The sequence below is a fragment of the Arthrobacter phoenicis genome, assembly GCF_047238215.1.
Taxonomy (GTDB): Bacteria; Actinomycetota; Actinomycetes; order Actinomycetales; family Micrococcaceae; genus Arthrobacter.
This window is the reverse complement of the sequence record NZ_JBDFMK010000001.1, coordinates 3,060,940-3,117,145: the sequence shown is the minus strand read 5'-3', so window position 1 is coordinate 3,117,145 and position 56,206 is coordinate 3,060,940. Positions and strand designations below refer to the sequence as shown.

The 56,206-nt window shown below is 70.6% G+C and carries 52 protein-coding genes (1 of these 52 cut by a window edge); 19 read left to right on the top strand and 33 right to left on the bottom strand.

What is annotated here, in order from left to right; all coding sequences use genetic code 11:
- The 4 genes from ABC337_RS14625 to ABC337_RS14610 form a co-directional block, all read left to right on the top strand.
- Positions 1-767, top strand: the final stretch of a protein-coding gene (locus ABC337_RS14625) for an ABC transporter substrate-binding protein (RefSeq protein ID WP_412883360.1). It extends 880 nt beyond the left edge of the window; the window shows 767 of its 1,647 coding nt (coding positions 881-1,647); its start codon lies off the left edge, out of view; it ends in the stop codon at positions 765-767.
- A 78-nt stretch (positions 768-845) separates the two neighbouring features.
- Positions 846-2,348, top strand: a complete 1,503-nt coding sequence (locus ABC337_RS14620) for a malate:quinone oxidoreductase (RefSeq protein WP_412883361.1) — start codon at positions 846-848, stop codon at positions 2,346-2,348.
- A gap of 82 nt (positions 2,349-2,430) precedes the next feature.
- Complete coding sequence (locus tag ABC337_RS14615; RefSeq protein WP_412883362.1) at positions 2,431-5,646, top strand: efflux RND transporter permease subunit; 3,216 nt, start codon at positions 2,431-2,433, stop codon at positions 5,644-5,646.
- Positions 5,647-6,091: 445 nt separating this feature from the next.
- Positions 6,092-6,727: a hypothetical protein gene (locus ABC337_RS14610; RefSeq protein WP_412883363.1), complete on the top strand. Its 636-nt coding sequence runs from the start codon at positions 6,092-6,094 to the stop codon at positions 6,725-6,727.
- A gap of 82 nt (positions 6,728-6,809) precedes the next feature.
- Here ABC337_RS14610 and ABC337_RS14605 read toward each other — a convergent pair whose 3' ends face one another.
- Positions 6,810-8,267: an MFS transporter gene (locus ABC337_RS14605; RefSeq protein ID WP_412883364.1), complete on the bottom strand. Its 1,458-nt coding sequence runs from the start codon at positions 8,265-8,267 to the stop codon at positions 6,810-6,812.
- A gap of 197 nt (positions 8,268-8,464) precedes the next feature.
- Between ABC337_RS14605 and ABC337_RS14600 the strand changes: the two genes are divergently transcribed.
- Positions 8,465-9,568, top strand: a complete 1,104-nt coding sequence (locus tag ABC337_RS14600; RefSeq protein WP_364134855.1) for an LLM class flavin-dependent oxidoreductase — start codon at positions 8,465-8,467, stop codon at positions 9,566-9,568.
- Positions 9,568-10,062 (top strand): MarR family winged helix-turn-helix transcriptional regulator, encoded by a 495-nt coding sequence (locus ABC337_RS14595; RefSeq protein WP_412883365.1) that lies wholly within the window; start codon positions 9,568-9,570, stop codon positions 10,060-10,062. Before ABC337_RS14600 ends, ABC337_RS14595 begins: the two co-directional genes overlap by 1 nt.
- On the opposite strand, the gene ABC337_RS14590 is transcribed toward ABC337_RS14595, so the two are convergent.
- The 3 genes from ABC337_RS14590 to ABC337_RS14580 form a co-directional block, all read right to left on the bottom strand.
- The gene (locus ABC337_RS14590) at positions 10,059-10,865 is read right to left on the bottom strand and encodes a transglutaminase-like domain-containing protein (RefSeq protein ID WP_412883366.1); all 807 of its coding nucleotides are present in this window, start codon (positions 10,863-10,865) and stop codon (positions 10,059-10,061) included. The genes ABC337_RS14595 and ABC337_RS14590 overlap by 4 nt on opposite strands.
- 79 nt (positions 10,866-10,944) lie before the next feature.
- Positions 10,945-11,763 carry a hypothetical protein gene (locus tag ABC337_RS14585; protein WP_412883367.1) on the bottom strand — a complete coding sequence of 273 codons (819 nt, stop codon included), beginning with the start codon at positions 11,761-11,763 and terminating at the stop codon, positions 10,945-10,947.
- Positions 11,764-11,802: 39 nt separating this feature from the next.
- Positions 11,803-13,194 carry a M20/M25/M40 family metallo-hydrolase gene (locus ABC337_RS14580; RefSeq protein ID WP_412883368.1) on the bottom strand — a complete coding sequence of 464 codons (1,392 nt, stop codon included), beginning with the start codon at positions 13,192-13,194 and terminating at the stop codon, positions 11,803-11,805.
- Positions 13,195-13,376: 182 nt separating this feature from the next.
- Here ABC337_RS14580 and ABC337_RS14575 point away from each other — a divergent pair, with 182 nt between their 5' ends.
- Together ABC337_RS14575 and ABC337_RS14570 are read left to right on the top strand one after the other, a co-directional pair.
- The gene (locus ABC337_RS14575) at positions 13,377-13,994 is read left to right on the top strand and encodes a DUF1684 domain-containing protein (protein ID WP_412884910.1); all 618 of its coding nucleotides are present in this window, start codon (positions 13,377-13,379) and stop codon (positions 13,992-13,994) included.
- Between the two features lie 4 nt (positions 13,995-13,998).
- Positions 13,999-14,484: a GtrA family protein gene (locus tag ABC337_RS14570; protein ID WP_412883369.1), complete on the top strand. Its 486-nt coding sequence runs from the start codon at positions 13,999-14,001 to the stop codon at positions 14,482-14,484.
- Positions 14,485-14,508: 24 nt separating this feature from the next.
- Here the strand turns inward: ABC337_RS14570 and ABC337_RS14565 are convergent, their stop codons facing one another.
- From ABC337_RS14565 to ABC337_RS14540, 6 genes are all read right to left on the bottom strand, one after another.
- A complete protein-coding gene (locus ABC337_RS14565) occupies positions 14,509-15,663 on the bottom strand; it encodes a cysteine desulfurase family protein (RefSeq protein ID WP_412883370.1) in 1,155 nt (384 codons plus the stop codon).
- Positions 15,660-16,673, bottom strand: coding sequence for a carboxylating nicotinate-nucleotide diphosphorylase (gene nadC, locus ABC337_RS14560; RefSeq protein ID WP_412883371.1), 1,014 nt, complete (start codon positions 16,671-16,673; stop codon positions 15,660-15,662). The genes ABC337_RS14565 and nadC overlap by 4 nt, the downstream gene beginning before the upstream one ends.
- A complete protein-coding gene (gene nadB, locus ABC337_RS14555) occupies positions 16,670-18,379 on the bottom strand; it encodes an L-aspartate oxidase (protein WP_412883372.1) in 1,710 nt (569 codons plus the stop codon). The genes nadC and nadB overlap by 4 nt, the downstream gene beginning before the upstream one ends.
- Positions 18,376-19,689 (bottom strand): quinolinate synthase NadA, encoded by a 1,314-nt coding sequence (gene nadA, locus ABC337_RS14550; RefSeq protein WP_412893246.1) that lies wholly within the window; start codon positions 19,687-19,689, stop codon positions 18,376-18,378. Before nadA ends, nadB begins: the two co-directional genes overlap by 4 nt.
- Positions 19,686-20,396, bottom strand: coding sequence for an NUDIX hydrolase (locus ABC337_RS14545; RefSeq protein WP_412883373.1), 711 nt, complete (start codon positions 20,394-20,396; stop codon positions 19,686-19,688). The genes nadA and ABC337_RS14545 overlap by 4 nt, the downstream gene beginning before the upstream one ends.
- A 147-nt stretch (positions 20,397-20,543) precedes the next feature.
- Complete coding sequence (locus ABC337_RS14540) at positions 20,544-21,017, bottom strand: Lrp/AsnC family transcriptional regulator (RefSeq protein WP_412883374.1); 474 nt, start codon at positions 21,015-21,017, stop codon at positions 20,544-20,546.
- Positions 21,018-21,189: 172 nt separating this feature from the next.
- Here ABC337_RS14540 and ABC337_RS14535 point away from each other — a divergent pair, with 172 nt between their 5' ends.
- From ABC337_RS14535 to ABC337_RS14515, 5 genes are all read left to right on the top strand, one after another.
- Positions 21,190-22,569 (top strand): amino acid permease, encoded by a 1,380-nt coding sequence (locus ABC337_RS14535; protein ID WP_412883375.1) that lies wholly within the window; start codon positions 21,190-21,192, stop codon positions 22,567-22,569.
- Positions 22,570-22,695: 126 nt separating this feature from the next.
- Complete coding sequence (locus tag ABC337_RS14530; RefSeq protein ID WP_412883376.1) at positions 22,696-23,733, top strand: thiamine pyrophosphate-dependent enzyme; 1,038 nt, start codon at positions 22,696-22,698, stop codon at positions 23,731-23,733.
- Entirely contained in the window at positions 23,726-24,754 is a 1,029-nt protein-coding gene (locus ABC337_RS14525) for an alpha-ketoacid dehydrogenase subunit beta (protein ID WP_412883377.1), read from the top strand. Before ABC337_RS14530 ends, ABC337_RS14525 begins: the two co-directional genes overlap by 8 nt.
- Positions 24,747-25,076 carry a biotin/lipoyl-containing protein gene (locus ABC337_RS14520; RefSeq protein WP_290257447.1) on the top strand — a complete coding sequence of 110 codons (330 nt, stop codon included), beginning with the start codon at positions 24,747-24,749 and terminating at the stop codon, positions 25,074-25,076. The genes ABC337_RS14525 and ABC337_RS14520 overlap by 8 nt, the downstream gene beginning before the upstream one ends.
- A 4-nt stretch (positions 25,077-25,080) precedes the next feature.
- Positions 25,081-25,908 (top strand): alpha/beta fold hydrolase, encoded by an 828-nt coding sequence (locus ABC337_RS14515; RefSeq protein WP_364134822.1) that lies wholly within the window; start codon positions 25,081-25,083, stop codon positions 25,906-25,908.
- A 13-nt stretch (positions 25,909-25,921) separates the two neighbouring features.
- On the opposite strand, the gene ABC337_RS14510 is transcribed toward ABC337_RS14515, so the two are convergent.
- The 4 genes from ABC337_RS14510 to ABC337_RS14495 all read right to left on the bottom strand — a co-directional run bounded on the left by ABC337_RS14510 (position 25,922) and on the right by ABC337_RS14495 (position 29,345).
- Entirely contained in the window at positions 25,922-26,437 is a 516-nt protein-coding gene (locus ABC337_RS14510) for a hypothetical protein (RefSeq protein ID WP_412883378.1), read from the bottom strand.
- Positions 26,434-27,120, bottom strand: coding sequence for a hypothetical protein (locus tag ABC337_RS14505; protein ID WP_412883379.1), 687 nt, complete (start codon positions 27,118-27,120; stop codon positions 26,434-26,436). Before ABC337_RS14505 ends, ABC337_RS14510 begins: the two co-directional genes overlap by 4 nt.
- The gene (locus ABC337_RS14500; RefSeq protein WP_412883380.1) at positions 27,117-27,764 is read right to left on the bottom strand and encodes a WXG100 family type VII secretion target; all 648 of its coding nucleotides are present in this window, start codon (positions 27,762-27,764) and stop codon (positions 27,117-27,119) included. The genes ABC337_RS14505 and ABC337_RS14500 overlap by 4 nt, the downstream gene beginning before the upstream one ends.
- Before the next feature lie 246 nt (positions 27,765-28,010).
- The gene (locus tag ABC337_RS14495; RefSeq protein WP_412883381.1) at positions 28,011-29,345 is read right to left on the bottom strand and encodes an MFS transporter; all 1,335 of its coding nucleotides are present in this window, start codon (positions 29,343-29,345) and stop codon (positions 28,011-28,013) included.
- A gap of 336 nt (positions 29,346-29,681) precedes the next feature.
- On the opposite strand from ABC337_RS14495, the gene ABC337_RS14490 reads away from it, so the two are divergent.
- Positions 29,682-30,395, top strand: a complete 714-nt coding sequence (locus ABC337_RS14490) for an IclR family transcriptional regulator (RefSeq protein WP_412883382.1) — start codon at positions 29,682-29,684, stop codon at positions 30,393-30,395.
- Between the two features lie 3 nt (positions 30,396-30,398).
- On the opposite strand, the gene ABC337_RS14485 is transcribed toward ABC337_RS14490, so the two are convergent.
- From ABC337_RS14485 to ABC337_RS14465, 5 genes are all read right to left on the bottom strand, one after another.
- Positions 30,399-31,376, bottom strand: a complete 978-nt coding sequence (locus ABC337_RS14485) for an IS481 family transposase (protein WP_412883383.1) — start codon at positions 31,374-31,376, stop codon at positions 30,399-30,401.
- Between the two features lie 105 nt (positions 31,377-31,481).
- Positions 31,482-32,855 carry an MFS transporter gene (locus tag ABC337_RS14480; RefSeq protein ID WP_412883384.1) on the bottom strand — a complete coding sequence of 458 codons (1,374 nt, stop codon included), beginning with the start codon at positions 32,853-32,855 and terminating at the stop codon, positions 31,482-31,484.
- A gap of 136 nt (positions 32,856-32,991) precedes the next feature.
- Positions 32,992-36,051 (bottom strand): AAA family ATPase, encoded by a 3,060-nt coding sequence (locus ABC337_RS14475; RefSeq protein WP_412883385.1) that lies wholly within the window; start codon positions 36,049-36,051, stop codon positions 32,992-32,994.
- Positions 36,048-37,220 (bottom strand): exonuclease SbcCD subunit D, encoded by a 1,173-nt coding sequence (locus ABC337_RS14470; protein ID WP_412883386.1) that lies wholly within the window; start codon positions 37,218-37,220, stop codon positions 36,048-36,050. Before ABC337_RS14470 ends, ABC337_RS14475 begins: the two co-directional genes overlap by 4 nt.
- A 77-nt stretch (positions 37,221-37,297) precedes the next feature.
- Positions 37,298-38,287, bottom strand: a complete 990-nt coding sequence (locus ABC337_RS14465) for an MIP/aquaporin family protein (protein WP_412883387.1) — start codon at positions 38,285-38,287, stop codon at positions 37,298-37,300.
- Positions 38,288-38,460: 173 nt separating this feature from the next.
- Between ABC337_RS14465 and ABC337_RS14460 the strand changes: the two genes are divergently transcribed.
- Complete coding sequence (locus tag ABC337_RS14460) at positions 38,461-39,501, top strand: ADP-ribosylglycohydrolase family protein (protein WP_412883388.1); 1,041 nt, start codon at positions 38,461-38,463, stop codon at positions 39,499-39,501.
- On the opposite strand, the gene ABC337_RS14455 is transcribed toward ABC337_RS14460, so the two are convergent.
- Both ABC337_RS14455 and ABC337_RS14450 read right to left on the bottom strand, forming a co-directional pair.
- Positions 39,488-40,081 (bottom strand): DUF4395 domain-containing protein, encoded by a 594-nt coding sequence (locus tag ABC337_RS14455; RefSeq protein ID WP_412893245.1) that lies wholly within the window; start codon positions 40,079-40,081, stop codon positions 39,488-39,490. The genes ABC337_RS14460 and ABC337_RS14455 overlap by 14 nt on opposite strands.
- A gap of 73 nt (positions 40,082-40,154) precedes the next feature.
- Entirely contained in the window at positions 40,155-41,174 is a 1,020-nt protein-coding gene (locus ABC337_RS14450; protein WP_412883390.1) for a 3'-5' exonuclease, read from the bottom strand.
- A gap of 68 nt (positions 41,175-41,242) precedes the next feature.
- Between ABC337_RS14450 and ABC337_RS14445 the strand changes: the two genes are divergently transcribed.
- Positions 41,243-42,010 (top strand): VTT domain-containing protein, encoded by a 768-nt coding sequence (locus ABC337_RS14445; protein ID WP_412884911.1) that lies wholly within the window; start codon positions 41,243-41,245, stop codon positions 42,008-42,010.
- Positions 42,011-42,099: 89 nt separating this feature from the next.
- Here the strand turns inward: ABC337_RS14445 and rdgB are convergent, their stop codons facing one another.
- The 7 genes from rdgB to clpS all read right to left on the bottom strand — a co-directional run bounded on the left by rdgB (position 42,100) and on the right by clpS (position 46,913).
- Positions 42,100-42,750, bottom strand: coding sequence for an RdgB/HAM1 family non-canonical purine NTP pyrophosphatase (gene rdgB / locus ABC337_RS14440; RefSeq protein ID WP_412883391.1), 651 nt, complete (start codon positions 42,748-42,750; stop codon positions 42,100-42,102).
- The gene (rph, locus tag ABC337_RS14435) at positions 42,747-43,505 is read right to left on the bottom strand and encodes a ribonuclease PH (RefSeq protein ID WP_290257430.1); all 759 of its coding nucleotides are present in this window, start codon (positions 43,503-43,505) and stop codon (positions 42,747-42,749) included. The genes rdgB and rph overlap by 4 nt, the downstream gene beginning before the upstream one ends.
- A gap of 33 nt (positions 43,506-43,538) precedes the next feature.
- The gene (locus tag ABC337_RS14430) at positions 43,539-44,336 is read right to left on the bottom strand and encodes an MBL fold metallo-hydrolase (protein WP_412883392.1); all 798 of its coding nucleotides are present in this window, start codon (positions 44,334-44,336) and stop codon (positions 43,539-43,541) included.
- Positions 44,333-45,319: a glutamate racemase gene (murI, locus tag ABC337_RS14425; RefSeq protein WP_412883393.1), complete on the bottom strand. Its 987-nt coding sequence runs from the start codon at positions 45,317-45,319 to the stop codon at positions 44,333-44,335. Before murI ends, ABC337_RS14430 begins: the two co-directional genes overlap by 4 nt.
- A gap of 71 nt (positions 45,320-45,390) precedes the next feature.
- Entirely contained in the window at positions 45,391-45,945 is a 555-nt protein-coding gene (locus ABC337_RS14420; RefSeq protein ID WP_412883394.1) for a DUF2231 domain-containing protein, read from the bottom strand.
- Positions 45,946-45,994: 49 nt separating this feature from the next.
- Entirely contained in the window at positions 45,995-46,555 is a 561-nt protein-coding gene (locus ABC337_RS14415) for a DUF2017 domain-containing protein (protein ID WP_290257426.1), read from the bottom strand.
- A complete protein-coding gene (clpS, locus tag ABC337_RS14410) occupies positions 46,548-46,913 on the bottom strand; it encodes an ATP-dependent Clp protease adapter ClpS (protein ID WP_290257425.1) in 366 nt (121 codons plus the stop codon). Before clpS ends, ABC337_RS14415 begins: the two co-directional genes overlap by 8 nt.
- Positions 46,914-47,181: 268 nt before the next feature.
- Between clpS and ABC337_RS14405 the strand changes: the two genes are divergently transcribed.
- From ABC337_RS14405 to ABC337_RS14395, 3 genes are all read left to right on the top strand, one after another.
- Entirely contained in the window at positions 47,182-48,510 is a 1,329-nt protein-coding gene (locus ABC337_RS14405) for a nicotinate phosphoribosyltransferase (RefSeq protein WP_290257424.1), read from the top strand.
- Positions 48,511-49,149 (top strand): isochorismatase family protein, encoded by a 639-nt coding sequence (locus ABC337_RS14400; RefSeq protein WP_412883395.1) that lies wholly within the window; start codon positions 48,511-48,513, stop codon positions 49,147-49,149.
- 82 nt (positions 49,150-49,231) lie between these two features.
- Complete coding sequence (locus ABC337_RS14395; RefSeq protein WP_412883396.1) at positions 49,232-49,597, top strand: hypothetical protein; 366 nt, start codon at positions 49,232-49,234, stop codon at positions 49,595-49,597.
- A gap of 113 nt (positions 49,598-49,710) precedes the next feature.
- Here the strand turns inward: ABC337_RS14395 and ABC337_RS14390 are convergent, their stop codons facing one another.
- From ABC337_RS14390 to ABC337_RS14370, 5 genes are all read right to left on the bottom strand, one after another.
- Positions 49,711-51,495, bottom strand: a complete 1,785-nt coding sequence (locus tag ABC337_RS14390; RefSeq protein ID WP_412883397.1) for a DEAD/DEAH box helicase — start codon at positions 51,493-51,495, stop codon at positions 49,711-49,713.
- A gap of 98 nt (positions 51,496-51,593) precedes the next feature.
- The gene (locus ABC337_RS14385; protein WP_290257420.1) at positions 51,594-51,941 is read right to left on the bottom strand and encodes a DUF3039 domain-containing protein; all 348 of its coding nucleotides are present in this window, start codon (positions 51,939-51,941) and stop codon (positions 51,594-51,596) included.
- A 21-nt stretch (positions 51,942-51,962) separates the two neighbouring features.
- Positions 51,963-53,063, bottom strand: a complete 1,101-nt coding sequence (locus ABC337_RS14380; protein ID WP_412883398.1) for an NADH:flavin oxidoreductase/NADH oxidase — start codon at positions 53,061-53,063, stop codon at positions 51,963-51,965.
- Positions 53,063-54,061, bottom strand: coding sequence for a tetratricopeptide repeat protein (locus ABC337_RS14375; protein ID WP_412883399.1), 999 nt, complete (start codon positions 54,059-54,061; stop codon positions 53,063-53,065). The genes ABC337_RS14380 and ABC337_RS14375 overlap by 1 nt, the downstream gene beginning before the upstream one ends.
- A 34-nt stretch (positions 54,062-54,095) precedes the next feature.
- Positions 54,096-55,961, bottom strand: coding sequence for a DUF8094 domain-containing protein (locus ABC337_RS14370; RefSeq protein WP_412883400.1), 1,866 nt, complete (start codon positions 55,959-55,961; stop codon positions 54,096-54,098).
- Positions 55,962-56,206 lie beyond the last annotated feature (245 nt).

Below are 56,206 nucleotides of genomic sequence, written 5' to 3'. Positions count from 1 at the left end.
AGCGCGGCAAGCAGATCATCCAGCGCGATCCGTTCTCCGTGATGTACCTGGGCATGAACCAGGACATCCCCGCCCTGCAGGACCTGAAGGTGCGCCAGGCGATCGAGATGGCCCTGGACAAGGACACCCTGATCCGGAAGTTCTTCATCGACAACACGTCCTCGGCCTCCCAGTTCGTGCCGCCGAAGCTGAGCGGCTTCAACAACAACGCCCCGTCGCTGGGCCACGACCCGGCCAAGGCCAAGGAACTGCTGGCCCAGTCCACGTACAAGGGCGAGGAGCTGAAGTTCTACTACCCGCTGAACGTCACCCGGCCGTACCTGCCGACGCCGGAGAAGGTGTACGCCGAGATCAGCCGCGAGCTGATCGCCGTCGGCCTGAACATCAAGCCCGTCCCGGTGGACTGGTCCGACGGCTACCTGCAGAAGGTCACCTCCCCCGGGGACCACGCCCTGCACCTGCTCGGCTGGAACGGTTCCTACGCGGACCCGGACAACTTCGTCGGTCCGCTGTTCGGCGAGAAGAACGGCGAGTTCGGCTACCAGGACCCGCAGGTGTTCTCCAAGATCGCCCGGGCGCGCGGCCTGCCGGACGGCAAGGACCGCACCGAGCAGTACCAGACCATCAACGCGCAGATCGCCGCGTCGGTGCCGGCCGTGCCGATCGCCTTCCCGATCTCCGCGCTGGCGCTCTCCGACCGGGTGGTAAAGTACCCGGCGTCGCCGGTGCTCAACGAAGTTTTCACGAAGGTGGTCCTCAAGTCTTGACGTGCCGGGCCAATTTCAGTTAGTGGGCCGTGCGGGGATATTCTGTGACAGCCAGAGCCGCTGCTACCGGAGACTGATGTGACTTTCATTTCCAAGACCCAACACGCCGACGTCGTCCTGATTGGCGGCGGCATCATGAGCGCCACGCTCGGTGCCTTCCTCAAGCAGCTCGAGCCGAACTGGACCATCTCGCTGTTCGAGCGGCTGGACCGCCCGGGCCTGGAAAGCTCCGACCCCTGGAACAACGCCGGCACCGGCCACGCGGCCCTCTGCGAGCTGAACTACTCCCCCGCGGCCAAAGACGGCTCGGTGGATCCGTCCAAGGCACTGCACATCAACGAGCAGTTCCAGCTCTCCCGCCAGTTCTGGTCCCACCTGGTCACCAGCTCCCTGATCGGCTCCCCCAAGGGCTTCATCAACACCGTCCCGCACATGAGCTTCGTGGTGGGCGAAGAGAACACCAAGTTCCTGCGGACCCGGTTCGAGGCACTCAAGCCGAACCCGCTGTTCCGTTCCATGGAGTACTCCGAGGACCAGGCGCAGATCGCCAAGTGGGCGCCGCTGATCATCAAGGGCCGCGACCCGAAGCAGAGCGTGGCCGCGACCCGCGCCGCGGAAGGCACCGACGTCGACTTCGGCGCCCTGACCCGCGAGCTCACGGGCTACCTGGGCAACAACGGCGTGGAGATCAACTACGGCCACGACGTCACCGGCATCAGCCGCGCGGCCGACGGCGGCTGGGACCTGTCCCTGAAGCACCCGCGCTCCGGTGAGCGCGGCTCCATCCACGCCAAGTTCGTCTTCGTCGGCGCCGGCGGCGGGGCACTGCACCTGCTGCAGGCCTCCGGCATCCCCGAGAGCAAGGGCTACGGCGGCTTCCCCGTCTCCGGCCAGTTCTTCCGCTGCACCGACGAGTCCCTGGCCGCCCAGCACAGCGCCAAGGTCTACGGCCAGGCCTCCGTGGGCGCCCCGCCGATGTCCGTGCCGCACCTGGACACCCGCTACGTCAACGGCAAGCGCTCCCTGCTCTTCGGCCCGTACGCCGGCTTCTCCACCAACTTCCTGAAGAACGGCTCCTACCTGGACCTGCCGCTGTCCATCCGCCCCTCCAACATCATCCCGATGCTGGCCGTGGCCAAGGACAACATGGACCTGACCGCCTACCTGGTCAAGGAGGTCGCCAAGCGTCACGGCGCCAAGGTCGAGGCCCTGCGCGAGTACTATCCCGAGGCCAAGGACGGCGACTGGGAACTCATCACCGCCGGCCAGCGCGTGCAGATCATCAAGAAGGACCCGAAGAAGGGCGGCGTGCTGCAGTTCGGCACCGAGGTCATCGCGGGCCGCGACGGCAGCATCGGCGCTCTGCTGGGTGCCTCCCCGGGTGCTTCCACCGCTGTGCCGATCATGATCGAACTGCTGCAGAAGGCCTTCCCGAAGGACTTCAAGGGCTGGCAGGGCAAGCTCAAGGAGATGATGCCGGGTTACGGTGTCAAGCTCAACGAGAACCCGGAACTCGCCGCGCAGCTTGAGGCCGACACGGCCAAGGTCCTGCAGCTGGAAACGGTTCCGGCCTCCCGCTGAAACTCTGCCGGGTTGCGGCACGTTTAGTCCCTTGAGGCGTTCCGTCGGGTACGGCGTCCGTAGACCCCACAGGAGTTCATGAATGTTCCGGCTGGCCAGGCTCTCGCTCGGAAACCGGGCGCTGATCGCGTTGATCACCGTCTTTGCCTCGGTCTTCGGGGTGATCACTATGACCTCGCTGAAGCAGGAGCTCATCCCCTCGATCGAGTTCCCGCAGATCACGGTGATCACCTCGATGCCGGGCGCCTCGCCCGAGGTCGTGGACAAGCAGGTGAGCGGTCCGCTGGAGACCGCCCTGCGCGGCGTCGAGGGCCTGGAGTCGACGTCGTCCACCTCGCGCAACGGCGTCTCGCAGATCACCCTGGCGTTCACCTATGGCTCCAACCTGGACCGGGCCCGGAACCAGATTGACCGGGCCATCTCCAACGCCAAGCAGGCGCTGCCCAAGGACGTCCAGCCGCAGGCGATCGCCGGCAGCATCAGCGACTTCCCGATCGTGTACCTGGCGGTCTCCTCGGACAAGCCGCTCAGTGAGCTCAACACCGACCTCGCCCGGCTGAGCGTGCCCCGGCTGCAGAAGATCGACGGCGTCCGCGGCGCCGAGGTCACCGGCGGCGCCACCGAGCACATCCAGATCCAGCCCAAACCCGAGGCGATGGCGGCAGCCGGCACCTCCATCCAGGCGATCAGCGATGCCCTGAAGAACAACGGCAGCCTGGTCCCGGCCGGCAGCATCCAGGACCAGGGCAAGACCCTGTCCCTGCAGATCGGCAGCCCGGTGGACTCCGTGGACGCCATCAAGGCCCTGCCGCTGGGCGGGGCGCGCGACGCCGCCACGATCGGCACCGTCGCGGACGTCTCCATCGCCGAGGACGCCCGCACCTCCATCACCCGCACCAACGGCAAGGAGACGCTGGCCGTCTCCGTCACCAAGAAGCCCGAGGGTGACACCGTGGGCATCTCGCACGCGGTCAAGGACGCCATTCCCCAGCTGGAGGCAGAGCTGGGGTCCAACGCCAAGTTCACCCCGGTCTTCGACCAGGCGCCGTTCATCGAGAAGTCCATCAAGGACCTCACCACCGAGGGCCTGCTGGGCCTGGGCTTCGCCGTCGGCATCATCCTCCTGTTCCTGCTCTCGGTCCGCTCTACCCTGGTTACGGCCGTCTCGATTCCGCTCTCGCTCCTGATCACGTTCATCGGGCTGAAGGCCACCGGGTACTCGCTGAACATCCTGACCCTGGGCGCGCTGACCATCGCGATCGGCCGCGTGGTGGACGACTCGATCGTTGTGATCGAGAACATCAAGCGGCACCTCAGCTATGGCGAGGCGAAGATCACCGCCATCCTCACCTCCATCCGCGAGGTGGCCGGGGCGATCACGGCCTCGACCCTGACCACGGTGGCGGTCTTCCTGCCGATCGCGTTCGTGGCGGGCCTGGCCGGGGAGCTGTTCCGTCCCTTCGCGCTGACGGTCACCATCGCGCTGATCTCCTCGCTGCTGGTCTCCCTGACGATCGTGCCGGTGCTGGCCTACTGGTTCCTGCGCAACCCCCGATCCCGGGACACAACAGCACCTACCGACGCCACGGACTCCGAGGCGGCCGAGAAGGCGCACGACGCCGAGCGCCGCAGCCTGCTGCAGCGCGGCTACCTGCCGGTGCTCACCAAGACCCAGCGGCACCCCGTCATCACGCTGATCGCCTCCGTCCTGATCCTGGGCGGCACCGCGGCAATGACCCCGCTGCTGGCCACCGACCTGCTGGGCAGCTCCGGTGAGAACAGCCTGACCGTGCGCCAGGCGCTGCCCGCGGGCACCAGCCTGGACCAGGGCAACGCGGCCGCCGTCAAGGTCGAGGACGTGCTCCGCGGCATCGACGGGATCAAGAACGTCCAGGTCACCACGGGCAACGCCCAGACCGGGTTTTCCGCCCTGCAGTCCACCGGCGCCGCCAACTCCACCTTCACGGTGGTCACGGACGACAAGGCGGACCAGAAGAAGCTGCAGGACACCGTGCGCACCCGGCTGGCCGCGATCTCCGACGTCGGCACGATCACCGTCGGCTCCCAGCAGGGCGGCTTCGGGACGACGTCGACCGTGGACATCACGCTCAAGGCCGCCGGCTCGACCGACCTGCAGACTGCCAGCGACGCCGTGGTCAAGGCCATGGACGGCGTCCCCGGCTCCTCCGAGGTCAGCACCAACCTCGCCGCCAGCCAGCCCGTGGTCCAGGTCAAGGTGGACCGTGCCAAGGCCACCGCGGCCGGACTGAACGAACAACAGGTCGGTGCCGTCCTCGCCTCCACCATCAGCCCGGTCCCGGCCGGCACGGTCCGGATCGGCACCAACGACTACCCGGTCCGGATCGGCGAGGGAACGAAGTTCAGCAGCATCGGCGCCGTCCGCGACCTGCAGCTGCCGACCGCGCGCGGACCCGTGCCGCTGTCCTCCATCGCCTCCGTGGAGCAGGCCGACGTGCCGGTCTCCATCACCGCCAGCAACGGGCAGCGGACCGCGCGCGTCTCCGTGACCCCCTCCGGCGGAAACCTCGGCGCCGTCAGCACCGAGGTGCAGGCCCGGCTGAAGACGGTCCAGCTGCCGCCGGGCGTCACCGCGGAAATCGGCGGCGCCACGACCCAGCAGGCCGAGTCCTTCGGCCAGCTGGGCCTGGCCCTGCTGGCGGCGATCGCGATCGTGTACGTGATCATGGTGGCCACATTCAAGTCGCTGGTGCAGCCGCTGATCCTCCTGGTGTCCATCCCGTTCGCGGCGACCGGCGCGATCGCCCTGCTGCTGATCACCAAGGTCCCGCTGGGCCTGCCGTCACTGATCGGCATGCTGATGCTGGTGGGCATCGTGGTGACCAACGCGATCGTGCTGATCGACCTGATCAACCAGTACCGTCAGCCGCGCAACGGCGAACCCGGCATGAACGTCGCCGACGCCATCACCCACGGCGCACGCCAGCGTCTGCGCCCCATCCTGATGACGGCCCTGGCCACGGTCTTCGCCCTGACCCCGATGGCCCTCGGCCTGACCGGCGGCGGCGGATTCATCTCCCAGCCGCTCGCCGTCGTGGTCATCGGCGGCCTGATCTCCTCCACCGCACTGACCCTGATCCTGGTCCCCGTGCTGTACCGGCTGGTCGAGGGCCGGCGTGAGCGGAAGGCCCTGGAGCGCGACGGCGGCGCCCCGGCGCGTGGACGCCACGCCGGGCCCGCGGCTCCCGACTCCGTTGACGGGGACGCCGCAACCACCGGCGTCGCCGACCCGGACGAGGCCCCCGCGCTCCGCAACTAGCCCTCTCCCCCCGCCCAACTAGCTCGCAGTTGTTGTCGTTATGACCGTCCAAAACGACAAGAACTGCGAGCTAGTTCGGTGACCGGGACACCGGTCTGTGGATAACCTCCGGCGCATGGTCCGATGTTGCCACCATGGGGAAATGAAAACCCCTCGGCCGCTGCCTGATTCTGTCGGCAAAGCACCCTTTACATTTCGTGAAGCGCTCGAAGCTGGCGTCAGCTACCGCCGGCTACGGCACTCGAGGCTCTTCGCCCCTAGCCGCGGAATCCGCAGTCCTGGCGGCGCCGACGCTGCGCCAGAACTCGGACCGACGGTCAGGCCCTTCACCCGCATCACCTCTTTCACCGCCGCATCCCATGCCACAGCGTTCAGGCTGTGGGAGTTGCCGGGGTTCTTGCCCGGCGCCGACGGGGCCGGCATCCACCTGTCGCGACCCGACACTATGGCCATTCCCCGGCGCGCCGGCGTCATTGGCCACGTTGGCCAGTTCTTCCCGGACGAGATCACCAGTATTGACGGGTTGCTCCTCACTACCCGGGTCCGAACCTGGCTGGACGTGTCCCGGCTGATGGGCGTTGACGAGCTCACCGTCGTAGCCGACCACCTGCTCCGCGTCCCGCGGACGAAACTAGAAGGACGCAGCGCCCCCCACGCCACCCCACAGCAGTTGGCAGAGATGCTCGACCGTCACAAAGGCACCCCCGGCATTCGTAAGGCCCGCCTCGCCCTGGAGCAGGCCCGGATAGGCGCGGACTCCGCACCCGAAACTCGGCTGCGGCTCGCTTTGACAAGGGCCGCCCTGCCCGAGCCGGAACTGAACCCGTGCCTCCTGCTCCGTTCCGGCGTCGTCCGCCAACCCGACCTGGCCTATCAGGAATTTCGGGTGGCCGTGGAGTACGAAGGCGACGGGCATTCCGAGTCAGGGCAGATCGTGCGGGACATCGCCAGGGAGGAGGACTTCACAAGGGCGGGTTGGGCCCTGGTCCGTCTCTCCAAGCGCCACATGACGAACGACGCCCGCTCCGCCGTGTCCAAGGTCCGCGCCGCGCTCAGGGACCGCGGGTGGGTCGGCCGCTGAGCGTTGAAGCCAACTAGCTCGCAGTTGTTGCCGTTTTCGGGCCTCAGAACGGCAACAACTGCGAGCTAGTTGGGGCGGTGGGTCAGGTGCGGGCGTTGGCGGGGCCCACGGCGGCTTCCGGGGCCGGGTCCGAGAACGCCAGCCGGGGCACCAGGGCCAGGGCTGCCGCCGCGGCCAGGCCGGTGACGCCGCAGATCGCCCAGACCAGCAGGTAGCCGGCCAGCGGGGCCGCCTTCTGCCCCGCGTCGGCACCTCCGACGCCGGCGTCGGCCGCGGCGTGGCTGAGCAGGGCGATGCCGAACACCGCCGAGGCGAACGCCCCGCCGATGGTCTTGGTGGTGTTGGTCAGCCCGGTGGCCATCGCGGTCCGGTTCAACGGGGCCGCGGCTGCCGCGGCCGAGGGCAGCGCGGCCACCAGCGCGCCGGAGCCGACGCCGGCGACGGCCATGTTCACCAGCGTCTCGGCCAGGCTGGAGTGCAGCGGGAGGAACAGCAGGTAGCCGACGCCCACCAGCGCCGCGGCCCCCACCAGGGTCAGGCGCGGGGTCAGCCGCCGGGTCACCAGCGGATACAGCAGGGCACCGGCGAGCAGTGCCAGCACGTACACCCCGATGATGATGGAGACCTGGCCGGAGCGCAGCCCCAGCCCGTAGCCGTAGGTCCCCGGATCGGTGCGGGCGAAGGTGGACAGCGGGGCCTGCGCGCCGAGGACCGAGACGCCGAAGAGTCCGGCCGTGAGCTGCACGGGCCACATCCCCGGGGACCGCAGCATCCGGATGTCCACCAGCGGGTCCTCCTTCCGCAGCTCCACCCGCACGAACGGGACGAACACGGCGAGGCCGGCGGCCAGTACCGCCCAGACCCACCAGGCACCGGGACCGTTCAGCCGGACCAGGGTCAGCCCGGAGGTGACGAGCAGCAGGCCGACGGCGAGCAGCGCCAGGCCCTGGGTGTCCACCCGGCCTGCGGCGCGCCCGGCGGACTCCGGGACCCCGAAGCGGATCACGAACCAGCAGGCCGTGACCGCGAGCGCGGGCACGGTCAGCACCAGCGGCAGCTGACCGGCCAGCGCCTCGGCGAGCGCCCCGGAGGCGAGGGCCCCGGCGATCACGCCGAACTCCAGCGCCCCCACCAGGACGCCGGCCGCCCGCCGGGTGAGCGCGGCACCGTCGGGCCGTCCGTGCACCCGGCTGAAGACGAGGGCGATCTCCAGCGGCAGCCAGACCACGTAGAACCCCTGCAGCGACCAGGCGGCGAGGAAGGTCCAGAAATCCGGCGCGAACGCCACCGCCCAGGACGCGGCGGCGGTGAGCGCGGTGGAAACCAGCAGGATCCGCCGGTGCCCGTAGAGGTCGCCCAGCTTGGCCAGCACCGGGACGGCGAGGGCGCTGACGGTCAGCTGCGCCGCCTCGAACCAGTTGACGTCCGCGTCGTGGATGCCCAGGTGGCGGGCGATGTCCGTGAGGATGGGCGTGTAGTACCCCTGCAGAATGCCGCTGGTGAGTTCCACCAGGCAGAGGAACGCGATGATCCGGCGCATGCGGGCCTTCCGTACGGGCTGGACCCGGGCTGGCCAGCGGATTGATTGCATCCTAGGTGCAGGCACGGCCGGCGGCGGCGAAGGTCAGGGAATACCTGCGCGTGGCGGCTGTTATACCGGGCGATAGATGCAAATGCATGTAAATCGATTACACTTGGAGCAGGACCCCGGAAGACTCCGGAACGGAAAGGATCATCATGCAGATCGGCGTATTCAGCGTCAGCGACATCACGACCGACCCCACCACGGGCCGGACCCCCACCGAGCACGAGCGCATCAAGGCCTCGGTGGCGATCGCCAAGAAGGTCGAAGAGATCGGCATGGATGTCTACGCCATCGGCGAGCACCACAACCGGCCGTTCTTCTCCTCCTCCCCCACCACCACGCTGGCCTACATCGCGGCGCAGACGGAGCGGATCATCCTCTCCACCGCCACCACCCTGATCACCACGAACGACCCGGTGAAGATCGCCGAGGACTTCGCGATGCTCCAGCACCTGGCCGACGGCCGCGTGGACCTGGTGCTGGGCCGCGGCAACACCGCCCCCGTCTACCCCTGGTTCGGCAAGAACATCCAGGACGGCATCGAACTCGCGATCGAGAACTACTCCCTGCTGCGCAAGCTCTGGGACGAGGACACCGTCAACTGGTCCGGCAAGCACCGCACCCCGCTGCAGAACTTCACCTCCACGCCGCGCCCGCTCGACGGCGTCGCCCCCTTCGTCTGGCACGGCTCCATCCGCACCCCGCAGATCGCCGAGGTCGCCGCATACTACGGTGACGGCTTCTTCGCCAACAACATCTTCTGGCCCAAGGAGCACTACCAGCAGCTGATCGGCCTGTACCGGGAACGCTACGAGCACTATGGCCACGGAGCGGCGGACCAGGCGATCGTGGGCCTCGGCGGCCAGTTCTTCATGCGGAAGAACTCCCAGGACGCGGTCAAGGAGTTCCGCCCCTACTTCGACAACGCCCCGGTCTACGGCCACGGCCCCTCCCTCGAGGACTTCACCTCGCAGACCCCGCTGACGGTCGGCAGCCCGCAGGAAGTCATCGAGAAGACCCTGACGTTCCGCGAGTACTTCGGCGACTACCAGCGCCAGCTCTTCCTGATCGACCACGCCGGCCTGCCGCTGAAGACCGTCCTGGAGCAGCTGGACCTGTTCGGCGAGGAGGTGCTGCCGGTGCTGCGCAAGGAGTACGCGGAGAAGACCCCGGCGCACGTCCCCGCGCCGCCCACCCACGCCGGCCGCGTCGCCGCGCAGCTGGCGGCCCACCAGGCCGCACCGCAGGAGGCGTGATGGCCCCGGGGGCGCCCGGCACGGGTACCGGCACCGGCACCTCCCCGGCGCCAAGGGTGCGGCTGGCGGCCCAGGCCTGGGAATCGCTGTTCCGAGCGCAGGTGGCCGTCATGCGGCGCCTGCAGGGCGGTCCGGCCTTCCGCGACCTGGCCGTCAACGAATACGACGTGCTGTTCACCCTCTCGGGCTGCCCCACGGGCTGGCTGCGGCAGAACGAACTGAACGACCACGTGCTGCTGAGCCAGTCCAGCCTGAGCCGGCTGGTGGAGCGGCTGGAAAAGCGGGGGCTGGTCGAACGCCGGCCGGCCCCCAACGACGGCCGAGGCGTCCTGGTCCGTCTCACCGACACCGGCCGGGAACTGCAGAAGCAGATCGGCCGGGAGCACGTCCGGGACATTGCCGCCCTGGTGAGCCCCGCCCTGACCGCCGAGGAGCAGCAGGAGCTGCTGCGGCTGACGGACAAGCTGCGGGCCTCGGTGCAGGCCCGCGGCTAGCGGATGGTTACCAGCGCCGCCGGGTCCTCCGCCGGCAGGTCCCCGGTCACCGTGGCGGTGACTTTGAGTTCCTTCAGGGACAGGCTGCCGCCCACGGTGGAGAGGAAAGCCGTGTCCGAGGAGTCCCGGCCGGCGGTGATCCGCAGCATGCCCTCCCGCGGCGCCAGGCCGGTCGGGTCGATCACGTGCCAGGCGCCGTCGATGTGGGCCTCCGCGACGGCGTGGAAGTCCATGGGGCTCAGCCCGGGGGCGTAAACGGCCGCCAGGCGCGCCGGGACGTTCTTGGAGCGCAGCAGGGCGATCGCCAGGTGGGCGAAGTCGCGGCAGACGCCGCGCCGGTGCAACAGGCTTTCCACGGCGCCGTCGGTGCCGCGCGAGGAGCCGCTGACATAGCGCAGTTCATTGAAGACCCAGTCGCGGACGGCGTGCAGCAGTTCCGGACCCTGCAGGCCGCCGAACTCGGCGTAGGCCGTCGGCAGCAGCCGGTCCGATTCGGCGTAGCGGCTGGGCCGCACGTAGCGGATCAGTTCCATCAGCCCCGGTTCCTCGGGGTCCGCGAAGCCGGTGACGGTGGCGTTGTACTCCACCAGCACCTCGGTGGGCTCGGCGAACTCCATGTAGTGGAACCGGCCGCCGTGGTGGTCGGCGAGCTCGGTCAGGGGAACCTCGACGCCGTCGGCGGTGACGGAGAGTTCCTCGTCGAAGCCGGTGTAGCCGGGGTTGCGCGCCACAGCCACGGCCATGGCGACCTTGGTGCCGGCCACGGTCTTGAAGGCCATGCGGGCGGACACGATGCGTTCCATAATTCTCCGGGGGTGCGGGCGGGGCGCGTGGGCCTGCCGCCGGGGGTTCCCTGGCTGCCGTGGGGCCGGCGCGGCAGGGCTACTGTGTGATCCTCAGCGACATTAGCATCCGCTGGACGTTGGCGAACTCGGACCCCTCGTTGACGTAGGCGTCGGCCTGGGCCAGGGTGTCGAACGCCTTGGCCGGGGCCACCCGCTGGTCCGGGGCGAACGCCGTCAGCTCGCCCAGGTCGCCGAAGGAGTAGTCGCCCTTGCCCGCTGGGCCGCGGACCACGTTCTGCAAAGCGCAGGCTTTGCCTCCGGTACCGCCGACGATGTTGGTGATCCCGTAGGAGCCGAAATACTTGTAGCCCTGGATCACCCGGTAGACCACGTGCGGGTCGATCATCCCCTCGCCGGAGGCGTGCGGCAGGTCCACCGGCACGCTGCTGACCACGATGTAGGACTTGGCGGCGTCGGGCGCGCAGGAGGCCGGCGTCCGCGGCGGCAGTCCCGTCTGCAGGGTGGCGAGGTAGTGGCCGGCGGCGTCCTTGACCTCGACCTTGACTGCACCGGGGAGGCTGCCCTGGGCCGGGGTCTGCGACTGGGCGATCCACTCCTGCGGCAGCTCGAAGCTGACCGACTTGGCCGGATCGGTGTAGGTCTTCCAGGCCGCCGCCGTGGCGCCGGCCGAGGCCGTGGCCGTGGCTGTTGAGCCGGGTGACGCGGTTCCCGGCGAGCCGGAGCCCGACGGCGTTGCGCCGCCGGAGGGTTGCGCCGTCGCCGTCCCGCCGGCGTCGGCCGTCCATTGGGGTGCCGAGGGGCCACCCGAGCACCCCGCGAGCGCGCCGGTGCCGAGCACCAGCGCCGCGACCAGCCCCACCGGCACACCAACCTGTCCACCGGTCCGCAGCCTCATCCGCATCATGCTGCCAGCGTAGTGCGGTCCCGGCGCCGCTCAGAGCTTCCGGAGCAGCGTTTCGTAGAAGCGGACGCCGCGGCCCAGGGCCTCAAGGGAGATCTTCTCGTCGACGGCGTGGATCGAGGCCCGGTCCGCCCGGTCCATGGCAAACGGCGCGAACCGGTACACCGCGTCGCAGATTCCGGTGAAGCGGCGGGAGTCGGTGCCGCCCATCATGATGTACGGGGTGACGATCGCCTCCGGGTAGGTCGTGCCGATGCACTCCGTCAGCAGCTCCCACGCCGGGCCGTGGGTCGCGGAAACCGGGGAGGGTTCGTTGCCCTCCACAACGCGCAGCTCCACCTTGGGGTCGCGGATGATCCGGCGCAGGCGCTCCACCGTCCCGGCCACGGTCTCTCCGACGGCCACGCGGATGTTGGCGTTGGCGGCGGCGGTGGCGGCCAGGACGTTGGCGCCGGCGCTGCCCCGCAGCGTGGTGATGGCGACGGTGGTCCGGGTCATGGCGTTGGTCTCGCCGCCCAGCCGGCCGAACAGCCAGGTCAGGGGCGTGCGCAGGCGCTCCACGCGGGCGAAGGCCAGCCGCAGCGGGAGGGGCGCGTGCGGGCCGAAGCGGCGCAGCATCTCGGCGGTGACGTCGGGCAGGTGCTGCGGGAACGGGTGGTTTTCGATCCGGGTGATGGCCCTGGCCAGCCGGGCGGTGGCGCCCATCCGAGGCGGCGTGGAGGCATGGCCGCCGGGGTCGCGGGTGAGCAGTTCGACGTCGAGGATCCCCTTTTCGGCCACGCCGACGACGGCGGCCGGCCGGGTGACGCCCGGGAAGGCGCCGCCGGCGACGGCGCCGCCCTCGTCCAGCACCAGCGCGGGCCGGACTCCCCGTTCGGCCAGCAGCGACGCGGCGGCGGCCGCGCTGTCACCGGCGGTCTCCTCGTTGTCGCCGAAGGAGAAGTAGACATCCCGTTCCGGCGCGAACCCGTCGGCCAGCAGCGCCTCAGCGGCGAAAAGGATCACCGCCAGCTGCCCCTTGTCGTCCAGGGTGCCGCGGCCCCAGAGATGCGTGCCGTCGTTATGGCCGGAGAACGGCGGGTGGGTCCAGGCCGCCTCGTCCCCGGCGGACACGACGTCGTAGTGCGCCATCAGCACCGCCGGTCCCGCCAGGCCGCCGTCCGGGTTGGCGGCTGTGTTGTCGGTGGGGCGGTCAGCCGTGCCGCCGGTGCGGGGGCGGCCCGCCCAGCGGAACAGCAGGGCGCGGCCGTTGACCCGTTCCACGTCCAGCGTCGCGTAGACCCGTGGGAACAGCCCGGGCAGCGCGGCCAGGAACGCCTCGAATTCGGCTTCGTCGGTCCCTCCCGGGGTACGGGACGAGACGGTCCGGAAGCTCACCAGCGTGGCGAGGGCGTCCGCTACGGCGGCTGTGTCGGTGCTGTGCATGCGCGCCAGTCTAGGCAAGGCAGCCCTCGAACGGCCGGAGGCGTTACCGCGCGCGGGGACCGCGGCGCAAACAGGGTTAGGCTGGAGGGATGTCGGAACAGGATCTTGAGGGTACGGATAGGGACGTCCAGTCGGAGGCGGCTGCCGGGACGGGGGCCGATGAAGGGGACGACGTCCTGCAGATGACCGCGCTCGACATCGCCGACTGGCGGCTGCGGACCTTCGACCTGTACGCCACCGTCCGAAAGATCGCCGCGGACAGCCCCGCCGAGGCGCACGCCTACTGGCGCCACACCCGCGACCGGATGTTCGTCACCCACCCCGCCTCGCCCCTGACCCGGGCAGCGAAGGCCGAATTCTCCGGCCTGAAGACCGCCGACTACGACCCGATCTACCGCTTCCACGTCCCGATCACCCCGGAAGGGGCAGGACGTGAGATGAACGTCGAGACCGGCACCGACGGCGTCGTCCGCTTCGTCCGCCTCGGCACCTTCGACCTGCCCGAGATCGGCCAGCTGGCCGTCTGGAAGCACCAGGGTTACGGCGGCGGCATCTTCGTGCCGTTCCGCGACGCCACCGCAGGACAGCCCGGCGGCAGCTACGGGGCCGGACGCTACCTGATCGACACGATCAAGGGCGCCTTCCACGGCGTGACCGGATCCGGTCCGGACGCCAGCTTCGTCCTGGACTTCAACTTCGCGTACAACCCGTCCTGCGCCTACAACGAGGCCTGGGCCTGTCCGCTGCCCGGCCCGTCCAACCGGCTGGCCGTCGAACTGCCGGCCGGGGAGCTTTACTAGCCGGATGGAACCCCAACTCCAGGCCGACCCGCCCGGGGCAGCCGCTCCCCCGGTTACCCGCCCGCCCCGGCGGCGCGGGCTGCTGCGGTACCCGGTGGTGCGGCAGCTGCTGCGGTTCACCGGCGTCGGCGTGGTGTGCACGGTGACGTCGCTGGCGCTCTTCGCGCTGCTGCGGCCCTGGATCGGACCGCAGCCGGCCAACGCCGCGGCGCTGATCCTGACCTCCCTGATGAACACGGCGCTGAACCGGCGCCTGACGTTCAAGATCAAGGACACGCACCGGATGCGCCGCGACCACCTCAACGGCCTGATCGTGATCCTGGTGGCGCTGCTCATCACCGGCGGCAGCCTGGGCATCCTGCACTGGGTCAAGCCGGACGCCACCGTGGCCGAGGAGCTCTGGACCACCACGCTCTCCGGCTTCCTGGCCACCGCTGTGCGGTTTACCATGCTGCGGCACTGGATCTTCCGGCGGGCCCGGCACCGCTAAGGCCCTTCGCCAATAGGCCCGGCGTTACGCCCCGAGGGAGCGCACGCTGCCGACCGCCCCGCGGACGGCGGCGGTCGCCTGGTCCAGCTCGGCCGCGGTGATGGCGGCGTCGAAACTGAACCGGACCGCCGTCTGCGCCACCGCCGCGGGGATCCCCATCGCCACCAGCACCGGGGAGGGCTCATCGGACCCGGCGGCGCAGGCCGAGCCGCTGGAACACACCACGCCCCGGCGCTCCAGCTCCAGCAGCACCGATTCGCCGCTGGTGCCGGGAAAGCAGAACGAGGCCACGGAGGGCAGCCGCTCGGCCGGGTGCCCGGTCAGGACCGCCCCCGGCACACCGGCGAGGACCGCGGCGACGAACCCGTCCCGCAGGGCAACCACCCGGGCGGCACGGTCGGCCTGGTCCTGCGCCGCGAGCGTCAGCGCCGTCGCCAGCGCCACCGCGGCGGCAACGTTCCCGGTCCCGGAGCGGCGGCCGCGTTCCTGGCCGCCGCCGTGGACCAGGGGCTCCAGCCGGGTCCGGCCGCGCACCACCAGGGCGCCGCAGCCCTTGGGCGCGCCGAGCTTGTGCCCGGACACCGAGAGCGCGGCCACGCCCAGCGCCTTCGCGTCCAGCGGCAGCCAGCCGGCGGCCTGCACCGCGTCGGTGTGGAGCGGGACGCCCGCGGCCGCGGCCAGGCCGGCCAGCCGGGCCACGGGTTGGACGGTTCCCACCTCGTTGTTGGCGTACATGACGCTGGCGACGGCGGTCTCCGGGCCCAGCACCGCGGCGAAGGCATCCTCCGTGACCTGTCCGCGGCGGTCCACCGGGATCACGTCCACCGCGAAGCCGTGCACGCGTTCGAGGTAGCGGGCGGATTCGGTCACGGCGGGATGTTCAACGGCGCTGATGGCCACCCGGTCCAGCCGGGGATCCGCAGCGCGGCGGGCCAGCGCGATCCCCTTGACGGCCAGATTGTCCGCCTCCGTGCCGCCCGAGGTGAACACGATTTCCCCGGGGCGGCAGCCCATGACCCGGGCCGCGGCCGCCCGGGCGTCGGCGAGCGCCTCCGCGGCCGACTCCCCCAGCGAATGGTGGCTGGAGGGGTTGCCGAACTCCCCGCTCAGGTAGGGCCACATGGCCGCGAGAACCTCCCGCCGGACCGGCGTGGTGGCGGCCGCGTCGAGGAAGATCACGGCGTCCCCTGGGCTCCCAGGTCGGGCTGCGGACCGGTGCCGGAGCCGGCGTCGGTGTCCAGATCGGTGCCCCGTTCAAGGTCCAGTTCAATATCCAGCCCCAGGTCCAGGGCGGCGACGCTGTGGGTGAGGGCCCCGATGGAGATCACATCCACGCCCGTGGCGGCGATCGAGGCGACGGTGCCCAGGTTGACGTTGCCGCTGGCCTCCACCCGGGCGCGCCCGGCCACCAGGTCGACGCCGTCGGCCAGCTCCATCAGCGTGAAGTTGTCCAGCATGATGGTGTCCACCCCGGCGGCGAGCACCGGCTCGATCTGCTCCATGGTGTCCACCTCCACCTCGAAGTGGGTGGTGTGGCCCAGCCGGGCCTTCGCCTCCCGCAGCACGGCGGTCAGCCTGGCCGGGTCTCCCCCGGTGAGCACGGCCAGGTGGTTGTCCTTGGCCAGGACGGCGTCCGAGAGTCCCGCGCGGTGATTGCTTCCGCCCCCGCACCGCACGGCGTAGCGTTCCAGCACGCGCAGTCCCGGGGTGGTCTTGCGGGTGTCGGTGATGCGGGCCCGGGTGCCGGCCACAAGGGCCACGTACTCGGCGGTCTTCGTGGCAATCGCGCTCATCCGCTGCACCAGGTTCAGGGCCACCCGTTCGGCCAGCAGCACGCCGCGGGCGTCACCGGTGACCCGGGCAAGGGGCGTGCCCGCGTCGAAACGATCCCCGTCGGCGAGCAGCAGGGTCACGACGGCGTCCGGGTCGACGAGTTTCATGGCCGCCGCGAAGACCTGGCCACCGCTGAACACCCCGGGCACGCGGGCGGCCAGCACCGCCGTCGCGCGGGTCCCGGCGGGGATGAGTGTCTGGGAGGTGATGTCCCCGTAGGGGGCGTCCTCCGCGAGCGCGGCGCGCAGGACGGCGTCGACAGCGGAGGCCGGCAGGGTCCCGGCGACGGCTGCGGGAACGACGGCGGGGCTCGCGGCCGGGCGGGGGCTGCGGGCGGCCGGGGCGGGTGCTGTCATGACGTGATCCTTTGCTTGGAACGGGTGGCGTGCCGCGGGCCGTGGGTGGGCTGCGGCAGGTGGAGGTACCGGGGCTCCGGGGTGTCCGGGACAGCCGCCGCCGCCTCCGGGTCCGCCCGGAAGTGGGCGCCCACCGAGCCGGTGCGGCGCCGGGCCGCCTCAACGAGGAGCGTGGCGGCCAGCAGCAGGTTGCGGTCCTCGTGCCCGGCCTGGTCTGCGCTCTCCGATACGGTCTCCGGGCGGAGGTCGGACGCCCAGGCGGCGAGCCGGGCCGCCGCAGCGTCCAGCCCGGCGCCCGTGCGCGAGACCCCGGCGGTCCGGGTCATGAGCCGTCCCAGGGCATCCCGGGAAAACGCCACGGGACGGGGGTCCGGCGTGACGTCCCCCAGTGGGGCCGACCGGGCAGTTCCCTTCACGGAGGAAGGCGCCGCGTGGTCGCCGAGGAAGTCCTCCACGGCCCGGCGCCCAAAGACCAGCCCTTCCAGCAGGGAGTTGCTGGCGAGCCGGTTGGCCCCGTGCACCCCGGTGCGGGCGACCTCCCCGGCGGCGTAGAGCCCCGGGACGGTGGTGCGCCCGGCGAGGTCGGTGGCGACGCCGCCCATCCAGTAGTGCGCCGCCGGCGAGACGGGCACGGTCTCTGCCGTCCAGTCGTAACCGGCCGCGCGCGTGCCCGCGGTGATGGTGGGGAACCGTCGTGCCAGGTAGCCGGCGCCGCGGGCGTCCTCGATCCCCCGCGCGTCGAGGTGGACGGCGGTTCCGGGGTCGGCGCCGGTTGCGGCGAGGTGCAGGGCGATGCTGCGGGAGACGACGTCGCGCGGTGCCAGTTCGGCGTCGGGGTGGTAGGCCGGCAGGAAGCGGCGGCCGGCGGCGTCGCGGAGGACGGCGCCCTCACCACGCACGGCCTCGGAGACCAGCAGGGCGGGCGGGCCGTCGGGGGTGTCGGCGGTGGCCAGGGTGGTGGGGTGGAACTGGTAGAACTCCAGGTCCCGGACGGCGGCACCGGCGCGCCAGGCCAGGGCCAGGCCGTCGGCGGTGGCGACCCGCGGGTTGGTGGTGCGGGAGAACATCCGGCCTGCACCGCCGGTGGCCAGCAGCACGGCCTCGGCGTCCAGTTGGTGTCTGCGTCCGCCGGCGAGGTAGGCGACGCCGATGACCGCCGCGGGGTTTTGGTCGCGGGCCTCCTGGTCGCCCGTATCCGGCCCGGTCAGCAGCGCGGTGGCGAAGGCCCCGGTGAGGACCCGCAGCCGCCCGCGGGCGGCCTGTTGCAGCACGGCGGCACCGAGGGCGTGGGAAATCCGCGCGCCCGTGGCGTCGCCGCCGGCGTGCAGGATCCGCGCGGCGGAGTGTGCCGCCTCCAGGCCCAGCGCGGGACCACCGGTGGCGGCGGCGTCGAACTCCACGCCGAAGCGGCGCAGCCCGGCGATGTCCCGTACCGCCTCGGTGCAGAGCACCCGGACGGCCTCCGGGTCGCACAGCCCGGCGCCGGCGGCGAGGGTGTCGGCGATGTGGGCGGCGACCGAGTCCCCGGAGGCAGCCTCTCCCGGGCCCAGGACGGCGGAGATCCCGCCCTGGGCGTAGCCGGTGTTACCGTCCCCGAGCGTCCCCTTGGTCAGCAGCACCGCCTCGACGCCGGGAGCCTCGGCCGCGAGCAGCGCGGCGTAAAGCCCGGCGATGCCGCTGCCGATAATGACCAGACGCCTGGTCACGGCCGCGCCGCCAGCATGCGTTCCAGTGCCACCCGGGCCGGGGCCGCGACGTCGTCGGCCACGGTGATCCGGTTGACCACCTCGCCGCGGACCAGGGACTCGAGCACCCAGGCGAGGTAGCCGGGGTGGATGCGGTACATCGTGGAGCAGGGGCAGATCACCGGGTCCAGGCAGAAGATCGTGTGCTGCGGGTACTCCGCGGCCAGGCGGTTGACCAGGTTGATCTCGGTGCCGACGGCGAAGACCGTGGGCTCGGTGGCGGCCGCGATGGCCTTCCGGATGAAGTCGGTGGAGCCGGCGGCGTCCGCTGCGTCAACCACCGGCATCGGGCACTCGGGGTGCACGATCACCTGCACGTCCGGGTACTCGGCCCGCGCCTTCTCGATCTGCGCGACGGTGAAGCGCTTGTGCACGGAGCAGAAGCCGTGCCAGAGAATCACGCGGGAGTCCTGCAACGTCTGCTCGTCGTTGCCGCCGAGGTCCTTGCGCGGATTCCACATCGGCATCTGCTCCAGCGGCACTCCCATGGCCTTGGCGGTGTTGCGGCCCAGGTGCTGGTCGGGGAAGAACAGCACCCGCTGGCCGCGCTCGAACGCCCATTCCAGCACCGTGGCGGCGTTCGAAGAAGTGCAGACGATGCCGCCGTGCTCGCCGCAGAAGCCCTTGAGTGCGGCCGAGGAGTTCATGTAGGTGACCGGGACGACCGGGACCCGGCCGTCGGCGTCGGGTTCGGTGCCGAAGAGTTCCTCCAGCTGCTCCCAGCACTCGGTGACCGAGTCGATGTCCGCCATGTCCGCCATCGAGCAGCCGGCGGCGAGGTTGGGCAGGATCACGGCCTGCTCCGGGGCGGAGAGGATGTCCGCGGTTTCGGCCATGAAGTGCACGCCGCAGAAGACGATTGCCTCCGCCTCGGGCCGGGTCAGCGCCGCGTTGGCCAGCTGGAAGGAGTCGCCCACGAAGTCGGCGTATTCGACCACCTCGTCGCGCTGGTAGAAGTGGCCCAGGATCACGGCCCGGTCCCCCAACGTGGCCTTGGCGGCGCGGATCCGGGCGTCGAGTTCGGCGTCGGTGGCCCGCTTGTACTCCTCAGGCAGCTCCCCCTGCCGCGGGGTCGACGGCGGGGCCACGTCGGCTGCCGAGGCGCCCGGACCGTACGCCGGGACGCCGGCGAGGGCCTCGGCCAGGTCGAAGTCCCAGGGACCGCTGGCCAGCGCGGGGCTGCACGTGGACCCCGCGGCCGCACTGCCTGTTACCTGGCCTGTGGCCGCTCCCCGGGTGATCAGCTGGATCGCCGTGTTGACGCTGCTCATGGTGTGCTCCTGTGGTCGGGATCGAGGCCGGGGCGGCCGGTGTAACGGTAGAGGCGGGGCGGGCGGTGTTTGCCGCCCTGGAGGTATTCGTCGGTTTCCTCGATTTCCGGGGCTGCCTTGATCTGGCGGCGGAAATTCGCGGGGTCCAGCTCGCGGTCCAGGACGGCCTCGTAGACCTCGCGCAACTGGGCGAGGGTGAAGTACTCGCCCAGGAAGTGGAAGGCGATGGGGCCGTATTCGAGCTTGTTGCGCAGCCGCCACAGCGCGTAGTCGACGATCGCATTGTGGTCGAAGGCCAGCTGGCCAGGCCGGTCCGCCCGCACCCAGCGAACGTTCTCCGACTCGTCGGCGAGCGCCGCCTCGGTGGGCCGCACCAGCGCCCAGTAGACGATCGAAACCACGCGCTGGGTGGGTGAGCGGTGCAGGCCGCCGAAAGCGTAGAGCTGTTCGAGGTAGCTGGGCGCCAGGCCGGTGGTCTCGCGCAGGTTCCGGGATGCGGCATCTTGCAGGGACTCGTCGTGGCTGAGCGGGCCGCCCGGGAGCGCCCACAGGCCCTTGTACGGTTCACGGATCCGCCGCACCAGCGGGATCCAGAGGGTGGGCCGGCCCGAGGTCTCGCTGGGCCGGAGGGCGAAGATCACCGTGGAAATGGCCAACGACGGCGGCGCGAGGCGGCGCTCGCTGACATTGGCCGGTGAGGTGTACATGGTGCTCTGCCCCCGCGGTTCGGGGTCCGGGGCCGGTGGCGGACCCCGGCCGGACGGCTCCGGCCCGACTGCCGGAGTAGTTATAGTCCGATTGACTAGAACTGATTCTACGCCGACGCCGGCGGGGCACCAAATGGTGACGGCGCGCTACTGCGGGCGGGCCGCTGCCTCCAGCAGCGGCAGCGTCCTGCCCTCGAAGTGGGTGTTGAGCACGATCACCGACGAGGAGCGCAGCACGGTCCGCGTGGCGATCATGGCATCAAGGACCCTCTGCAGGTCCGGGTTGGAGCGGGCGGCGATCCGGGCCATCAGGTCCGAACTGCCGGAGACGGTGTGGATCTCGATCAGTTCCGGGATCTGCGCCAGCGCCTCGACGACGGCGTCGTGGCCCAGGTCCTGGTTGATGGTCAGCGAGCAGAACGCCACCACGGGGTAGCCGAACCGGGCGGGGTCCGGCTGCGGCACCCAGGAGCCGATCACGCCGGACTCCTGCATGCGGTCAAGCCGGGACTGCACGGTCGCGCGGGCCACCTTCAGCACGCGGGAGGCCTCCAGCACGGAGGAGCGCGGGGAGTCGGTGAAGAATCGGACAATTTTGGCATCGAGCGCGTCGACGGTCATGGCGGATTCCTCGATTTCGGGCGAAGCGGAAGTACAAACAGCCGGAAAACGGCCAGTTTGGAAAGCAAACTGCCACCATAATCTCACGCCGGTGGTTCTTCGGCGCCGCGGACGGGCGGTAAATTCAAATGGTCCCAAAAGGACATCCCACCACGCAGAGAAGGTCCGCCAGATGACAACGAAGTCCGCCGCGACGGAACCCGGCCGCGAGCTCGGCCACACCATGCTGCCCCGGCAGCTGACCATGATGGGCCTCGGCAGCGCGATCGGCGCCGGCCTGTTCCTGGGCTCCGGTGCGGGCGTCCAGGCCGCCGGCCCCGCCGTCCTGCTCTCCTACCTGGTGGCCGGGACGCTGATCATCATCGTGATGTGGGCCCTCGGCGAGATGGCCGCGGCGAACCCCGTCAGCGGGGCGTTCTCCGTCTACGCCCAGCGCGCCCTCGGCAACACCGCCGGCGCCACCGTGGGCTGGCTCTGGTGGCTGCAGCTGGTGGTGGTGATCGCCGCCGAGGCCCTCGGCGCGGCTGGCCTGCTCTTCACCGTCTGGCCGGTGCTGCCGGTCTGGGCCCTGTCGCTGATCTTCATGGCGGTGTTCACCGCCATCAACCTCGCCGGCGTGAAGAACTTCGGCGAGTTCGAGTTCTGGTTCGCGATCCTCAAGGTCGCCGCGATCGTGATCTTCCTGATCATCGGTGCCGCCCTGATCCTCGGGCTGCTGCCGGACGTGCCGGGCCCGGGCCTGTCCGTCATCACCGCCGACTTCGCGCCCGCAGGCCTGGGCGGCATCGCCACGGCCCTGTTCGTGGTGATCTTTGCCTTCGGCGGCACCGAAATCGTCAGCGTCGCCGCCGCCGAGACCAAAGACCCGGAGCGCAGTGTGCGCCACGCGATCCGGACCGTGGTCTGGCGCATCCTGGTCTTCTACATCGGCTCGGTCTTCGTGATCGCCGCGGTTCTGCCCTCGACGTCGGAGGGGCTGAAGTCGCCCTTCGCCGGAGTCCTGGACGCCGCCCGGATTCCCGGGGCGGGGGCCGCCATCACCCTGGTGGCCGTCGTCGCCCTCCTCTCGGCCCTGAACGCGAACCTCTACGGGGCGTCCCGGATGGCCTTCTCGCTCTCCCAGCGCGGGGAGGCGCCGCGGGTGCTGTCCCGGCTGAACGCCGCCCGAGTCCCGGTGGTGGCGGTTGCGGTCTCGGTGGCCTTTGGCTTCATCGCCGCCGTGCTGGAACTGCTCTTCCCGGACCGGATCCTGCCGGCGCTCTTCCAGCTGGTGGGATCGACCTGCCTGGTGGTCTGGGGCTCGGCCCTGGTCTCGCAGCTGGTGCTGCGCCGCCGGGCCGACCGGGACGGCACCGTGCTGCCGCTGCGGATGAAGGGGTTCCCGGTGCTGACGATCGTCGGCCTGGTGCTGCTGGCGCTGATCTTCGCGGTCGGGTTCAGCAGCCCGGAGAGCAGCAAGCAGCTGGTCAGCACCCTGATCCTGGTGGCCGCCATCGCCGCAGCCTGCTGGGCCGGGGCCCGATTCGGCAGGACCCGCCGGACAGACGGCTGACCCGACCGGGGCGCAGCTATACAAGCTGCTACCCATGGAGGCGTAGACGCCGGCAGATTTTGGCAGATTGGCCAGCGTGTTGTGGGCTGATTGCCCAATGCCGAGCCCGTGACTAGGGTCACAGCCATGGATACACTCCCGCTTGCGGTGTCCGGCGACGACGCCGCACCGCTTACCCCCGACCAGCTGCGCGAGCTGTACACGCTGATGGCGGCCGTCCGGCACCTGGACACCTCCGCCATCGCGTGGCAGCGCCAGGGCATCATTCCCGGCTACGCGCCCGAGCTCGGCCAGGAGGCGGCCCAGGTGGGCAGCGCCTACGCCGTGGACACCAGCCGCGACTTCGTCTTCCCCACCTACCGTGAGATGGGCGTCGCCCGGACCATGGGCGTGGACATGGTGGGCTATATGTCCACCCACAAGGCCACCTGGCACGGCGGGCTCTACAACCCGCTGGAATCCCGGCTCGCCCCAATCCAGGCTGTGGTGGCCGGCTCGGTGCTGCACGCCGTCGGCTGGGCCCACGGCCAGACGCTGGAGAATGCCACCGGCGTTGCACTGACCTACTTCGGCGACGGCGCCTCCTCCCAAGGCGACGTGCACGAGGCGCTGAACTTCGCCGCCGTCATGAAGGCTCCCGTGGTCTTCTTCGTGCAGAACAACGGCTGGGCGATCTCCGTGCCCACCGAACGCCAGGTTGCCGGCGGCTCCGTCGCCGCCCGGGCGGCCGGCTACGGCATGCCGGCGCTGCAGGTGGACGGCAACGACGTCGTCGCCGTCGTCGAGGCGACCCGCCGCGCCTTCGCCCACGCCCGCGCCGGGCACGGGCCGGTGCTGATCGAGGCCATGACCTACCGGCGAGGCCCACACTCGACCTCGGACGATCCGGGACGCTACCGCTCGCTCGATGAGGAGCGCGACGGCGCCGGCGCGGACCCGCTGGAGCGGCTGAAGCAGCGGCTGCTGGCCGAGGGGCTCGCCGACGAGGCGTTCTTCGCGGAGGCCCTCGCCGCCGCCAAGGCCGAGGAGGAAGCCATCCGCACCGGCATCCAGGCGCTCGGGTCCCGGCCCGGCACGGAAATGTTTGACCTGGTCTTCCAGGAACCCACCCCGGCCCTGCAGGCGCAGGCGGCCACCTGGCGCGAGGAGTCCGAACATGTCTAGCCCGACCCTGGAAAGCGGCACCGCCGCCACCGAGACCGCCACCGTCACGATGTCCATGCAGCAGGCCCTGAACCGGGCGCTGGATGAGGTGCTGGCCGACAACCCCAAGGCGGTGATCTTCGGCGAGGACTGCGGCCGGCTGGGCGGGGTCTTCCGGATCACCGACGGACTGCAGGCCAAGCACGGCGCGCAGCGGGTCTTCGATACCCCTCTGGCCGAATCGGGCATCCTCGGGATGTCCGTGGGCCTGGCGATGGCCGGCTTCCACCCCATCCCCGAGGTCCAGTTCGACGGCTTCGCCTACCCGGCGATCAACCAGATCGTCTGCCAGATCGCCCGGATGAACTACCGCAGCCGCGGCACGCTGCCGATGCCGATCACCCTGCGCGTGCCCAGCTTCGGCGGTATCCGCGCCCCCGAGCACCACGGCGAGAGCCTGGAGGCGCTCTTCGCCCACGTTCCCGGGCTCAAGGTGGTCTCGCCGTCGAACCCGCACGAGGCCTACCACCTGCTCAAGCACGCCGCCACCCGCCCGGACCCGGTGATCTTCATGGAACCAAAGTCCCGCTACTGGCAGAAAGGCGACGTGGACACCGCCAACCCCGGCTCGCCGGAGGGCGCCAAGGTAATGCGCGAGGGCCGGCACCTGACCCTGGTGGCCTGGGGCGCGATGGTGGCCCGCTGCCTGCAGGTGGCCGAACTCGCCGCCGAGGACGGGATCGAGATCGAGGTCCTGGACCTGCGCTGGCTCAAACCGATCGACGCCGCCGCGCTGGCCGCCTCGGTGGGCAAGACCCGCCGCGCCGTCGTGGTGCACGAGGCACCATTGACCTCCGGCCTGGGCGCCGAAGTGGCCCAGCTGATCACGCAGGCCTGCTTCGACACCCTCAAGGCGCCGGTGGAACGCGTCACCGGCTTCGACGTCCCCTACCCCTCCGGGGACCTGGAGGACGAATACATCCCGAACATTGACCGGATCCTCTTCGGCATCCAGCGAGTATTGGAGTACAAACGTGGCTGAACTTTCCTTCCCCCTGCCAGACCTGGGCGAGGGCCTGATCGAGGCAACGGTGCTGGAATGGCTCGTTGCCCCCGGCGACCAGGTGGAGCGCAACCAACCCCTGGTGGAGGTTGAAACCACCAAGTCCGCGGTCGAATTGCCCAGCCCCCAGGCGGGTAAGGTAGTGCGTATTCACGGCGGACCGGGCGAGAAAATCAACGTCGGCGAGCCGCTGATCGTGTTCGAGGTGCCGGATGACACCGCCGGCATCGTGGGCACCGTCCCGAAGGAAGAGGCACCGAAGCGCCGGGTCCGCCTGAGCGCCGTACTTGATGAGGACTGAGGCCATGAGCGGCAGGCACACCGGGGAACAGCACCAACACACGGTCGAGGGCACCGACCCGCAGCTATACGTCAACGTGGTCGACCCACAGGACGACGCCGGCCTCCGCCCGGTCCTGCTGCTGCACGGCTTCTCCTCCTCCTCCAAGCTGAACTGGGAGGACACGGGCTGGATCACGGCCCTCACCCAGGCCGGCCGCCGCGTGATCGCCGTCGACCTTCCCGGCCACGGCCGCAGCGGCGCCCCGGAGGACCGGGACTCCTACTCCCCCAGCCGGATCCGTGCCGACCTGCTGCAGATCGCGTTCGACGCCGGCGCGCGTCCCCTGCGCGACGGCGACCCGGCGTCTGGCCTTGACGTGATCGGCTACTCCCTGGGATCCCGGCTTGCCTGGGAATTCGGCGCCACCCAGCACGAGCTGGTGCATCGCCTGGTCCTGGGCGGCCCCAACGTGGCGGACCCGCTGGCCGCGTTCGACCTGCCCGCCGCGCAGCGTTACCTGGCCGACGGCACCCCGATCGCCGACGACTCCACCGCGGGGCTGCTGAAGATGGCCCAGCTGCTCCCGAGCAACAACATCTTCGCGCTGCTGTCCCTGATCGAGGCGATCAAGGACGAACCCTTTGACCCGGCCGAGGCGGTCCCGCCAATGCCGATGCTGCTGGTGGCCGGCGAGAAGGACGAGCGGGCAGCCTCCATGCCCGAGCTGGCCGCGCTGGGCAGCAAGGCCGGGGCCCTGGTGGAGCAACTGGTCCTGCCGGGCCGCAACCACACCAACGCCGTCACCAGCCGGGCCTTCAAGCAGGGAGCCATCGAGTTCCTCGGCGTCTAGGACCCGGCCCCGCTCAGTAGTCGACCCCCGGGTCGGGCTTGCCCTCCATCTGGAAGCACGCCGACGAGGAGAGCGTGTAGAGCGCATTCCGCTGTGGGTTGAACTCGATCGAATGTCGGAACCCCTCCCGACTGACGATCACGAGTTCGGGGATCCCGTTGATGCTGGTCTTTTCCTCCACGGTCCAGCCTTCCTTGCCGGACCACGCGGCCTTGATCTGCTGCAGCAGCCCGGCGCCGTCCGCCTCCGGGGTGAGGACCAGATCCATCGTTCCCGGCCAGTAATAGCTGTTGGCGTCGCATTCAAACAGGGCACGGGAGGTCTCCGTCTGGGTCGTCGTCGCGATCTCCGCGGCGGGGACCACCGCCATCAGTTCCTGCTGCTGGTTGCGGGTTGACTGCTTCGCGGTGGCGAGGTCCATGCTGGGGCTCCTGGGGTCGGCGGCGGGTGCACAGGCGGCCAGGATGGCAGCGAGGCAGGTGAGGGTCACGGCGGTGTACAGCCGGCGGACGGACGGGGCGGGGCTCATCGCCGGCCGCCGAAAATGACCTTGGCAACGTCCTCGCGGGCCGCCCGGTTCCGCGCGTCCTGGGCGTTGGCAATCAGGCTGTGGTTTTCGATCTTGGCCATCGGATCCGTGGTGATCTTCACCGGGCCCAGGACAATGTTCCGCGCCGGGTCATCGTAGATGTGCTTGGTGAACGCGGGATCGGCCAGCGGGTACTTATCCCCCACCAGGCCGAGGCCCTGGGCGGTGGCCAGCGCGTCGAAATCGTAGGCGAAGTGGTCATAGGCGGTGCCGGGATCGGCAGTCCACCCCTCCGGCATCCAGGCCCCGGACAACGAAATCTGCCGGTCGTAGTGGGCGCCGTACATTTCGGAGGATGCCACGGCCGCCTCGCCCCAGCTGTGGGACACCGCGACGGTGCGGGCTCCGGAGGGGTTCTGGTCCGCCAGGGACGCCTCGAAGGCGGCCAGTTTCCGTCCTGCTGCCTCGCCGAAGGCCTTGTCCGCCGACTGCCTGAAGGTCCCGTCCTGCGGGAACTCGCTGTTTTTGTAGACGAAGGCCGCCGTCCGGCCGGTGGGATCCGACTGCTGCAGGTACGCGGCCATCTTCTGGGCACTGCCGGCGTAGAAGTCGCCGGCCGTCGCGAACGTGCCGGGCACGTAGGTCAGGACCGTTGTGGTGCTGCTGTCATAGTCGCCGATCATCTGAATGAGGTTACCTTTCGCCGGGTCGTACGCCGCCAGGCGGATGTCCCCTTGACCGTTTTCCTCAGGTAGTGAGCCTCCTCCGTCGACCCCTTTCCCTCCCGCTCCAGCTCCGCCAGGCGGGTGCCGGCGGCGACGCGGTTCGCCTCGATCCTGGTATCGACCGGCAGGCCGTCCGTGTTGCCGGCCGCGTAGGGGTAGAGCCGGAGGAAGTCGGCCCGTCCGGCCGCGTCCAGGCCGGCCCACCACCGGCCGACCTGGTGCGGCGTGAGTGCCGAGAGCGCAGCGGGCGTGAGCAGAACCGACGGCGGCGCGGACAACGGGGTGGACCCGCCGTCGAGGGCCCCGCCGGAGGGGGCCGGGGCACCCGCTGCGGCGCTGGCGCTCTCCTGTTGGTCGGCGTGGGCGGTGAGTTCGCGCTGCATCTGCTGCAGCCCCGCCACCGCCCGGGCGAGGGACTGCGCGTGGACGCGGTCCCACTCCGACCGGAAGGCCCCGGCGTCGTGCCCCTGCCAGTAGGCCGACCCGGCGATCTCCGCGCCCAGGCGGCGCTGCAGGCTGCCCAGGCTTCCCGCCCCGCTGCCCGCGCGCGCGGCCAGGCTGCGCAGCTGCGCCACGTCGGCGCCGTAAAAGGTTCCGGCCACTCAATGCCCCCATTAGTCCACACATTGCATAAGCGTCAGGCCGCGTCCGGCAGCCCACCGCGTCAGCCTACCGGGATTTTTCCATTTGATGGATGGATAGTGCTCCCCATCGGTCCGGCGCGGCAGCCGCCGTCGTATGTCCGGGACCGCCAACAGCAACGCGGGGCCACGTGCTGCCCGCCCGGCGGTACCGGATGAGCGCACGTGACCCCGCGCGGTGTGGTGCTGCCTGCCGGCAGCCGCGGCCTAGTGGTGGCTGCTGACGCCCAGCGGGCGTCCCTTGGTTTCCTTGGCCAGCACGACGCCGACGGCGGAGATGACGCAGAGGATCATGATGTAGATACCGATCGATCCGGTCCACTTGGTGCCCTGCAGCAGGGCCTCGGCGATGGTGGCCGCGAAGGCGCCGCCCAGGATCGCGCCGAAGGCGTAGCCGATGGAGATGCCCGAGTAGCGGACGTTGGCCGGGAACATCTCGGCGTACATCGCGGACATCGGACCATAGGACAGGCCCAGGCCCACCGTGAGGACGAACAGCGCGATGCCGTACAGCATGATGTCCTTGGTGTCGATCAGCGCGAACATCGGGATCATCCAGGCGAAGACGATCGCGTAGCCGATCAGGAAGGTCTTGACCCGGCCGATCTTGTCCGAGAGCCAGCCGCCGACCAGGGTGAAGATGAGCCAGCCGAAGGACGCCAGCGTGGTGGCCAGCAGGATCTGCGGGGTGGGCATCTTCAGGGTCTTGGTGGCGTAGGAGATGAAGAAGGCGATCAGCAGGTAGCCGGCGGCGTTGTTGCCGATGAAGATCAGCGTCGAGTAGAGGACGGCCTTCTTGTGCTTGCGGACGAGCTCGCCCAGCGGGGCCTTGCTTTCCTCCTTGCGCTCCTGCATCTCCTTGAAGACCGGGCTTTCGGCCACGGCACGGCGGATCAGGTAGCCGACGACGATCAGCACGATGGAGAGCAGGAACGGCACCCGCCAGCCCCAGCTGGCGAAGTCTTCCTTGGACATGCCGGTGTTGAGGAAGTAGAGCAGGCCGGTGGCGAGGATCATGCCGACCGGGACACCGATCTGCGGGTAGGCGCCGAACAGTCCGCGGCGGCTGACCGGGGCGTGCTCGACGGCCATCAGGGCTGCGCCGCCCCATTCGCCGCCGGCGGAGAAGCCCTGGATGACGCGCAGCAGGATCAGCAGGACCGGGGCCCAGAAACCGATCTGCGCGTAGGTGGGCAGGACGCCGATCAGGGCGGTGGCTGCACCCATCATCACCAGGGTGAAGACCAGCATTGCCTTGCGGCCGAGGCGGTCGCCGAGGTGGCCGGCGATGATCGCGCCGAGGGGACGGAACAGGAAGCTGATGCCGATCAACGCGAACGAGAGGATCTGGGCCAGGCCCGGGTTGGAGGCGTTGAGCGGGGCGAGGAAGAGCGGGGACAGCAGCGTTGCTGTCAGTTGGGCGAAGATGAAGAAGTCGTACCACTCGATGGTGGTACCGACCAGCGTCCCGGCGAGGACCTTGCGTTCCTCATGTTTAGTGCTGGGGCCCGCCGCTGAATCGACGGTTGAAGTTGCGGTCATTGGAACTCCGTTGCTGGGGCAGAGGTACTGCCAGTGGGTGCTAAGTGTTGCTGTGCCTACCGATTTACTGATCGAACGGTCAGTTAGTACCGTGAGCCTACTACAAAAGTTGTGATGAGGCACACATTTCCGGTTGATGACGAACCGACATCGGTCGGTGTGCTGTTCTATAGTTGAACTTGCTGTTCATATATGGAACACTGTTGTCACACGCTACTTCACTGTGACCCCGCGCACAAGGGGCGCCCGTCCCGGCACCCCGTTGCGGTCCACCACCGCAGCGCCGCAGGAGCGGGCCGCGCGAACTTAGGAGCCGTGCAAATTTAGGATGGGCATATGACCCCCAACGCCGGCGTCCAGGCGCCCCCGTCCCAGACCCTCTCCCGCGGCATCCGCGCGCTGGAGATCCTCGCGGACGCCCCGGAACCCATGACCATCGCGGAGCTGGCCGTTGCCATGGGGGTCCACCGCTCGGTGGCCTACCGGATCCTGCGGACCCTTGAGGACCATTCCCTGCTGGTCCGCGACGACGCCGGACGGGTCCAGCCCGGGCCGGGCCTGGCCGTCCTGGCGCGCGGAGTGTCCCGCAACCTGCAGACGGCGGCCCTGCCGGAACTGACCCAGTTGGCCAACGCCCTGGCCATGAGTGCCTTCCTGGCGGTCTGGGACCGGGAGGACTGCGTCACGCTGGTCACTGTCGATCCGCGCCATGCCGGCCCCGCCGTCGTCCAGCACCCGGGATCCCGGCACCCGATCAACGCCGGCGCGCCCGGGATCGCCATCCAGTCCGCCTATACGGAGGAGGAATGGCGTGCCCTGGCACCGGCAGTGCCGTACCGGACCGAGGCCGCCACGGCCCGCCGGCTTGGCTACGCCGCCAGCCACGACGAGGTCATCCCGGGCGTCTCCTCGCTGGCCGTCCCGGTGCGCGTGCCCGGCGGCCGGCCGGCGGCCTTGGCCGTGGTGTACCTCAGGGCCGCGCAGGATCCCGCCGAGGTGGCCGCGGCCCTCACCGCCGGTGCCGCCCGGATCGAGGCCCAGCTGGGCTGAGCCCTAGGTGTAGTTCCCACGGAGGTTGTGAACGCGGCTGATGGGGGTTTTGCCTCCGATGCCGGTATGGGGTCTGTGGTGATTGTAGTGGTGGAGCCAGTCTGGGTAGGTGGCTGCCCGTTCGGTTTCTGATGTGTAGGGCCGGGCGTATGCCCATTCCGTGGCGAGGGTCCGGTTGAAGCGTTCTACCTTGCCGTTGGTTTGGGGCCGGTAGGGGCGGGTCCGGCGTTGCTTGATGTGCGGGCCCAGTGCGGCGGCGAAGGCTCTGGAACGGTAGCAGGCCCCGTTATCGGTGAGCACGGCTTTGACGGCAATTCCGTGGGCTGCGAAGAACGCGGTCGCGCGGAGCCAGAACGCTGCGGCGGTTTCCTTCTTTTCGTCGGTGAGGATTTCTGAGTATGCGAGCCGCGAGTGGTCATCCACGGCGTGGTGCAGGTAGGCGTAGCCGGTCCCTGCGCGGCGGTTCCTGCGGCCCAGCGCCCGGCCCAGGGTGCGGTGCCCGCCGCCTTGTGGGATGCGCCCAAGTTTCTTGATGTCCACGTGGATCAGGTCCCCGGGATGGTCGTGTTCGTAGCGTCGTGGCGCAGGCTTGCGCACGGGCAGGCCGGTGCTTTGGTCAAGGCAGGCCAGTCGGGGCATCTGGTACCGGGCCAGGACCTTGCCTACCGTCGAGCGGGCAAGGTGTAGGTGGGCCGCGATCCGGTGGGGTCCCCAGCGGCGGGTGAAGCGCAGCGCCAGGATCCGCCGCTCAGTGCGGGTGTTGGTGCGGTTCGGGCTCCGGTGAGGTCGCGATGACATGTCAGCCATGCCGTCCTCGCCGCAGGCCCGGTACCGGTCCACCCATTTCTTGGCCGTGGCCGGCGAGCACTGGAACCGTTCTGCGGCGCGGCGCAGAGTCCAGTCCTGCTCGATGACCAGCCGTGCGAGCTTTCCCCTGGCCCTGGGTGTCAGGTCTGCGTTGGCATGGGTAACGTAGGACACGAGAGCCTCCTGGCGTCGAGATGAGTGTGGTAACCCAAATCGATACCGGAGGCTCTCGCTCTTTACATCAAGCCACGCTGTTCACAACCTCCGTGTGAACTACACCTAGGGCTGCCGGCGAAGGACGACGGCGGCAGCGGTGCCCAGCAGGAACAGGGCACCGGCCGCGCAGACCGGCACGATGAACGCCGTGGAGTAGCCGGCGGTCTGCGCCAGTTGGCCGGCCACCGAGGAGCCGATGGCCGTGCCGGCGACAATCCCGCTGGCCAGCGCGGTCATGACGGTCCCGAGCCGCCCTGCCGGCGCCACCAGGCCGCCGATGCCAAAGACGGTGACCATCAGCGGCCCCACCGGCAGCCCGAGGACCAGCAACACCACGATCATCGGCGGCAGGGAATCGGGCAGCAACAGCAGCGGCGCCAGGGCCGTCATCAGGCCCGCGCAGGCCAGCCACCGGGTGCGGAGCCCGATCCGCCGCGGCCAGTACGCCACGGACAGGGCGGCCGCGGCGGAGCTCAGGCCCATCACGGCATAGAGCAGGCCGGCCAGTTCGGAGCCGGCGAACCCGGCGGAGAAGGAGCTCAGCGAGGTCTGCGTGGCGCCGAAGAAGGTCCCCATGCAGACCATGGCCAGCACCGGCACGGCAATCGTGACGGCGGCCCGGAGCCGGGCCGCCGTGGAGGCCTGTGCCGCGGCGGTGGGGATCCCGGGCTCCTGCGTCCGGCGGGTGCGGGGCACGGCGAGGTGCGTGGGGTGGACGGCGAAAGCGGGCACCAGGGCCAGGGTCAGGACCGCGGCGATGGCCAGGGGCAGCCAGGGGCTGAGCAGGCTGGCGATGATGCCCACGAGCGCGGGGCCGAGCACGAAGGTGATCTCGTCGGCGGTGCTCTCGTAGGACAGTGCCGTGTCGAGGTCCCCGGGCCGGCCGTCCCGGCCTGAGGTCAGGGCCATCCAGCGGACCCGGGCGAGCGGTCCCACCTGGGGGCAGCTGGCGCCGGCGATCAGGGCGGCGGCGAGGACCGGCACAGCGGCGGCAACGTCACGCGCGTCGGGCACCAGGTAGGCGGCGAGGATCAGGGCGGTCACGGCTGCGGCGTTCAGCAGGGCGGCGACGATCAGGACGCGCCGCTGGCCGAGCCGGTCTGCGAGCGCGCCGAAGACGGGGGCGCCGGCCGCGGACCCGATTCCGACGGCGCCTGCCGCGGCACCGCCGACGGCGTAGGAGCCGGTGACCGCGGTGACGAGGGTGAGCGCCCCGACGGTGAGCATGGCCAGGGGCAGGCGGGCGGCAAGGCCCAGGGGGATGAAGCCGCGCCCGGCGAGGATGGGGAGCCGGGCGAACCGGCCGCCGCGCTCCGGGGCCTGAGCCTGGGGCGGGAGTTCGACCTGGGCAGCGTGGGCCGCTGCTGATGCCGGGCCGGCGTCGGGCGCGGAGGCATCCGGGGACGCGTGAGGCGTCGATGAGGCTGAGGGGTTCATGGTTTCCGGGTTCGCTAAGAGGTGCGCATCGTCCCCCCTCCCGATGCGCGCGACCCGGTGACCGTCCCAGTATATCGGGCGGCACCTGCCGTGGCCTCACCCGGGACGGCGTTCGGGGGGCAGCTCCCGGCCGGGCTTAGGCGGGCACCTCGTCGGAGATATGCAGGGTGGAACCGTTCCGGCCCTTCACTACCTGCAGCTGGGTGGTGATCCGCTGCTTCATCTCGGCGACGTGGCTGACCAGGCCCACCACCCGGCCGCCGTCCCGGAGACCCTCGAGGGCATCCATGACCTGCTCCAGAGACTGCTCGTCCAGGCTGCCGAAGCCCTCGTCCACGAAGAGCGTCTCGACGTCCACGCCGCCGGATTCCATCTGCACCACGTCGGCCAGTCCCAGGGCGAGCGACAGCGACGCCATGAAGGATTCGCCGCCGGAGAGGGTGGCGGTGTCCCGCCGCTGCCCGGTCCAGAGGTCCACGACTTCCAGCCCGAGGCCGGACTTCTGCCCGCGGGAGGCCTTCGCGTCGGTGTGCTGGAGCGTGTACCGGCCATCGCTCATGCCGATCAGCCGCTCGGAGGCCGCGTCGGCCACCTGCTCCAGCCGGGCGGCCAGAACGTAGCTGTTCAGGCTCATGCGGTAGCTGTTGTCGCCGCCGCCACGGGCAGCCTCGGCCACGGCGGTCAGCAGCGCCGCCCGCTCCCGCGGTTCCCGGCCGGCCTCGGCCAGTTCGCTGTAGCGGGACCGGAGTCCGGCCAGGGTCCGTGCCGAGGAGGCGGCCAGACCGGCGGACACCCCGGCGTCCCGGGCCACATCCAGCGCCGCGGCGGACTCGGACCTGAGCTGCTCGAGGGCACCGGCCGGGACCGGTCCCTGGTCGGCGAGTTCCGCGGCCGCCAGGACCAGGTCCTCCCCCGCGAACAGTTCCTCGAGGCGCGCGGTTTCGTCCCGTCCGGCACGCACGGCGGCTTCCAGGTCGGCGGCGTCCCGGGCGGACAGCAGCATCTCCCGTGCGGCGTCGGCAGAGTCGAACCCGGCGGCGGGCAGGGCCTGCTCCAGCCGCTCCCGGGCCTCCGCGGTCCGGGACCGTGCCTGCGCCAGGCTGACGGCGGCCGCGTCGGCGTCTTCGAGGAGGGCAACGGCCGAGTCCACGGCGGCGATGCGGCCGGCCAGTCCGGGGTGCCCGCTTCGGAGGTCCAGCAGGGTGGCGTCGAGCTCGGCGGCCTGGGAGTCCACCTCGACGACGGCGGCACGGGTCCGGGCCAGCTCGGCGGCGGAATCCTCCCGCGCGTCCTCGAGGGCGGAGATCTCCTCGTCCAGCCCCTCGCAGCGGTTCCGGGCGGCGTCGAGGTCTGCGGCTGCTTTCGTTGCCTCCGCGGCCCGGTCCCGGGCGCGCCCGGCCTCAGTCAGCGCGTCTTCGAGGGCTGCATCCCCGCCCTGGGCGGCGAGGACGGCAAGGTGCTGGCGGGCGTCGGCGAGTTCGCGGTCGAGGTCCGCGAGCACCGCTTCGGCCGCCTCGGCGGCGGCCTGGGCGGCCTTCTCGGCGTCGGCCATGGTCAGCGCGGAGGCCCCCAGCGGTGCCGGGGCGGGGTGGTCCGGGCTGCCGCAGACAGCGCAGGGCTCCCCCGGGTGCAGCTGTGCGGCCAGTTCCGCGGCGGCGTTGGCCAGGCGCTCCTCGCGGAGGTCCAGCCAGGCCTGGCGGCGGTCCTGGTGGGTATCGCGGGCCACGCGGCGCCGCTCGGCCAGCCGGTCGCAGTCCTCCGCGGCCGCGGCGTGCCGCTTCACGACGGCCACGAGTTCGTCGGCCGCGTCGGCTTCCTTGACCCGGAGCTGGAGATCGGCCGCCGCCTCCTCGAGCGGGGCCAGGACGTGCCGGAGCCCGAGGGCGTCCGCCCGGAGCGCTTCCAGCCGCGCCGCGGTGGTTGTACCGGCGTCGGTGAGCCGTTCAACGTCCCGGTGCAGGCCCACGGAGCGCGTGCGCAGCGCGGCGAGCCGTTCCTCATCCGGCATCCGTTCGGCCAGGACGGCCCGGAGGCTGCGCAGCCGGGTCACGCCGGAGCGGAGCGCGGCGGGGTCGGGTCCGCCCTGGTCCGGGGCCAGGCCGGGCAACGCCGCCAGTTCGGGATCGGTGGCAGCTGCGGCGTGCAGGACGGTAGCCGCAGCCGTGGCCGCTTCCCCGGCGCGGTCCTCGGCGGCGGTGGCGCCGTCGAGGGTCTCTAGGTGTCCGCCCAGGACTTCCGCCTTACGGTGCCGGGCAAGCCGCTCTTCGGCGGTGCGCAGGTCCGGGGCAGCCGCCTCGGCCAGCTCCCGCCGCTGCCGGGCGGCCGTGAGGCGCGCCTGGCGGGCGGCCCGGGCCGCGAGAGATTCCGCACGGGCGGACAGGTCGGCGGCGGTGGCATCGGCGTCCCCGGCGGCGGCGCGGCGGGCAGCGCCGGCCGCTTCCGCCTCGCGGCCGTACCAGTCCAGCAGCGCGGCGGGGTCGTCCTGCGAAACGTCTTCCGAACCGCCGTCGGGTTCAATCCCAAGCCCGGCGGCTTCGGTGCCGGCCTGGGCCACGAGCAGCGCCAGCTCCCCGTTGAGGGTCTCGACCTCGGCCCGGGCGGCTGCTGCCTTCCGGCCGAGCTCCTGTTCGACGGCCTCAAACCGCTGGGTCCCGAACAGGCTCTGCAGGAGGGCCAGGCGGTCCGCGGCCTTGGACCGCAGGAACGCGGCGAAGTCCCCCTGCGGAAGCATGACCACCCGGGTGAACTGGTCCCGGTCCATGCCCAGGAGGGCGGTGATCTCAGCCCCGGCCTCGTCGTTGCGGCCCGACTTCTCCACCCAGGTGCCGTCCACCCGCTCCCGGAGCAGGGTGTTCGCCTTCTGCTCGGTGAAGCCGTTCTTGCCCCGGGCGCTGGGCTTGTTCCAGGCCGGGGTGCGGGAGACCTCGAAGTGCCGCCCCTTGGCCGAGAATTCGCAGGTGACCCGCGGTTCGGCTCCCGCCTCGGCGTGGTCGCTCCGCAGCCGCTTGCCCTCCTGCCGGGCCCCCGGAACGGAGCCGTAGAGGGCGAAGCAGATGGCGTCGAGGACGCTGGTTTTGCCGGCGCCGGTGGCACCGTTGAGCAGGAACAGGCCATGGGCGCTGAGCCGGTCGAAGTCGATTTCTTCCGTGCCGGCGAAGGGGCCGAACGCCGAGATTTCCAGGCGGTGGATCCTCATCGGGATACCCCTTCCAGCCGGACCGCTTCGAGTGCCTCGGCAAGGACGGCCGCTTCGGCCTCGTCCGCGCTCCGGCCGCGGACGTGCTCCAGGAAGCCGCAACAGACGGAGAGGTCGTCGACGGCGGAGGCAAGCCGGCTGCTGTAGCTGGTCTTGGGTGAGTCCTTGGCGCCCTCGGGGTCGAAGCCGAGCACAAGGGTATCCGGGAAGCGGGCGCGCAGCCGTTCCATGGCCTGGGCGGGGCGTTGGGCGTCCGTGAGCGTCACCTGGCAGTACGCCGTCTCGGCCCACGCCAGCCCTTCGTCGGCGAGCAGCTCCTCAAGCGTCCCGCGAAGCACCGCGAGCTCGCGCGGGGCTTTCCAGTGCACCTCCGTGACGCTGTCCACGCCGTCGGCCGTGATGTCCACCAGCCAGCCGCCCTTGCGGTGCCGGGCCTCGGAGAAGGAGTAGGCCAGGGGCGATCCGGAGTAGCGGACGGCCGGGGAAAGCTCCTGCCGGCCATGCAGGTGGCCAAGGGCCACGTAGGAGAACCCGTCGAACAGGTCCAGCGGCACCGCACCGACGCCGCCAATGCTCAGGTCGCGCTCACTGTCGGAGCTGATCCCGCCGCTGGCGAAGGTGTGGGCCAGTACGACGGAGTGGACAGTGCGCCCGGCGGCCCGGGTGGCGAGGTCGGTGCGGACCAGGGACGTGGCGGCACGGGTCACCTCGAAGTGGCTGGCCGTGTCGACGCCGAGGGCGCCCGCGACCAGCCGGGGTTCCAGCCAGGGGATGCCGTAGATGGCCAGCTGCGGGCCGGCGTCGTCGTCGCTAAGCGGCAGCAGCAGGGGCGTGGCGAGGTCGTCCAGCCGGGTCCGCAGGTGCACGCCGCCGCGTTCCAAAAGCCGGGAGGCGAAGCCGAGCCGGATGGCGGAGTCGTGGTTGCCGCTGGTCAGCATCACCGCGGCACCGGCGTCGGTCAGCCGCACCAGGGCGTCGTCCAGGAGCCCGACGACATCGACGCCGGGCAGCGCCCGGTCGTACACGTCGCCCGCGATGAGGACGACGTCGACCTTTTCGTCGCGGACGAAGGCGACCAGCTGGTCGACGAAGGACCGCTGCGCTTCAAGCATTCCGACGCCGTGGAACGACCGGCCCAGATGCCAGTCCGAGGTGTGCAATAACCGCATATAACTACGCTAACGGCTGGCACTGACACTCAAGCGCAGGCCCGGCGTCGAGGGCACACAACGGCGTGTGAGACCGCTTACGGCGTGCGCTTGTCGAAGAAGTCGCGGGCCTCGTCGGCGCGGGCAGGGGCAGCCTTCGCGGGCGCCGTGGGCGTGGTCTTCACGACGTCGGTACCCTCGTCTTCCAGGTCGGCGGCCTCCAGGTCTTCAACCTCCGGGTCCACGACGTCCGGGTCCTCGACCACAGGGGTCGAATCGGCGGCCACGGCGTCGGAGGCGCCGACGGCAGCCTGGGAGAACCCGCGGAAGACCAGGCCGGCCACCGCCGCGCCCACCAGCGGGGCCACCCAGAAGAGCCAAAGCTGGCCCAGGGCATCCGGGCTGCTGAAGAGCGCGGAGGCGGTGGCACGGGCGGGATTGAAGGGGGTATTGCCGATGCTTTGTCCCAGCTGCAGGAGGCCGGCATAGCTCAGGCCTACGGCGTAGGGCGCGGCGGTCCGGGCGGGGTTGCGGCCGGCGCTGGTGCCGAGGAAGACCGCCACCAACAGGGCCGCGCCGAGCACCTCCACCAGGAGGACGCCGGGCATCGGGGCCTGGATGATCGAGCGGGAGTCGAAGCCGGCGGCGACCGTGTCGAAGGCGCTTTGGGTGCCGTTGAGCTTGGGCACCGTGCGCAGCACGCCGAAGAGGGCCAGGGCACCGAGCAAGGCACCCACCAGCTGCGCCGCCACGTACGCAGCACCCTCAACCAGCCGGGTCCGGCCGGCAATCATGTGGCCCACGGTGACGGCGGGGTTGAAGTGGCCGCCGCTGAGGTACCCGAAGGCCAGCATGGCCGCGGTAAGGCCCAGGCCGGCGGCCAGCGGGGCCGGAAGCGGGTTGTACTGCGGCACCGCGAACATTGGGACGCCGAGTCCGATCACGACCGCCAGCAGCGTCCCCAGTGCCTCGGCGGACAACCGGGCCAGCAGCCCCGGCCGTCCGACGGCGGCGGGCCGGACAGCAGCAGGTGCCTGGTCGGACAGCGGAACGGCGGCGGGCCGGGCATCGGGCGCGGGGTGTGTCATCTCGTGGGGTTTCCTTCGCTTCGGGTCGGGTGCCGCCAGCAGTCTTCCAGCGAAGTCTGGACGTTCGCTGGATCCGGGCCGTATGACCGGCGCCATGCGAAGACGCGGCAACGGCCGCGGCAGCCGCGGCAACCGCGTCAGGCACGTGGGTCCGGGACGGTAAATTTGAAGCCATGAACGAGCAGCCCCCGGTCCCGTCGCACGAATCCCGCATCCACGGCTGCCTGCTGGGTGGTGCCCTCGGTGACGCCCTGGGCGCATCCGGCGGCAGCGCCGCAGGTAAGGGCGGAACCGGCGTCCTCTCCGGCCGCGCCCGGATGACCCTCTACACGGTGGACGGGCTGCTGGAGGCACTGGAGTGGGCCAATTCGGGGGTGGCGGCGGACGCGAACGCCTGCCTCTGGCTGGCCTACCTGCGCTGGCTGGGCACCCAGGGGATGTCCCTGCCGGAGGCGGCCCCGTTCCAGCCGCCGCGCTGGATTGACGGTCACAGCCTGCCGCGGGAGTCCCGCTCCCCCGACCCGGAGTCCGTCGCCGCCCTGGTCACCGGCGAGATGGGAACGGTGCAGCGGCCGCTGAACCCGGACTCGCGCGGCGGCGGCGCCCTGCTCCGGTCTGCCCCGTTCGGCCTGGTGCCGCACGTGGACGCCGCTGCCGTCTACAAGCTCAGCGCCGATGCGGCCGCCCTCACGCACGGGCACCCCTCCGCCCGGCAGACCTCCGGTGTCCTGAGCCTCACCATCCGGGCCCTGGCCCTCGGCGGAAGCCTGGCGGAGGCCGCCGGGCAGGCGGTCACCCATCTGGCCGGGGGCGCGCTCCCCCGCGGCGAGGTCGCCGACGCCGGCGTGCTGGAAACGCTCACCGCGGTACTCCGGGCACCGGAAATCTCTGCCGCCTCCGCCGGCGGCGGCGACGCCGCGGGCCTCCTCGCCGTAGCACTGTCGGCGGTTTTGGCGACAGCGCCGGACGCCACGCACCACGACAGCGACCCGGAGACTGGCCGGACCCACTTCCGGGCGGCCGTTACCGCGGCGGCGGAGCGGGCGGACGATGCGGCCGGCGCGGCCTCCCTCGCCGGTTACCTCCTGGGCGCCTACTACGGAGCGGCGGGCCTCCCGGCGGATTGGCTGGCGAAACTGGAAGCCCCGGAACCGGAGGCCGTGGCGCTGGTGAAGGGCATGGCCGAGCGGCTGGCGGCGGTTACCGGCGCCTGAACGAGACGTTGTTGCAGGCCTCGCAGACATCGGCCGGGATGAGTCCCCGGCGCTGCAGCAGGCCGAAGATGGCGCAGCCCAGGCAGAAGCCGGCGAACGCCTCGAGCGAGGCCGCCACGATCAGCAGGCCCAGCAGGACCCAGGCGGCGGGCGCCAGGCCCGTGGCGAAGAGGATGGCCGCCGTCGTCGACAGGGCGGCGCCGATGCCCTGGGCGAAGCGCTTGGGCGGCCCCGGGACCAGCCGCTTCCGGCCGAGCGCCGGTGTGAGCACCTTGACCGAGAGGATGCCGAAGGGTGAGATCCGGGGTCCGAAGAGCACCCGCAGCCAGAAGCCGACGGCGATTACGGCCAGGCCCCAGCCGGAGCCCGTGAGCAGGGTCGCCAGGGACAGCAGCACCACGAGCGCCGCCGTGATGCGGGCGGAGTATTCGTTGACGGGATTGGGGAAGGCGAAGACCCGGCCCCACTCCACTCCGCCGCGGGCGGGCGGCACGGTGACGAGGTTCGCCTGAGCAGTGTCGAAGCTGACCGGGCCCCGGGAGGCCGGGCGGGCCGGTGAAGAGATCAGTTTGCTCATCATTTAAGGCTAGAAGCCGCGGGCGCGGGGCCGAAATGAATGTTGCGCCATGTGAAGCCGGCCGGAACAGATCCCCTCAGACCGCCCGGGCCGCGGGGGCGGAGTGGCCGCCCACCATCTGCAGGAATTCACCCTCGGACAGGACCTCGATGCGCTGGCCGCGCTGGTGCAGCTCCAGCACGCGCCGGGCCTTGCCCGTCAGCCGGCCGGAGCGCAGGTCCGCCGCGACGAAGCCGTCGCCCACCACCAGCACCGTGGTGCGCCCGGTCACCCGGCTCTCGGGAGCTGCGCCCAGTTCGGCCGAGCGCACCTTGGCCTCCTGCCTCGGGATAGCCAGTTCGCCGGTGAAGACCACCGTCTGGCCGAAGAGCGGGTGCCCCGGTTCGGCCAGCGGGTTGGGCGGCGGATTCTCGCCCTCCTCCGGCCAACCGGCGCGGTAGGGGCGGGTCACTGCCGGGCCCTGTCCGGCGGCGAGGGCTTCCAGCGCCGACTGGCTGGCCTTGGACAGCGGATCCCGCCGCGGGTCGAAGGCCGGCTGCCGGGACACGGTCAGCCCCAGGGACAAGTAGAGTTCGGCGATGCTGGCGGCGCCGTTGCGGGCCGCGATGTCGATCAGGATCCCGGCGCAGGCGCGGGCGTCCTCGGCGGCGTCGTGGTGGTTGACCAGCGGCACGCCCGCCTCTTCCGCCGCGTACGGCAGCGAGTTGGAGACCAGCGAGTAGCAGCGGCGGGAGAGCATCACGGTGCAGACGTAGTCGTAGGCCGGCCCCGGCAGGCCGGAGACTTCGAGGCCGGACCGGATGACGCCCAGGTCGAAGGCGGCGTTGTGGGCCGCCAGGATGTCTTCGCCGATGAACGCGCCGATCTCCGGAAAGAGCTCACCGAAGCGGGGCCGGCCGGCGACGTGCTCGGGCCGGATGCCGTGGATGCGCACGTTGTGGTGGTCGAAGACGTCGTGGCCGGCGGGCGGCCGCATCAGCCAGGACGCCTCCTCCACCACGACGCCGTTGCGGACCTTGCTGAGGCCGACCGAGCATGCGGATCCCCGGAACCCGTTCGCCGTCTCGAAGTCGATCGCCGTAAAGTCCAAAGCCACGCCCCATACTTTACCGCCGGATCCCGCAGGCCCTTCTCAAGTACGCTTGGAGTGTGAACCCTAATACCCTGCACGACCTCGCCGTGTCCACCCTCGGCGGCGCCGGCCCGGTCCAGCCGCACATGGCCTCGTTCCTGCCCGATTGGCTCAACCCCCAGGTCTTCCTGGCCGATCCCGCCCTGGCCCCCTGGGTCGTCCTGCTGGTCTGCGGCATCATCTTCGCCGAGACCGGCCTTCTGATCGGCTTCTTCCTGCCCGGTGACTCCATGCTGTTCACCGCGGGTCTGCTGGTCGCCACGGGCACCATCCAGTTCAACATCTGGGCCTTCGCCGCCCTGATCGTGGTCTCCGCGATCATCGGCAACCAGGCCGGCTACCTGATCGGCTCCAAGGCCGGCCCGGCCATCTTCAACAAACCGGACTCCAAGCTCTTCAAGCGCGAGAACGTCGAGAGCGCCCACGCATTCTTCGAAAAGCACGGCGGCAAGGCCCTGATCCTGGCCCGCTTCGTGCCCATCATCCGCACCTTCGTCCCCGTGATCGTGGGCGTGGCGCAGATGAGCAAGCGCAAGTTCTTCCTCTACAACGTGATCGGCGCGACCCTGTGGGGCGGCGGCGTGACGCTGCTGGGCTTCCTGCTCGGCGACACCGTGCCGTGGGTCCGCGACAACCTGGACATCATCTTCATCCTGATCGTCCTGGTCTCCGTGGTGCCGATCGCCATCGAGGTCATCCGCGGCATGATCGCCAAGCGCCAGGCCGCGAAGTACGGCACCGACGTCGTCAACGAATTCATCGAAGAGCACGAGCCCGAGGAAGAGCGCAAGACGCCCTGACCCGCGCCGCAGCCTGAACCGTCAAAAAACAAAAGGATGGCGCCCCACCGAGGTGGGGCGCCATCCTTTTTTATGCTGCTGAAACCCGACTACCGTCCGGCCAGTGCCTCCACGATCGCCGGCAGCAGCGCGCGGAAGGCGTGCCCGCGGTGGCTGATCGCGTTCTTCTCCTCCGGGCTGAGCTCGGCGCAGCTTCGGTCCAGCCCGCTCGGCTGCAGCACCGGGTCGTAGCCGAAGCCGCCGGCGCCGCGCGGCTCGCGCAGCAGGGTGCCCTCCAGCTGTCCGTACTCCACCACTTCCCGGCCCTCCCCCGCAGCCGAGGCGGGAACGGCCAGCGCGGCGGCGCAGACAAACGCGGCGCCGCGGAAGCCGTCCGGAACGTCGGAGAGCTGGTTCAGCAGCAGTTCGAGGTTCGCGGCGTCGTCGCCGTGCCGGCCGGCCCAGCGGGCGGAGAAGATCCCTGGAGCCCCGCCAAGCACGTCCACGGCCAGGCCGGAGTCGTCCGCGATCGCCACCAGCCCGGTGGCCTCCGCCACGGCGCGGGCCTTCAGCAGCGAGTTCTCGGCGAACGTCACCCCGGATTCGACGACGTCGGGAGCGCCGACGGCGCCGGCGTCCACCACCTGCGTGTCCACGTCCAGGCCGGGGATCTGCCCGCGGAGCAGCTCCCGGAGCTCACGGAGCTTGCCCTGGTTGTGGGTGGCGAGAACGAGGACAGGTGCTGCCGCGCCGCCGCTCACGGGGCCTCGGCCAGGGTCTCGCGCTGGATCGCGGCGAGCTGTTCGGTGCCCAGCAGGGCCAGGTCCAGCAGCTTGTTAAGCTCGTCCCGGTCGAACGGGGCTCCCTCGGCAGTGCCCTGGACCTCGACGAACTTGCCGGAGCCGGTCACCACCACGTTCATGTCGGTCTCGGCGCGGACATCCTCGACGTAGGGCAGGTCCAGCATCGGGATGCCGTCGATGATGCCCACCGAGACGGCGGCGATGGTGTCAGTCAGCGGCTCGGCGTTGCGGGCGATCAGCTTGTTCTCGCGGGCGTAGCGGATTGCCTCGGCGAGGGCGACGTAGGCGCCGGTGATCGCCGCGGTGCGGGTGCCGCCGTCAGCCTGAAGCACGTCGCAGTCCAGCACAATGGTGTTCTCGCCAAGGGCCTTGGTATCGATGATGGAGCGCAGCGAGCGGCCGATCAGGCGGGAGATCTCGTGGGTGCGGCCGCCGATCTTGCCCTTGACGGATTCGCGGGCGGAGCGGGTGTTCGTGGCCCGGGGCAGCATGGCGTACTCGGCGGTGACCCAGCCGCGGCCCTCGCCCTTGAGCCAGCGGGGCACGCCCTCGGTCAGCGAGGCGGTGCACAGCACCCGGGTGTTGCCGAATTCGATCAGCGCGGAACCTTCGGCCTGGTTGGACCAGCCGCGGGTGATGCTGATGGGGCGGAGCTGGTCCGGGGTCCGGCCGTCGGCGCGGAGAACGGGGGCAGTGGGAGCTTCGGAAGTCATGCTCCCTAGCTTATCGACAGCCGGGCGGCCCGGTCAGACGGTGTAGTGCACCCCGGCAACGGCGACGGCGACGTGCGGTCCGAAGACCTCCTTCGCCTCGGCCATCACGGTCGTGTGCGAGGTCCAGACCGGGATGTGCGTGAGCAGCAGCCGGCGGGCGCCGGCGGCGACGGCGGCCTCGCCGGCGCGCTTGCCGGTCAGGTGCACGTCCTTGATGCCGTCGTCACGGCCCTCCTCGAAGGCCGCCTCGCAGAGGAACAGGTCCGCGTCGCGCGCGGCGTCCTCGAGTCCGGTGCAGGAGTCGGTGTCGCCGGAGTAGCTGAGCACCCGGGTCACCGGGTTGCCGTCCTTGTCCGGCTCGGTGACCTCCACGCGCAGGGCGTAGGCCTCCTCGACGGGGTGGTTGACCGCGTACGGGGTGATGGTGAAGGGCCCCATGGTCACCGGGCTCCGTTCGGCCCAGTTGCTGAAGTCGAATTCCTCGTGCATCCCCGGGTCGAGGTCCAGCCCGTAGGCCGTGGCCATCCGGTCCGCCGTCGCCGCCGGCCCCCAGACGGGGATCCGCCCGCGGCCCCAGCCGCCCGGCCTCCAGCGCACCGCCACGTGCAGGCCGCAGAGGTCCATGCAGTGGTCCGGGTGCAGGTGGGTGAGGAAGATGCCGTCAATGTCCTCGAGGTCGGTGTAGCGCTGGATCGCGCCCAGTGCCCCGCTGCCGAGGTCCAGCACCACCTTCCAGCGCCGCTCGCCGTCGTCGGAGGTCAGCAGGTAGCACGACGCCGGCGAGCCGGGGCCGGGAAACGAGCCGGTGCACCCGACGATGGTGAGCTTCACAGGCCGCTGGTCCGCGGCGGGGACACCTGCGCGGCGGAGGAGACGAAGTTGGAGATCCGGGGCCGGCCGACGGCGGCCTGGGCGGCGGCGATCATTTCCGGGGTGATGCGGGCCAGGCTGCCGGTGGGGTACTGCGCCGCGACGTGGTCCACGTGCCGGACGCTGAGCACCTCGGGGCCGAGGAAGCGGCGCGCGAGGTGTTCGAACTGCGCGGCGTCCCCGGTGGCGATGAAGTTGTGTTCCGGGGCGGTGCTGCCGGCGCGTTCCAGGCCGCGGGAGGCCAGGGCCCTGTAGACGTCCTTGGCAGTTTCCTCTGCGCTGGACACGAGCGTGACGTCCTCGCCCATGACGAAGGAGATCACGCCGGTCAGCAGCGGGTAGTGCGTGCAGCCGAGCACTACGGTGTCCACCTTGGCGGCGATCAGCGGGGCGAGGTATTCGCGGGCCACGGCGAGCAGCTCGGGGCCGGTGGTGATGCCGGCCTCGACGTAGGGCACGAAGGCCGGGCACGCCGCGGAGGTGATCTGCAGGTCCGGTGCCGCGGCGAAGGTGTCCTCGTAGGCGCGGGAGCCCACCGTGGCGGAGGTGCCGATGACGCCGACGCGGCCGGTGCGGGTGGCGGAGACGGCCCGGCGGACGGCGGGCTGGATGACCTCGATGACGGGGATGCCGTAGCGGGCGGTGTAACGCTCGCGGGCGTCGCGGAGCACGGCGGCGGAGGCGGAATTGCAGGCGATGGTCAGGAGTTTGACCCCGGAGTCGACCAGTTCGTCCATGACGCCCAGGGCGTTCGCCCGGACCTCGGCGATCGGCAGCGGGCCGTAGGGGCCGTGCGCGGTGTCGCCGACGTACAGGATGGACTCATTGGGCAGCTGGTCGATGATGGAGCGTGCCACCGTGAGGCCGCCGACGCCGGAGTCGAAAACGCCGATGGGGCGTTCGGCCAGTGCCGAGGTCTCGGGGTCCGTGCTCGCTGAAGTCATGGTTCTACGAGAATAGGGCTTCGCCCCGGGCCGGACCATGACATTGTGTCGAGCAACTCGTGTGCGATGGATCACACGACGGCGGCGGAACGGCGGGCGGTGCCGCGGTTCAATGCCAGGTGGCCGCCGAGGAATCCGGCGGCCGCGGCCACCGCATTCCCGGCCAGACCCAGCCGGACCCCGGCGGCGTGCCGGCCGCGCAGCCGAGCGATCAGTGAGCCCAGGAAGAGAAAGGTTGCGGCGTCGGTGCCGAGGGCGTGGACGGCACCGATCCGGTGCTCCTCCCCCTCCGTCTCGGACCAGTCCGCGGCACCGGCGAACGCCGTCGGAACCGCCGCCGCGAGGCCCGCGGCGGTCAGCACCGTGGCCGCAGGCCGGGAGGCGGGACCGCCGGCCACGTCCAGGATCGCGGCGCTGAGCCAGCAGCCCAGGGTGATGTCGGTGAGCATCGGATGGACCGAGTGGCCGAGGGTCCCGCTGTGCAGCGGGGTGCGCCGCGCCCAGTCCATGACCGGGCCGTAGATGGCCTCCTGCGCGGAACCGATCCGGCCGGCCGCGGCACTCCGGCCCAGGGCCCCGGTAAGGCGCTGAGGGAGGGAAAACTCGTCGCGGGAAGGTCCGTCCACGGCAGAACACGCTACGCCGCGGGCCGCGGGGTGTACAGGGCCGGGCGGCCTAGGCCTCGAGGGACGCCAGCATCGCCTGGACCAGGGATTCCTGCAGCCAGGTGGTGAAGTTGTAGACCAGGGCCAGGTAGCTTTCGACATCCTCCGCCTGGGACCAGTCCTGCATCCGGTGGACGTGTTCGGCGTCGGCGTCGTCGCGGATGTCGAGGCGCTCGGCGAGGACCAGGCGGACATCGTTCAGCGCGGTGGACCAGTGCCGGGCGTCGGCGGGGGTCAGCACCAGTTCCTCTTTGTCGAGGCCCAGCGAGGCGGCTTTCAAGGCGCCGATCTTGCTCTCCCGCAGCGAGCGCTCCGTGTACCGGCGGAACTCCAGGGAGGCCTCGGCGTCGTTCTTGGAGACGTTGGGCAGCAGGCGGCGCAGGGCGCGGTCGGAGGGTTCGCGCGCCTCCGTGTCCAACCCCACGAGGGCCGCGAGCGGGTCCTCATTGGCGCGTTCGTGCGGCTCCAGCATGGAGATGACGTCGTCGAAGAGGCTGCGCAGCAGGTCGCGCTCGGCCGGTTCGAGGTAGCCGGTGATGCCCTTGAGGCCGTATTTGAATGCCTTAGCCACGTTTTCCCTTGCCCTTACCCGATCCGTTGCCGGGGCCGCCGCTGGCCTTCTCCACGGTGGCCCAGAGGCCGTAGCCGTGCATGGCCACCGCGTGCTGTTCGACCTGTTCCTTGCTGCCGTGCGCCACGATGGACCGGCCCTTCTTGTGGACCTCCAGCATGAGCTTGGTGGCCTTAGCCTCCGAGTAGCCGAAGTAACTGCGGAAGACGTAGCTGACGTAGCTCATCAGGTTCACCGGATCGTTCCAGATCACGAGGTTCCAGGGGATGTCCGGGGCCGTCAGGACGTCGGTGGACGTCGCCGTTCCGGTGTGGGTGCCGGCCTCGGTATCGGGGCCAAGCGCAACGCTGAGGGTCATTGGTCCATTCTATGGCGATGACGGAGCCCGGCTTACGGTCGAGTCCCCGGAGCGAGACGAGGGAGCCGGTGGGTGGGCCCCCGACGGCGAGGGCCCCGCGTAGAAGCGGAGCGAGACGAGGGAGCCGTCGGGTGGGGCCCCGATGGCGAGGGCCCCGCGGCGAAGCGGAGCGAGACGAGGGAGCCAGTGGGTGGGGCCCCCGACAGGCGAGGGCCCCGCGTCGAAGCGGAGCAAGACGAGGGAGCCGTCGGGGACTAGAGTAAATTTCGTGAGCACCTCCGCCGGCTGGGACCACCCCCGCACGTCCTTGTACACCGACCATTACGAGCTGACCATGCTGCAGGCCGCCCTGCACTCGGGCGCTGCCCACCGCAAGTCGGTGTTCGAGGCCTTCGCCCGCCGGTTGCCCGAGGGCCGCCGCTACGGCATCGTCGCCGGTACCGGCCGCCTGCTGGAGGGCATCGCGAACTTCCGCTTCGGCCCCGGGGAAATCGACTTCCTGCGCAGCACCGGCGTGGTCAACGAGCAGACCCTGGAGTACCTCGCCGACTTCTCCTTCTCCGGCGACATCTGGGGCTACGCCGAGGGCGACGCGTACTTCCCCAACTCCCCCATCCTGATCGTCGAGTCGACCTTCGCCGAGGCCTGCGTCCTGGAGACCTACATCCTCTCGATCCTCAACCACGACTCCGCCATCGCCTCCGCCGCGTCCCGGATGATCACCGCGGCCGGCACCCGACCCTGCGTGGAGATGGGCTCCCGACGCACCCAGGAGGAGTCCGCCGTCGCCGCCGCCCGCGCCGCCGTGATCGCCGGCTTCGCCAGCACCTCCAACCTGGAGGCCGGCCGCCGCTACGGCATCAAGACCGTCGGCACCGCGGCCCACTCCTTCACCCTGCTGCACGACACCGAACGGGACGCCTTCGAGGCCCAGCTGGCCTCCATGGGCGCCGGGACGGCGCTGCTGGTGGACACCTACGACGTCGAGGCCGCCGTGCGCACCGCCGTCGACCTCGCCGGGGACAAGCTCGGCGCCGTCCGTCTGGACTCCGGCGACCTGGTGGCCCAGGCCCAGTGGGTACGCCAGCTGCTCGATGACCTCGGCAACGTCAACACCCGCATCATCGTCACCTCCGACCTCGACGAGTTCGCCATCGCGGCCCTGCAGTCCGCCCCGGTGGATTCCTACGGCGTCGGCACCTCGCTGGTCACCGGCTCCGGCGCGCCGACGGCAAGCCTGGTCTACAAGCTCGTCAGCCGCACCAACGACGACGGCGAGTTCGTCGCGGTCGCGAAGGCGGCGAAGAACAAGGCGAGCAAGGGCGGCCGCAAGTACGCGCTGCGCCGGCTCAACGACCGCGGCATCGCGACCCAGGAGATCGTCGGCATCGGCCACCGGCCCGAGGACGACGGCAACGACCGCCAGCTGCTGCAGCAGTTCATCAAGAACGGCGAGCTGCTTCCCGGCTGGACCGGGCCCGAGGGCGTGGTGCGTGCCCGCGACCGGCACGCCGCCTCCATGGCCGAACTTCCGCCCGTGGTCAACCGGCTACAGCGCGGCGAACCGGCCATCCCCACCGTCTACGAGGAGGACTGAATGTCCCGCGCCCTGATCATTGTCGACGTACAGAACGACTTCTGCGAGGGCGGTTCCCTGGCCGTTGAGGGCGGCGCGGCGCTGGCCGCGGAGATCAGCGAATACGTCGACGCCCACCACGGGCAGTTCGACCACGTCGTGGCCACCCAGGACTGGCACATCGATCCGGGTGCGCACTTCTCGGACGCTCCTGACTTTGTCGAGAGCTGGCCGCGGCACTGCGTCGCGGGTACCCGCGGGGCGGAGCTGCACCCGGACCTGGACACCGAGTACATCCAGGCCTACTTCCGCAAGGGCCAGTACACGGCCGCCTACTCCGGTTTTGAGGGCCTGCTGGCCCCGGACGACGCCGTACCCACCGGCGACCGGACGCCCGGCGCGCTGCCGGTGGCCGGCCCCGCCGGCGGCCAGGAAGCGGACGAGGACGCGATCGGGCTGGACGACTGGCTGCAGAGCCACGACGTCGAAGAGGTTGTAGTCGTGGGGATCGCAGCCGACTACTGCGTCAAGGCCACGGCCCTGGACGCGGTCCAGGCGGGCTATACCGTTACCGTCCCGCGCAGCCTGACTGTGGGAATCGCCGAGGACCTCGAAGACGCCTTCGCCGAAATGGAACTCGGCGGCGTCGAGCTGGACTGAGATCGCGGCCTCGGCGCCGCGCACAGTAGACTCGGAATCCTTGCCAGTAACGTCGGAACAGTAAATCCCGGAGTACATCATCATGAAGAAGACCCTGACCGTCCTGCTCGCCGCCGGGACCATCCTCGGAGCGGCCGCCTGCTCGGCCCCGAAGATGACCACCGCCGAGACCTGCGACCGGATCAAGACGATCACCAGTTCCCCGTCCTCCGGCTCGGACAAGTTCGGCATGACCCGCCTGGCAAACCAGATCCGCCCGATCCAGGCCACCGCCTCCGACGACCTGCAGGCACCGCTGCAGTCGATTGTTGATTACCTGGACGAAGCCGCCAAGAAGGACCCTGACCAGGGCAAGCTCGACGACCTCAAGGCCAAGTACACCGCGGCCGGCCAGACCTTCTCCCAGGCGTGCGGCGGCGGCGCCCAGTCGGGCCAGCCGAACCAGTAACGGCACTCCCGAACGACACGAAAAAGGGACCGGATCACTCCGGTCCCTTTTTCGTGTCGTGACTCCGGGGCGCCCGGCGCACCGGGCGCACCCGGGCTCCACGGGGCGTCCGGCTACTTCCGGCCGATGAACCAGTCCTGCAGCTTCAGCAGCCGGCTCTGCAGCTGTTCCTCGTTGGCCTGGGCCACGGGCGGGCCGCCGCAGACCGTGCGCAGCTTGGTGTGGATGACCCCGTGCGGTGTGCCGGTCCGGGCGGACCAGGCGGCGACGTTCTTGGCCAGCTCGGTGCGCAGGTCCATCAGCATCCGGTGGTCCGGGACCGCCGGCGCCGGCTCGGAGGCCGCCGCCTGGGGGCCCCGCTTGTTCTTGCGGCTGAGCTGTTCGTGCTGGCGCTGGCGCAGCAGCGTGCCCACCTGTTCGGCGTCGAGCAGGCCCGGAATGCCGAGGAAGTCCAGCTCGTCCTCTGAGCCGACCTCGCCGCCAGTGCCGAATTCGCCGCCGTCGAACAGCACCCGGTCGAAGGACGCCTGGGAATCCAGGGCCTCGAACTTGCCCTTCATCAGCGTGTCCGAGGCCTTCTCCTCGCGGTTCGCCTCATCCATCAGCGAATCCTCGGGATTGAACAGCCCGTCCGAGTCTTCCTTCTCCGGGCGGTCCAGGGCGTGGTCCCGCTCGGCCTCCATCGAGTTCGCCAGCGCCATCAGCTGCGGCACAGAGGGCAGGAACACCGACGCCGTCTCGCCGCGCTTGCGGGCACGCACGAAGCGGCCCACGGCCTGGGCGAAGAACAGCGGGGTGGAGGTCGACGTCGCGTACACGCCTACCGAGAGGCGGGGCACGTCGACGCCTTCGGAGACCATCCGCACCGCGACCATCCAGCGCTTCTCCCCGGCGGAGAACTCCTCGATCTTGGAGGAGGCCTTGGCGTCGTCGGAGAGGATCACGGTGGGCGATTCACCCGTGATCCGCTTCAGCTGCCCGGCGTAGGCCCTCGCGTCGTCGTGGTCGGTGGCGATGACCAGGCCGCCGGCGTCGGGCACGGTGCGCCGGACCTCGCTGAGGCGTTTGTCCGCCCCGGCCAGCACGGCCGGGATCCATTCGCCCGCCGGGTTCAGCGCGGTGCGCCACGCCTGGGAGGTGATGTCCTTGGTCACGGCGGCCTCGCCGAGGGAGGCAGCCATCTCATCGCCCGCGCTGGTGCGCCAGCGCATCTGGCCGGAGTAGGCCATGAACATCACCGGACGGACCACGTGGTCGCGCAGCGCCTTGCCGTAGCCGTAGGTGTAGTCGGCCTTGGAGCGCCGGATGCCGTCGCGGTCCTCCGCGTACTCGACGAACGGGATCGGGGAGGTGTCCGAGCGGAACGGGGTACCGGTCAGGGACAACCGGCGCGCGGCCGGGTCGAAGGCCTCGCGGAGCCCGTCGCCCCAGGAGAGCGCCTCGCCGCCGTGGTGGATCTCATCCAGGATCACCAGGGTGCGGGCGGCCTCGGTCTTCGCCCGGTGCAGCATCGGCTTGCTGGCCACCTGCGCGTACGTGACGGCGACGCCGATGAAGCCGCGGCCGTGCTGGCCGTCGGCGTTCTTGAAGTTCGGGTCGATGGCGATGCCGACCTTCGCGGCGGCGTCCGCCCACTGGCGCTTGAGGTGGTCCGTGGGTGCCACGATGGTCACGCGGTTGACCACGCCGGAGTCGATCAGCATGGAGGCCACGCGGAGGGCGAAGGTGGTCTTACCGGCCCCGGGGGTCGCGACGGCGAGGAAGTCCCGGGGGTTGGTGGCGAAGTAGCTATCCAGCGCCTCCTGCTGCCAGGCACGCAGTTTCGGCGCGGTTCCCCACGCGGCCCGCTCGGGATACGCGGGCGGCAGCACGGGACCGCCGAACAGTGTTTCCGTCACTTAGCGGGCCTCCCGTCCATACGCGTCTGTTGGTTCGGGAAAAGCCCCACTAAGCACAAAAACACCAATCTTTTTTCGGTTGAACCGGATGCCACGCCCTACTTGCCGGAGCCGCCGTCGTCACCGCCGGGGCGCAGCCCCTCGTAAACCTCTTTGCATTCGGGGCACACGGGGAACTTCTTCGGATCCCGCCCGGGGGTCCAGACCTTGCCGCAGAGGGCAATGACGGGTTCCCCGGAGAGGGCCGACTCCATGATCTTTTCCTTGCGGACGTAATGCGCGAAGCGCTCCCGGTCTCCCGGTTCCACTTCCTGGCGCAGTTCCTCACGCTCGATCGTCGCCGTGGACGTCCCGGCGCCGGAAAGCTCGCGCATCGGGTCATTGTCGAGGTCGTTGTCCAAGGCGTTCTGGGGGGCCGTCGTCAGGGGTTCCGTCATGCTGGTCATGGCTTCCATCTTAGCCGCTGGCTAGAACGTCCGCCGGGGCATGGCCCGTTCGTACTGCGGCGGCCAGGCCAGCTCGTGGCCCAGTTCAAAGGCCGTGCGCAGCCACCAATGCGGGTCGCGGAGCGCCGCGCGGGCGATCAGCACGCCGTCGGCCTGGCCGGTCGCCACGGCGTGTTCCGCCTGGCCGGCGGAGGTGAGTAATCCCACCGTGCCAGTTTTGACGCCGGCCTCGCGGCGGATCTTGGCGCTGAACCCGGTCTGGTAGCCGGGACCCACCGGAATCGACTGGTGCGCCACGGCGCCGCCGCTGGAGACGTCCACCAGGTCCACGCCGCGCTCGGAGGCGGCGCGGGCGAGCCGGACGGAGGCTTCGGCGTCCACGCCGCCCTCGGCCCAGTCCGAGGCGGAGATCCTCAGCAGCAGCGGCATCGAGTCCGGAATGACCCCGCGCACCGCGTCCACCACGGCCAGCATGAGCCGGTTCCGGCCCGCCTCGTCGCCGCCCCATTCGTCGGTGCGGTCGTTGATCAGCGGGCTCTGGAACTGGTGCAGCAGGTAGCCGTGCGCTCCGTGGATTTCGATGGTGTCGAAGCCCACCTCCACCGCCCGCCGGGCGGAGGAAACGAAGTCGGCGATCACGCCCTCGATCTCGGCTCCGGTCATGGCCGACGGCGGCGCGTAGCCGTCGAAGGCACCGGTGCCCGGACCCACCGGGTCCCAGCCGCCCTCGGAGGCCGGGACGGTGCCGGTCTTGCCGGAGAACGGCCAGTAGCTGGACGCCTTGCGGCCGGCGTGCGAGAGCTGGGTGCCGATCTTCGTCTCCGCGGTGCCGTGCCGGTGCACGAAGTCCACGATCCTGGTCCAGGATTCGGCCTGGGCGTCGTTATAGAGGCCGGCGTCCCGCGGGCTGATCCGCCCGGCGGAGTTGACGGCTGCCGCCTCGGTGAGGATCATGGCCGCTCCCCCGGTGGCGAAAGATCCGAGGTGCATCAGGTGCCAGTCGGTGGGGACGCCCTCGGCGGTGTCGGGTTCGCAGCTGTACTGGCACATCGGCGAGACCCAGCCGCGGTGTTCGAGCCGCAGGGAGCGCAGGGTCAGCGGGCTGAAGAGTGCGGACGCCATTAGAACAGCACCCGGGCGAGGTTCTGGCGGGCCTTGGCCACGCGCTCGTCGGTGGCGCCGACGACGTCGAAGAGTTCCAGCAGGCGCACCCGGGCGGTCTCCCGTTCCGGTCCGAAGTTCCGGCCGATGAAGGCCACCACCCGGCCCAGGCCGTCCTCCACGTGCCCGCCGGCGACGTCGAGGTCGGCGACGGCCAGCTGAACGTCCAGGTTGTCCGGTTCCTCCGCGGCCTTGGCACGGACGGCGTCGGCGTCCTCGGTGGACAGCGCCTGCAGGCGTCCCATCAGCTCAACCTGCGCCAGTCCCACCTTGGCGTCGGCGTCGGCGGGCATCTCGGTGAGGGCCTGGCGGTACGCGGCGGCCGCGCCGTCGAAGTCGCCGGCCTCGATCGCGTCGAAGGCCTTCTGGTGCAGCGGGGGCAGCGGCGGGGCCTCGGCCTCCCCGGCGCCCGGACCGCCGCCGATACGGCCGGTGACGCCGTTGGCCGCGGCGACCTTGAGGAGTTCATCGAAGAGGCTGCGGACCTGCTGCTCGTCGGCGCCGCCCTGGAAGAGCGGCACGGGCTGGCCCTTCACCACGGCGACGGCCGTGGGAACGGCCTGCACCTGGAACGCCTGGGCCAGTTGCGGGAAGGCCTCGATGTCGGCGGCGCCGAGGACCAGACGGCCCTCGTAGCTGGTGACGATCTGCTCGAGGGCGTCCACCAGATCGCCGGACCCGGGTGAGTACGCGGCCCACATGGCGATGACGACAGGTACCCGGGCGGAGAGGTCCACCAGGTCCTGGAAGTTGGCCTCGGTGACGTTGACGCGCAGCGGGGCGGCGCCGCCTTCCGCCGGCTGCTGGGCGGATCCGGGCTGGGCGCTCCCGGCATGCGACGACCCCGGTCCGGCCGGCGGTGCGGGGCGTTGCTTCAGCGAGGAAAGATCGACGGCGCCCCGCAGGTTGATCGGGTTTGCGGCTGCGGGCGGGACCGGGCGGGATGCGGGCGAAGTCATGGAACCACTCTATCGACTCCGCCCGCCGCCGGGCCTACTTGAAGCTTGCCCCGACCAGGCCGCGGGTGGCGGCCACCAGCTTCATCGGATCCTTGGACCCCGCCGGCGGCACGTAGACCGCCACGGACTCCGCGAAGTTCAGGACCATACCGGTGCTGGTTTCCTTGCCGCCGGCCAGGGCCGCGGCATCATCACCGATGGTCAGCTTGTCGCCGGAGTTCTTCGGCGTGCCGTCGAAACCGAAGTTGAGCCGGCCCAGGACCAGGGCCCCGCCGTCGGCGGTGCGGAACACCACGGTGTCCTCGGGAACGGCCTTGTGGGTGAAGGCGAAGTTTCCGTTGGCACCGGACTTCACCACGTCGGCCTGGTAGGCCAGGGTGTCAGCGATGTACGGCGAGGACTGGCCCTCGGCGAGCTTGTCCTTGAAGGCCGAGTCGGCGTTGGTCAGGCGGTCGCCCAGGCCGGCCAGGGCCTCCTGGCCGCTGTAGAGCAGGCCGGACTTGTCGTCGGCGCCCAGCGTCTCGGTGCCGCCGCGGTTGATCGCGGGGAAGGTGGTTCCGGGCTGCAGCGGCGTCGCGCCCACCAGCTTGTAGTTTTCGCGCGGGGACGCCTGGACCAGCGTCAGCAGCTGCGGAACCACGTTGCCGTCACCCTGGGTGACGGCCATGACGGAGCGGGGCCAGTCGCGCTTGGAGCTCACCACAGTGGTCAGCAACTTGGTGGCGCGCACGGGCATCCGGGATTCGTAGCTGCCCACCTGCGAACGGATCTTGTAGTTCTGCGTGCGGACCTCGAGTTCGGTGCCGCCGACGCGCGGGGCGAGCTTGGCGGCGTCCTTGGCGGCGTCACCGGCGTCCGTGGCCGCGGAGACCTGTTCCAGGATCCGGCGGAACTGGGCGTCCAGCAGAATCGGGGTACCGCCGGCGGAGGGGGCGGCCGTACCGGTGCTCCCGCTCGGGGCGGGCGACGGCGACTGGCTGGCCTGGGCGGCAACGCCCGTCCCGGCGACGGCGGTGGCGGTCAGCAGGGCCACGGCCGCTCCCGCGGCGCGGCGGCGGGTGGACGTGGTCGCGGTGCGGGGTGCCCGTCCGGTGTCCCCTGCGGCCGGGGTGGAGCCGGCTTCCCGGGTCTTGGACCGGTCGGCGGCGCGGGCCCGGGCCCGGCGTGCGAAGGCGCTGCCGGCAGTGGCTTCGTTGGGCTCGACAGCGTCGGATTCCGGGTTATCGGAGCCGGAGCCGTCGTTGTCGGAGCCGGAGCCGCCGTCGCCGGGGGTGCCGGAGCGCGGCGCGCGCTGCTTGGGCTTCAGGACCAGCAGGGCGACGCCACCGACCACCAGCAGGCCGCCGATGACCATCAGCGGGATGGCCCACGGCGTGGAGGTGTCATTGGGGAAGGTCATCGAAATGTCCGAGGGGGCAGCCTTGGTGCCGTCGGTGGCCAGCAGCAGCGACCAGTCGCCGTCGGCCGGCGGGGTCCACGAGTAGTCCAGCTCGCCGTTGGCGTTCTCGGTGGTGACCCAGAGGTCCGAACCGGCGGGCGACGGCGCGGTGGCCTCGCCGTCGGCGTGCTCGACCGTCAGTGACTTGCGGTCTTCGGAGAGGCCGGAAATGGTGTTGTGGGCCGTCTTGCCCACCCAGGCGTTGACGTCGTCGGGGCGGCCGGAGGCCAGCAGGAAGTTGCCTTCACCCTTGACGTGGATCTTGACCGTGCCGCCGTGCAGGGTGCGCAGCTTCTGGTCGACCACCGTCAGCGGCGCGGGGGTGCCATTGGCCGGGACGCTGGCCGTCACCGTCGCCGGCGGAGCCCAGATCGTCTTCTGCCCGATCCCCGCCAGCAGTGTCAGGAGGCCGAGCAGCACAAGTGCAACTGCAGTCTTGAAACGCAAAATATTACCTATCATCAGCGGACACGTAGTTTTAAGAGTAACCGTTTTGTTACCTCAGAGTCAGATCGGGCATCTTGTCAAGCCCCTTTTCCGGCCCGCTCCGGCCCGTCGATCCGCCCGCTAGCAAGGCTGCTGATAGTGTTTGCGGTGATCGTCACACCGGCCCCGCAGCCGCGGAATTCCGGGGAAAATTGAGAGAAAAAGGCTTGCAGCGCAGTGACTGACCCCACGGATTCGTCCCCCTCAGGACAGGCAGCTCC

Excerpts from the sequence above, each read along its gene's own strand:
- ABC337_RS14395 (WP_412883396.1), top strand. The coding sequence starts at position 49,232 with ATGAAGAAGACCCTGACCGTCCTGCTCGCCGCCGGGACCATCCTCGGA.
- ABC337_RS14595 (WP_412883365.1), top strand. The coding sequence starts at position 9,568 with ATGGCCCCGGGGGCGCCCGGCACGGGTACCGGCACCGGCACCTCCCCG.
- ABC337_RS14460 (WP_412883388.1), top strand. The coding sequence starts at position 38,461 with ATGAACGAGCAGCCCCCGGTCCCGTCGCACGAATCCCGCATCCACGGC.
- nadA (WP_412893246.1), bottom strand. The coding sequence starts at position 19,689 with ATGAGCAGCGTCAACACGGCGATCCAGCTGATCACCCGGGGAGCGGCC.
- ABC337_RS14455 (WP_412893245.1), bottom strand. The coding sequence starts at position 40,081 with ATGATGAGCAAACTGATCTCTTCACCGGCCCGCCCGGCCTCCCGGGGC.
- ABC337_RS14385 (WP_290257420.1), bottom strand. The coding sequence starts at position 51,941 with ATGACCAGCATGACGGAACCCCTGACGACGGCCCCCCAGAACGCCTTG.
- ABC337_RS14375 (WP_412883399.1), bottom strand. The coding sequence starts at position 54,061 with ATGACTTCGCCCGCATCCCGCCCGGTCCCGCCCGCAGCCGCAAACCCG.
- ABC337_RS14510 (WP_412883378.1), bottom strand. The coding sequence starts at position 26,437 with ATGAGCCCCGCCCCGTCCGTCCGCCGGCTGTACACCGCCGTGACCCTC.
- nadC (WP_412883371.1), bottom strand. The coding sequence starts at position 16,673 with ATGACAGCACCCGCCCCGGCCGCCCGCAGCCCCCGCCCGGCCGCGAGC.
- clpS (WP_290257425.1), bottom strand. The coding sequence starts at position 46,913 with ATGACCCTCAGCGTTGCGCTTGGCCCCGATACCGAGGCCGGCACCCAC.
- ABC337_RS14380 (WP_412883398.1), bottom strand. The coding sequence starts at position 53,063 with ATGGCGTCCGCACTCTTCAGCCCGCTGACCCTGCGCTCCCTGCGGCTC.
- ABC337_RS14615 (WP_412883362.1), top strand. The coding sequence starts at position 2,431 with ATGTTCCGGCTGGCCAGGCTCTCGCTCGGAAACCGGGCGCTGATCGCG.
- ABC337_RS14605 (WP_412883364.1), bottom strand. The coding sequence starts at position 8,267 with ATGCGCCGGATCATCGCGTTCCTCTGCCTGGTGGAACTCACCAGCGGC.
- ABC337_RS14515 (WP_364134822.1), top strand. The coding sequence starts at position 25,081 with ATGAGCGGCAGGCACACCGGGGAACAGCACCAACACACGGTCGAGGGC.
- ABC337_RS14465 (WP_412883387.1), bottom strand. The coding sequence starts at position 38,287 with ATGACACACCCCGCGCCCGATGCCCGGCCCGCCGCCGTTCCGCTGTCC.
- ABC337_RS14470 (WP_412883386.1), bottom strand. The coding sequence starts at position 37,220 with ATGCGGTTATTGCACACCTCGGACTGGCATCTGGGCCGGTCGTTCCAC.
- ABC337_RS14600 (WP_364134855.1), top strand. The coding sequence starts at position 8,465 with ATGCAGATCGGCGTATTCAGCGTCAGCGACATCACGACCGACCCCACC.
- ABC337_RS14580 (WP_412883368.1), bottom strand. The coding sequence starts at position 13,194 with ATGCACAGCACCGACACAGCCGCCGTAGCGGACGCCCTCGCCACGCTG.
- ABC337_RS14575 (WP_412884910.1), top strand. The coding sequence starts at position 13,377 with ATGACCGCGCTCGACATCGCCGACTGGCGGCTGCGGACCTTCGACCTG.
- murI (WP_412883393.1), bottom strand. The coding sequence starts at position 45,319 with ATGACTTCAGCGAGCACGGACCCCGAGACCTCGGCACTGGCCGAACGC.
- ABC337_RS14540 (WP_412883374.1), bottom strand. The coding sequence starts at position 21,017 with ATGACCGTCGACGCGCTCGATGCCAAAATTGTCCGATTCTTCACCGAC.
- ABC337_RS14585 (WP_412883367.1), bottom strand. The coding sequence starts at position 11,763 with ATGAGGCTGCGGACCGGTGGACAGGTTGGTGTGCCGGTGGGGCTGGTC.
- ABC337_RS14505 (WP_412883379.1), bottom strand. The coding sequence starts at position 27,120 with ATGATCGGCGACTATGACAGCAGCACCACAACGGTCCTGACCTACGTG.
- ABC337_RS14475 (WP_412883385.1), bottom strand. The coding sequence starts at position 36,051 with ATGAGGATCCACCGCCTGGAAATCTCGGCGTTCGGCCCCTTCGCCGGC.
- ABC337_RS14480 (WP_412883384.1), bottom strand. The coding sequence starts at position 32,855 with ATGAACCCCTCAGCCTCATCGACGCCTCACGCGTCCCCGGATGCCTCC.
- ABC337_RS14530 (WP_412883376.1), top strand. The coding sequence starts at position 22,696 with ATGGATACACTCCCGCTTGCGGTGTCCGGCGACGACGCCGCACCGCTT.
- rph (WP_290257430.1), bottom strand. The coding sequence starts at position 43,505 with ATGACTTCCGAAGCTCCCACTGCCCCCGTTCTCCGCGCCGACGGCCGG.
- ABC337_RS14535 (WP_412883375.1), top strand. The coding sequence starts at position 21,190 with ATGACAACGAAGTCCGCCGCGACGGAACCCGGCCGCGAGCTCGGCCAC.
- ABC337_RS14590 (WP_412883366.1), bottom strand. The coding sequence starts at position 10,865 with ATGGAACGCATCGTGTCCGCCCGCATGGCCTTCAAGACCGTGGCCGGC.
- ABC337_RS14370 (WP_412883400.1), bottom strand. The coding sequence starts at position 55,961 with ATGATAGGTAATATTTTGCGTTTCAAGACTGCAGTTGCACTTGTGCTG.
- ABC337_RS14490 (WP_412883382.1), top strand. The coding sequence starts at position 29,682 with ATGACCCCCAACGCCGGCGTCCAGGCGCCCCCGTCCCAGACCCTCTCC.
- ABC337_RS14400 (WP_412883395.1), top strand. The coding sequence starts at position 48,511 with ATGTCCCGCGCCCTGATCATTGTCGACGTACAGAACGACTTCTGCGAG.
- ABC337_RS14495 (WP_412883381.1), bottom strand. The coding sequence starts at position 29,345 with ATGACCGCAACTTCAACCGTCGATTCAGCGGCGGGCCCCAGCACTAAA.
- ABC337_RS14610 (WP_412883363.1), top strand. The coding sequence starts at position 6,092 with ATGGCCATTCCCCGGCGCGCCGGCGTCATTGGCCACGTTGGCCAGTTC.
- ABC337_RS14570 (WP_412883369.1), top strand. The coding sequence starts at position 13,999 with ATGGAACCCCAACTCCAGGCCGACCCGCCCGGGGCAGCCGCTCCCCCG.
- ABC337_RS14525 (WP_412883377.1), top strand. The coding sequence starts at position 23,726 with ATGTCTAGCCCGACCCTGGAAAGCGGCACCGCCGCCACCGAGACCGCC.
- ABC337_RS14545 (WP_412883373.1), bottom strand. The coding sequence starts at position 20,396 with ATGTACACCTCACCGGCCAATGTCAGCGAGCGCCGCCTCGCGCCGCCG.